General features: G+C 42.1%; 62 protein-coding genes (2 of these 62 cut by a window edge). 9 read left to right on the forward strand and 53 right to left on the reverse strand.

All coding sequences use genetic code 11. From position 1 onward, the window contains the following. From ACKVDP_RS00310 to pdo, 4 genes are all read left to right on the forward strand, one after another. Nucleotides 1-1,140, forward strand: the 3' portion of a protein-coding gene (locus ACKVDP_RS00310) for a helix-turn-helix domain-containing protein (protein WP_409226809.1). It extends 369 nt beyond the left edge of the window; only the last 1,140 of its 1,509 coding nucleotides appear in the window; its start codon lies off the left edge, out of view; its stop codon occupies nt 1,138-1,140. 158 nt (nt 1,141-1,298) lie between these two features. After that, on the forward strand, nt 1,299-2,015 hold the full coding sequence (locus tag ACKVDP_RS00315) for a sigma factor-like helix-turn-helix DNA-binding protein (protein ID WP_409226810.1): 717 nt from the start codon (nt 1,299-1,301) through the stop codon (nt 2,013-2,015). A 58-nt stretch (nt 2,016-2,073) separates the two neighbouring features. Next, on the forward strand, nt 2,074-3,060 hold the full coding sequence (locus tag ACKVDP_RS00320; protein ID WP_409226811.1) for an FAD-dependent oxidoreductase: 987 nt from the start codon (nt 2,074-2,076) through the stop codon (nt 3,058-3,060). Between the two features lie 16 nt (nt 3,061-3,076). Then, on the forward strand, nt 3,077-3,727 hold the full coding sequence (gene pdo / locus ACKVDP_RS00325) for a protein disulfide oxidoreductase (RefSeq protein ID WP_409226812.1): 651 nt from the start codon (nt 3,077-3,079) through the stop codon (nt 3,725-3,727). Between the two features lie 47 nt (nt 3,728-3,774). Here pdo and ACKVDP_RS00330 read toward each other — a convergent pair whose 3' ends face one another. The 9 genes from ACKVDP_RS00330 to ACKVDP_RS00370 all read right to left on the reverse strand — a co-directional run bounded on the left by ACKVDP_RS00330 (nt 3,775) and on the right by ACKVDP_RS00370 (nt 13,738). Then, nucleotides 3,775-5,184, reverse strand: coding sequence for a sodium-dependent transporter (locus ACKVDP_RS00330; RefSeq protein WP_409226813.1), 1,410 nt, complete (start codon nt 5,182-5,184; stop codon nt 3,775-3,777). A gap of 175 nt (nt 5,185-5,359) precedes the next feature. Continuing rightward, nucleotides 5,360-6,133: a GNAT family N-acetyltransferase gene (locus ACKVDP_RS00335; RefSeq protein ID WP_409226814.1), complete on the reverse strand. Its 774-nt coding sequence runs from the start codon at nt 6,131-6,133 to the stop codon at nt 5,360-5,362. 10 nt (nt 6,134-6,143) lie between these two features. Beyond that, the gene (locus ACKVDP_RS00340) at nt 6,144-7,106 is read right to left on the reverse strand and encodes a DUF697 domain-containing protein (RefSeq protein ID WP_409226815.1); all 963 of its coding nucleotides are present in this window, start codon (nt 7,104-7,106) and stop codon (nt 6,144-6,146) included. A 14-nt stretch (nt 7,107-7,120) separates the two neighbouring features. Then, nucleotides 7,121-7,978: an NYN domain-containing protein gene (locus ACKVDP_RS00345; RefSeq protein WP_409226816.1), complete on the reverse strand. Its 858-nt coding sequence runs from the start codon at nt 7,976-7,978 to the stop codon at nt 7,121-7,123. 2 nt (nt 7,979-7,980) lie between these two features. Further along, nucleotides 7,981-9,567 (reverse strand): NAD(P)/FAD-dependent oxidoreductase, encoded by a 1,587-nt coding sequence (locus tag ACKVDP_RS00350; RefSeq protein WP_409226817.1) that lies wholly within the window; start codon nt 9,565-9,567, stop codon nt 7,981-7,983. A 121-nt stretch (nt 9,568-9,688) separates the two neighbouring features. Then, the gene (locus ACKVDP_RS00355; RefSeq protein ID WP_409226818.1) at nt 9,689-11,002 is read right to left on the reverse strand and encodes a hemolysin family protein; all 1,314 of its coding nucleotides are present in this window, start codon (nt 11,000-11,002) and stop codon (nt 9,689-9,691) included. Between the two features lie 140 nt (nt 11,003-11,142). After that, the gene (locus tag ACKVDP_RS00360) at nt 11,143-11,616 is read right to left on the reverse strand and encodes a ferritin family protein (RefSeq protein WP_409226819.1); all 474 of its coding nucleotides are present in this window, start codon (nt 11,614-11,616) and stop codon (nt 11,143-11,145) included. Between the two features lie 88 nt (nt 11,617-11,704). Then, nucleotides 11,705-12,997, reverse strand: coding sequence for a DUF2254 domain-containing protein (locus ACKVDP_RS00365; protein ID WP_409226820.1), 1,293 nt, complete (start codon nt 12,995-12,997; stop codon nt 11,705-11,707). Nucleotides 12,998-13,036: 39 nt separating this feature from the next. After that, nucleotides 13,037-13,738 (reverse strand): FAD-dependent oxidoreductase, encoded by a 702-nt coding sequence (locus ACKVDP_RS00370; RefSeq protein ID WP_409226821.1) that lies wholly within the window; start codon nt 13,736-13,738, stop codon nt 13,037-13,039. Between the two features lie 227 nt (nt 13,739-13,965). Between ACKVDP_RS00370 and ACKVDP_RS00375 the strand changes: the two genes are divergently transcribed. Next, a complete protein-coding gene (locus ACKVDP_RS00375) occupies nt 13,966-15,192 on the forward strand; it encodes a MerR family transcriptional regulator (RefSeq protein WP_409226822.1) in 1,227 nt (408 codons plus the stop codon). Nucleotides 15,193-15,318: 126 nt separating this feature from the next. Next, nucleotides 15,319-16,566: an MFS transporter gene (locus tag ACKVDP_RS00380; protein WP_409226823.1), complete on the forward strand. Its 1,248-nt coding sequence runs from the start codon at nt 15,319-15,321 to the stop codon at nt 16,564-16,566. A 38-nt stretch (nt 16,567-16,604) separates the two neighbouring features. On the opposite strand, the gene ACKVDP_RS00385 is transcribed toward ACKVDP_RS00380, so the two are convergent. Together ACKVDP_RS00385 and ACKVDP_RS00390 are read right to left on the reverse strand one after the other, a co-directional pair. After that, nucleotides 16,605-17,798, reverse strand: coding sequence for an NADH:flavin oxidoreductase (locus ACKVDP_RS00385; protein ID WP_409227179.1), 1,194 nt, complete (start codon nt 17,796-17,798; stop codon nt 16,605-16,607). Nucleotides 17,799-18,085: 287 nt separating this feature from the next. Next, nucleotides 18,086-19,402, reverse strand: a complete 1,317-nt coding sequence (locus ACKVDP_RS00390) for a pyridoxal phosphate-dependent aminotransferase (protein WP_409226824.1) — start codon at nt 19,400-19,402, stop codon at nt 18,086-18,088. Between the two features lie 225 nt (nt 19,403-19,627). Here ACKVDP_RS00390 and ACKVDP_RS00395 point away from each other — a divergent pair, with 225 nt between their 5' ends. Beyond that, a complete protein-coding gene (locus ACKVDP_RS00395; protein WP_409226825.1) occupies nt 19,628-20,245 on the forward strand; it encodes a metallophosphoesterase in 618 nt (205 codons plus the stop codon). Nucleotides 20,246-20,301: 56 nt separating this feature from the next. Then, the gene (locus ACKVDP_RS00400) at nt 20,302-21,309 is read left to right on the forward strand and encodes a hypothetical protein (RefSeq protein WP_409226826.1); all 1,008 of its coding nucleotides are present in this window, start codon (nt 20,302-20,304) and stop codon (nt 21,307-21,309) included. Nucleotides 21,310-21,344: 35 nt separating this feature from the next. On the opposite strand, the gene ACKVDP_RS00405 is transcribed toward ACKVDP_RS00400, so the two are convergent. The 7 genes from ACKVDP_RS00405 to ACKVDP_RS00435 form a co-directional block, all read right to left on the reverse strand. Further along, entirely contained in the window at nt 21,345-21,542 is a 198-nt protein-coding gene (locus ACKVDP_RS00405; RefSeq protein WP_409226827.1) for a hypothetical protein, read from the reverse strand. 48 nt (nt 21,543-21,590) lie between these two features. Then, on the reverse strand, nt 21,591-22,595 hold the full coding sequence (locus ACKVDP_RS00410; protein WP_409226828.1) for an ABC transporter permease: 1,005 nt from the start codon (nt 22,593-22,595) through the stop codon (nt 21,591-21,593). A gap of 14 nt (nt 22,596-22,609) precedes the next feature. After that, the gene (locus ACKVDP_RS00415) at nt 22,610-23,725 is read right to left on the reverse strand and encodes an ABC transporter permease (RefSeq protein WP_409226829.1); all 1,116 of its coding nucleotides are present in this window, start codon (nt 23,723-23,725) and stop codon (nt 22,610-22,612) included. Continuing rightward, nucleotides 23,726-24,580, reverse strand: a complete 855-nt coding sequence (locus tag ACKVDP_RS00420; protein ID WP_409226830.1) for an ABC transporter ATP-binding protein — start codon at nt 24,578-24,580, stop codon at nt 23,726-23,728. A 31-nt stretch (nt 24,581-24,611) separates the two neighbouring features. Next, nucleotides 24,612-25,814, reverse strand: a complete 1,203-nt coding sequence (locus ACKVDP_RS00425) for an efflux RND transporter periplasmic adaptor subunit (RefSeq protein WP_409226831.1) — start codon at nt 25,812-25,814, stop codon at nt 24,612-24,614. A 258-nt stretch (nt 25,815-26,072) separates the two neighbouring features. Continuing rightward, nucleotides 26,073-26,657, reverse strand: a complete 585-nt coding sequence (locus tag ACKVDP_RS00430; protein ID WP_409226832.1) for a chromate transporter — start codon at nt 26,655-26,657, stop codon at nt 26,073-26,075. Further along, nucleotides 26,654-27,199, reverse strand: a complete 546-nt coding sequence (locus tag ACKVDP_RS00435; RefSeq protein WP_409226833.1) for a chromate transporter — start codon at nt 27,197-27,199, stop codon at nt 26,654-26,656. The genes ACKVDP_RS00430 and ACKVDP_RS00435 overlap by 4 nt, the downstream gene beginning before the upstream one ends. Nucleotides 27,200-27,383: 184 nt before the next feature. Between ACKVDP_RS00435 and ACKVDP_RS00440 the strand changes: the two genes are divergently transcribed. Continuing rightward, on the forward strand, nt 27,384-27,782 hold the full coding sequence (locus tag ACKVDP_RS00440; protein ID WP_409226834.1) for a DUF2703 domain-containing protein: 399 nt from the start codon (nt 27,384-27,386) through the stop codon (nt 27,780-27,782). Nucleotides 27,783-27,843: 61 nt separating this feature from the next. Here ACKVDP_RS00440 and ACKVDP_RS00445 read toward each other — a convergent pair whose 3' ends face one another. From ACKVDP_RS00445 to ACKVDP_RS00615, 35 genes are all read right to left on the reverse strand, one after another. Continuing rightward, nucleotides 27,844-28,260 carry an SRPBCC family protein gene (locus ACKVDP_RS00445; RefSeq protein WP_409226835.1) on the reverse strand — a complete coding sequence of 139 codons (417 nt, stop codon included), beginning with the start codon at nt 28,258-28,260 and terminating at the stop codon, nt 27,844-27,846. Nucleotides 28,261-28,474: 214 nt separating this feature from the next. Beyond that, nucleotides 28,475-29,017, reverse strand: coding sequence for a GNAT family N-acetyltransferase (locus ACKVDP_RS00450; protein WP_409226836.1), 543 nt, complete (start codon nt 29,015-29,017; stop codon nt 28,475-28,477). Nucleotides 29,018-29,150: 133 nt separating this feature from the next. Continuing rightward, entirely contained in the window at nt 29,151-29,624 is a 474-nt protein-coding gene (locus ACKVDP_RS00455; RefSeq protein ID WP_409226837.1) for an ASCH domain-containing protein, read from the reverse strand. A 49-nt stretch (nt 29,625-29,673) separates the two neighbouring features. Beyond that, nucleotides 29,674-31,068 (reverse strand): flavocytochrome c, encoded by a 1,395-nt coding sequence (locus ACKVDP_RS00460; protein ID WP_409226838.1) that lies wholly within the window; start codon nt 31,066-31,068, stop codon nt 29,674-29,676. A gap of 44 nt (nt 31,069-31,112) precedes the next feature. Continuing rightward, a complete protein-coding gene (locus tag ACKVDP_RS00465) occupies nt 31,113-32,105 on the reverse strand; it encodes an NAD-dependent epimerase/dehydratase family protein (protein ID WP_409226839.1) in 993 nt (330 codons plus the stop codon). An 825-nt stretch (nt 32,106-32,930) separates the two neighbouring features. Continuing rightward, a complete protein-coding gene (locus ACKVDP_RS00470; protein WP_409226840.1) occupies nt 32,931-33,470 on the reverse strand; it encodes an HD domain-containing protein in 540 nt (179 codons plus the stop codon). After that, nucleotides 33,418-34,137: a putative ABC transporter permease gene (locus ACKVDP_RS00475; RefSeq protein WP_409226841.1), complete on the reverse strand. Its 720-nt coding sequence runs from the start codon at nt 34,135-34,137 to the stop codon at nt 33,418-33,420. The genes ACKVDP_RS00470 and ACKVDP_RS00475 overlap by 53 nt, the downstream gene beginning before the upstream one ends. A gap of 43 nt (nt 34,138-34,180) precedes the next feature. Beyond that, complete coding sequence (ubiB, locus tag ACKVDP_RS00480) at nt 34,181-35,869, reverse strand: 2-polyprenylphenol 6-hydroxylase (protein WP_409226842.1); 1,689 nt, start codon at nt 35,867-35,869, stop codon at nt 34,181-34,183. 140 nt (nt 35,870-36,009) lie between these two features. Next, nucleotides 36,010-36,876, reverse strand: a complete 867-nt coding sequence (locus ACKVDP_RS00485; RefSeq protein WP_409226843.1) for a DegV family protein — start codon at nt 36,874-36,876, stop codon at nt 36,010-36,012. 99 nt (nt 36,877-36,975) lie between these two features. Further along, nucleotides 36,976-37,326 carry a phasin family protein gene (locus ACKVDP_RS00490; protein WP_409226844.1) on the reverse strand — a complete coding sequence of 117 codons (351 nt, stop codon included), beginning with the start codon at nt 37,324-37,326 and terminating at the stop codon, nt 36,976-36,978. 25 nt (nt 37,327-37,351) lie between these two features. Further along, nucleotides 37,352-37,927, reverse strand: a complete 576-nt coding sequence (locus ACKVDP_RS00495) for a TetR/AcrR family transcriptional regulator (protein ID WP_409226845.1) — start codon at nt 37,925-37,927, stop codon at nt 37,352-37,354. 204 nt (nt 37,928-38,131) lie between these two features. Further along, entirely contained in the window at nt 38,132-39,694 is a 1,563-nt protein-coding gene (locus tag ACKVDP_RS00500) for a recombinase family protein (protein WP_409226846.1), read from the reverse strand. A gap of 1 nt (nt 39,695) precedes the next feature. Continuing rightward, a complete protein-coding gene (locus ACKVDP_RS00505) occupies nt 39,696-40,112 on the reverse strand; it encodes a recombinase (protein ID WP_409226847.1) in 417 nt (138 codons plus the stop codon). Beyond that, complete coding sequence (locus ACKVDP_RS00510) at nt 40,113-41,672, reverse strand: recombinase family protein (protein ID WP_409226848.1); 1,560 nt, start codon at nt 41,670-41,672, stop codon at nt 40,113-40,115. It lies immediately after the preceding gene. Nucleotides 41,673-41,733: 61 nt separating this feature from the next. Then, a complete protein-coding gene (locus tag ACKVDP_RS00515; protein ID WP_409226849.1) occupies nt 41,734-41,949 on the reverse strand; it encodes an SHOCT domain-containing protein in 216 nt (71 codons plus the stop codon). A gap of 55 nt (nt 41,950-42,004) precedes the next feature. Beyond that, nucleotides 42,005-43,945 (reverse strand): DNA polymerase, encoded by a 1,941-nt coding sequence (locus tag ACKVDP_RS00520; RefSeq protein ID WP_409226850.1) that lies wholly within the window; start codon nt 43,943-43,945, stop codon nt 42,005-42,007. A gap of 70 nt (nt 43,946-44,015) precedes the next feature. After that, nucleotides 44,016-44,567 carry a DUF2815 family protein gene (locus ACKVDP_RS00525; protein ID WP_409226851.1) on the reverse strand — a complete coding sequence of 184 codons (552 nt, stop codon included), beginning with the start codon at nt 44,565-44,567 and terminating at the stop codon, nt 44,016-44,018. A gap of 5 nt (nt 44,568-44,572) precedes the next feature. After that, nucleotides 44,573-45,709, reverse strand: a complete 1,137-nt coding sequence (locus ACKVDP_RS00530) for a DUF2800 domain-containing protein (protein ID WP_409226852.1) — start codon at nt 45,707-45,709, stop codon at nt 44,573-44,575. Next, nucleotides 45,702-46,019 carry an rRNA biogenesis protein rrp5 gene (locus tag ACKVDP_RS00535; RefSeq protein ID WP_409226853.1) on the reverse strand — a complete coding sequence of 106 codons (318 nt, stop codon included), beginning with the start codon at nt 46,017-46,019 and terminating at the stop codon, nt 45,702-45,704. Before ACKVDP_RS00535 ends, ACKVDP_RS00530 begins: the two co-directional genes overlap by 8 nt. Beyond that, entirely contained in the window at nt 45,994-46,239 is a 246-nt protein-coding gene (locus ACKVDP_RS00540; protein ID WP_409226854.1) for a hypothetical protein, read from the reverse strand. The genes ACKVDP_RS00535 and ACKVDP_RS00540 overlap by 26 nt, the downstream gene beginning before the upstream one ends. A gap of 115 nt (nt 46,240-46,354) precedes the next feature. Beyond that, nucleotides 46,355-47,050 carry an N-acetylmuramoyl-L-alanine amidase gene (locus ACKVDP_RS00545; RefSeq protein ID WP_409226855.1) on the reverse strand — a complete coding sequence of 232 codons (696 nt, stop codon included), beginning with the start codon at nt 47,048-47,050 and terminating at the stop codon, nt 46,355-46,357. Nucleotides 47,051-47,078: 28 nt separating this feature from the next. Further along, nucleotides 47,079-47,495, reverse strand: coding sequence for a phage holin family protein (locus ACKVDP_RS00550; RefSeq protein ID WP_409226856.1), 417 nt, complete (start codon nt 47,493-47,495; stop codon nt 47,079-47,081). A 70-nt stretch (nt 47,496-47,565) separates the two neighbouring features. After that, nucleotides 47,566-48,639, reverse strand: coding sequence for a hypothetical protein (locus tag ACKVDP_RS00555; protein WP_409226857.1), 1,074 nt, complete (start codon nt 48,637-48,639; stop codon nt 47,566-47,568). Nucleotides 48,640-48,650: 11 nt separating this feature from the next. Continuing rightward, complete coding sequence (locus tag ACKVDP_RS00560) at nt 48,651-49,778, reverse strand: hypothetical protein (RefSeq protein ID WP_409226858.1); 1,128 nt, start codon at nt 49,776-49,778, stop codon at nt 48,651-48,653. An 18-nt stretch (nt 49,779-49,796) separates the two neighbouring features. Next, complete coding sequence (locus ACKVDP_RS00565) at nt 49,797-52,067, reverse strand: phage tail protein (protein ID WP_409226859.1); 2,271 nt, start codon at nt 52,065-52,067, stop codon at nt 49,797-49,799. Between the two features lie 73 nt (nt 52,068-52,140). After that, entirely contained in the window at nt 52,141-52,626 is a 486-nt protein-coding gene (locus ACKVDP_RS00570) for a Csac_0668 family 2Fe-2S cluster-binding (seleno)protein (protein ID WP_409226860.1), read from the reverse strand. 258 nt (nt 52,627-52,884) lie between these two features. Then, entirely contained in the window at nt 52,885-53,295 is a 411-nt protein-coding gene (locus tag ACKVDP_RS00575; RefSeq protein WP_409226861.1) for a hypothetical protein, read from the reverse strand. A gap of 14 nt (nt 53,296-53,309) precedes the next feature. Beyond that, complete coding sequence (locus ACKVDP_RS00580) at nt 53,310-54,191, reverse strand: major tail protein (protein ID WP_458306230.1); 882 nt, start codon at nt 54,189-54,191, stop codon at nt 53,310-53,312. Then, nucleotides 54,192-54,536, reverse strand: coding sequence for a hypothetical protein (locus tag ACKVDP_RS00585; RefSeq protein WP_409226862.1), 345 nt, complete (start codon nt 54,534-54,536; stop codon nt 54,192-54,194). Next, the gene (locus ACKVDP_RS00590; protein ID WP_458306231.1) at nt 54,533-54,964 is read right to left on the reverse strand and encodes an HK97-gp10 family putative phage morphogenesis protein; all 432 of its coding nucleotides are present in this window, start codon (nt 54,962-54,964) and stop codon (nt 54,533-54,535) included. The genes ACKVDP_RS00585 and ACKVDP_RS00590 overlap by 4 nt, the downstream gene beginning before the upstream one ends. Next, complete coding sequence (locus tag ACKVDP_RS00595) at nt 54,957-55,289, reverse strand: phage head closure protein (RefSeq protein ID WP_409226863.1); 333 nt, start codon at nt 55,287-55,289, stop codon at nt 54,957-54,959. Before ACKVDP_RS00595 ends, ACKVDP_RS00590 begins: the two co-directional genes overlap by 8 nt. Nucleotides 55,290-55,291: 2 nt before the next feature. Continuing rightward, nucleotides 55,292-55,600 (reverse strand): head-tail connector protein, encoded by a 309-nt coding sequence (locus ACKVDP_RS00600; protein WP_409226864.1) that lies wholly within the window; start codon nt 55,598-55,600, stop codon nt 55,292-55,294. Between the two features lie 18 nt (nt 55,601-55,618). Beyond that, a complete protein-coding gene (locus tag ACKVDP_RS00605) occupies nt 55,619-55,831 on the reverse strand; it encodes a Head fiber protein (protein ID WP_409226865.1) in 213 nt (70 codons plus the stop codon). Nucleotides 55,832-55,843: 12 nt separating this feature from the next. Beyond that, a complete protein-coding gene (locus tag ACKVDP_RS00610) occupies nt 55,844-57,052 on the reverse strand; it encodes a phage major capsid protein (protein ID WP_409226866.1) in 1,209 nt (402 codons plus the stop codon). A gap of 19 nt (nt 57,053-57,071) precedes the next feature. After that, nucleotides 57,072-57,671 carry the 3' portion of a head maturation protease, ClpP-related gene (locus ACKVDP_RS00615; RefSeq protein WP_023387662.1) on the reverse strand. The gene runs 99 nt beyond the window's last position, so the window shows 600 of its 699 coding nt (coding positions 100-699); the start codon falls outside the window, past its right edge; the stop codon is at nt 57,072-57,074.

Below are 57,671 nucleotides of genomic sequence, written 5' to 3' on the forward strand. Positions count from 1 at the left end.
AACCCTTCACACCACAGGCTACATAGCCCTCCTGAATATTCCATTGAGGATATTTATGTAGGAACCGATGGCAAGCGTGAGGCCATGAAGAGATTTCTTCACCAGATATCCCTTTCAGAGGAAATCCTTGATATTTTCTTTTACAGTGATGAGCCCCTTGAATGGATTACAGACGATATAGACTTCTATTTCATCTTTAATGGAATGCTCTCTGATGCTCTGGCCAAGGGCCATAGGCTAAACATAATCCAGCCGTACTACAGGGAATTCAGGAGCATAATGGAGTCCATTGAAAGATGGCTTCCTGTCTATCTTTCTGGACAGATACAAACATATTATTACCATGAGGAGATAAAAACCATTTTTGGAAACACTGTGGCTGTTGCAGGAGATGTTGCAGCCTTAAAGTCAGCCTCCATAAGGTCAAACTCCCAGAACAGCATTAACTTTTATGTTACTGATGAAAAAATTGTCCATTCCATCAAGGAAAATCTGTTGAGCTTTATAGGGGAATGCGACCCTATGATGAATATCTTTGGCTTCCATAACCTAAAGGAGCTTATTGACTATCTGCTGAAGCAGGGTGACAATCCCGGCGACCTGATAGCCCTTCACCAGACCTTGAGTACAATGACCGTTCCAATGGAATTTCTCCATATGCTTTCTGACTCAAAGGACCTGCACAATACCCATATAAAAAGAACAGGACTCCTGAAGGATAACCTTGAAAAGTACAAATACATTGAAATATTCTCACTGCCTACACTGGAGGAGCTTGACAGTGGCACTGTACAGGTTGAACTGTCAAACCACCTTTCAACTGGGGCTGTCTACTATGACAGGAATACCTTCAGGCTTCATCTGGAGAATGTAATCCACTGGCTGGAGACCTATGAAAACTTCAGCGTTATAGTTCTGGATAAGCTGTTTCTCAAGGATGTTAGAATAACTGTCAAGAAGGACAGGGCAGCAATTCTTTACAAGATAACCCCTTCCCCCTTTGCCTTGGCCTTTGACAACAAGGACATCATTGAAGCCTTCTACTCATACATCGTTTCGGTTATCAATGAATCAGATCAAAAGACCTTGGACAGAAACCTTTCAATAGAAAAATTAAAGGACTACCTGAATAAGATTTAACCATTTAAAGCCTGCAAAGCATCTAGGAATTGGACATATTCCATGATTCTGACTGCAGGCTTTGCCATTGGCTCTAAATTTAAATCTGAAAAAATCAGGGACGGTACTTGACATTAGATACCCCCCTGGTGTATAATTGCTTCTGGAGGTCGAAACAGATGCCAAGACAAGCCCGTATTAAGGATAACTACGGTATTTACTACATCCATCAAACTAGAGGTCCTGGTCGACCTATTTTTCAGTGTGATGATGACAGGGAAAAGTTTCTAAGCATTTTGGATGCTGTAAGGAATAAATTCAATATAATTGTATACGCCTATTGCATCGCCCACGATGAAGAGTATCATCTCATAGTCAATGCAAACGGCTCGGATATTTCAAATGTCATGAAGGCAATCAACATATCCTATGCAATTTATGTTGATTTTCCTGAAAAGCTGTTCAAGGACAGATACAGGAGCAGAATCATTGAGGATCATGGATCCTTGATGGAGTCCATTTACAGTATTCACAGCAGAAAGGAAAATTCCCCGGAGCTTTTCAACAGTACATGCTTCTACAATGAGGTCGGTCTTTTTCAGACAGGTCTGCTAAAAAAGGATGATATTCGGATACTTAAGAACCACTCCATATTCAGCGAGGGTCTGAGAGAGTGCACCAACTGTATCACAACTGTGGAAGAGGCAAAGCTGAGAATTGGTCAGATTCTGAATAATAGGGGAATCACACATGAGGAGCTCCTTAAGGACAAGGATGAAAGGAACAGGATGATCCTTCAGCTAAGAAGAGAATCAACCCTGTCCCTGAAGCAGATTGGAGACCTAATGGGAGGGCTTTCCGAGTCAACTGTATCAAAAATAATAAGCAATCATTGATTTTTTTGCTGAATGATCAAGAACAGTCCCATAATAATAAGCGGAGGTGCATTTAATCATGGAAGTCAATCTTAATTTAGGAAGCAATCCTGGAAAGGAAAAACCAAAAATGGATCCAGAGACAGTCTACGACCTGATTGTTGTGGGCGGAGGTCCTGCAGGCCTCAACGCGGCACTTTATGCAAAAAGAAAGGGTCTCCAAGTTGGAATAATCGCAAGGGATATCGGGGGACAGGTTATGGACACATCCTCAGTTGAGAACTATCTGGGCTTTAATTCCCTGTCCGGCGAAGAGCTGATGAAGAAGTTCATTGGTCATGTAAACGAGCTGAGTGTTCCCATTCTTGAATATGAGGAGCTGGAAGCAATAAATGTAAAGGACAAGTCCAGCATGAGAGAAGTGGTCCTAAAGAATGGTGAGAAATTCAATACTTATTCCGTTATTATCGCAACGGGAAGTAAGCCAAGAAAGCTTGGAGTTCCTGGAGAGAAGGAATATGCCGGCAAGGGTGTTTGCTATTGCGCAATATGTGACGGTCCTCTTTTCGCAGGCGAGGAGGTAATTGTGGCAGGCGGTGGCAACTCTGCTGTTGAAGCTGCAATTGACCTGGCCAAGATCGTAAAGAAGGTCACAATAGTTCACAGATCACAGTTCAGGGCTGACCAGATACTAATAGACCAGCTTTCAAAGCTTGATAATGTTGAAGTGAAGCTTCAGACCCAGATTCTGGAGGTTCAAGGTGACAAGTTCATGACCGGGGTCAAGGTCAAGGACAAGGAATCAGGTGAGGAATACCAGGTTGAGGGTGCAGGTCTGTTTGTTGAAATAGGGTACCTGCCAAACAGCGAAATATTCTCCAATCTATTGGAGCTTAATGAAAGAAATGAGATTGTCGTGGATAGATACGGCAAGACCAGTGTTGAGGGAATCTATGCAGCTGGCGATGTGACCGACACCCCCTACAAGCAGATAATCATGTCTGCCGGGGACGGAGCAAAATGCGCACTTGCCGTAAACGACTATTTGAACACTGTTAACAAGTAAATTACAGGAGGTAATTATGAAATTTTTAAATGAAGAAGTAGCAAAGCAGCTTGAGGGAATCTTTAAGGGTATGAAGGATGATGTTACGGTGGCCCTTTTCACCAAAGACCAGGATTGTGAAACCTGCACCGATACCAAGGACTTCATTTCAGAGCTGGCTTCCGTTGCACCAAAGCTAAGCCTTGAAAACCATGACCTTGAGAAGGATTCCGAGAAGGCACAAGAATTCGGAGTCAAGATGGCACCAAGCCTTGTACTTCTTGACAAGGACAAGAACTACAAGAGAATAAAGTTCAACGGTGTCCCATCGGGACATGAGATCAATTCCTTTATCAGCAGCGTTATGGAGGTTTCCGGAAACTCCCAGGAGCTGCCCAAGGAGATAATGGAGAGGATTGAAAAGATTGACAAGCCGGTTAACATCAAGGTATTCGTGACACTTGCATGTCCACACTGTCCAGGAGCTGTTGAGAAGGCTCACAAGCTGGCACTTGAGAATCCAAACATCCATGCTGACATGATCGAGGCCCAGACCTTCTTTGATATGTCTGAGGAGTACAATGTATCAAGTGTTCCAAAGATAGTGATAAACGACGAGTTCGAGTTTGTAGGCAATCAGCCTCTTGAGGTTTTCCTTGACGAGATAGAAAAGACACAGGTAGCATAAAAAAAATCATGTTTCCCAGATGGGAAACATGATTTTTTTTGTTATTGTTATAGTTTCTTTGAGAATATTGCAAGTACACCAATTACAGCAAGACCGAAAATCATAAGTGATGTCTGCTCGATTGAGATTATACCCATTACGGCAACTATTAGAATTGCCACTGGAATAACGTACTTGACTGTATTGTACCATACGTTGAAAAGACCAAACTTGATTGTTCCACCATTGGTGATCTCATCCTCAAGGTCCTTCTTGTCAACAAACCATCCAACGAATATGGCCAACAGCAATCCACCGATAGCAAGGAATATCTTGTCAGTAAGGATGTCGAAGAAGTCGAATACTCCAACTCCAAACATGGTAAACCCAGACATTAGTCCCATTGAAAGTGATGAAAGAATTCCAGTTACAACCATTATTCCACCAGCTGTGTAAACGGATTTCTTTCTTTCCCATCCTCTTTGGTCTATCAGATATGCTGTAACTACCTCAAGAAGTGATACTGATGAAGTAAGTGCAGCTACTGTAAGTGCCACAAAGAATATGGCTGAGAACAGTGTACCGATTCCTCCCATTGCTGCAAAGATCTGTGGAACAACTACGAATACAAGACCAGCTCCTACTGCAGGCTCCATTCCAAATGCGAAAAGCGCTGGGAATATTGCAATACCTGCAAGCAATGCTACACCGGTGTCCATAAGTGTTACAATCAGAGCATTACTTGGTAGGTTCTCTGACTTTCCAAGGTAACTACCGTATGTGATCATACAGCCCATACCAAGTGATAGTGAGAAGAAAGCCTGCCCAAGGGCTGCAAGGTAAGTCTGTCCTGTAACTGCACTGAAGTCTGGCTTGAACAGGAAGTCTAGACCAGCACCTGCTCCAGGAAGCGTAACGCTTCTTCCAGCGATTAAAAGTAACAGTACGAACAATGTAGGCATAAGTATCTTACCCGCTTTTTCAATTCCGCCTGCAATACCCTTTGCAACGATAGCTATGTTCATTGCAAGGAATATCAACATCCACATAACTGGTTCAAAGGAGCTTGTTATAAAGCCACCAAAAATATCTCCAATTACTGCCGGATTTGAAAGAAGTCCTGTAAATGATTTGAATACATAGGCCAATGCCCATCCACCAACTACAGGGTAGAAGCCCATTATGAAGAATGCACTAAGCACCCCAAGGACTCCTGCGAATGTAAAGTTCTTGTTAATGGATTTGTAGGCTCCAACTGCTGCAAGCTCAGTTCTACGACCAATGGCAAATTCCGAAATCATGATGCTGATACCGATTATTAATGCGAATGCCAAATAAATAATTATAAATGCACTACCACCGTTGTCTCCTGCCATGTACGGAAATCTCCAAATGTTACCAAGACCTACCGCTGAACCGGCAGCAGCCATCAAGAATCCAACCCGGGATCCCCAATTTTCTCTTTGTTTCTTTTCCATCAAATATTCCCTCCTTTAGTACTGTAATGATGCAATAGTTTCACATCTTAATAAATATGATAATACAAAATGGGTAATTTGTCTAGTTGAATTTACAGATAATTATGAAATATTAGTTATTTCTTTAACAATGTGCACCATAAAAACATCTGTTCCTTGAACAGATGTGGGGTTCTCATATTCTTGAATGCTCCATTACGGTGTCAAACTGATTGAAGCCCAGCTTTCTGTACAGCCCTCCAGCTTCAGGATTCTCGTACTCCAAATAGATTTTCTTCCCTTCCCTCTGAAGTAGCTTGATTACATGAGTCATCAGCCTTGTTCCAAAGCCCTTGCCCTGCTGGTTAAGTCTTGTGGCCACACCAACAATCAATGCGCTGTCCTCCTGTTCAAAATCAGTCTGTACAACAGAAACAAGCCTTTCTTCCTCAAAAAGTCCATAGGCCCTTCCCCTGCCGGTTCTTAGCTTTTCCTCCATGACCTCTTCAGATGCGAAGGATTTGAATACCTCCAGATAGATTTCAACAACCCTACCAAGGTCCTCCGTTCCAAGCTGCCGTATCCCGTCAAGGTTGCCCATTTCAAGCCTCACCGGCTCCTCCAGTCTGCACAGATAGGTGATGGGAATACCCTTGCCCAACACCTTCAGCCCTTCCAGCCTTTCCGTGGACGAAAAGGGCCCTATAAGCTTCCTGAACTGGAGCGCAGTCAGGAAACCAGACAGCTCCTCCACATCATAGGCTTCCCTGGAATAGAACTTGATTGTTCCAGATAGCCTGTGAAACAAGTAGCTGACGGTCCTGCCATCATCATCCCTCTGAAGGTAGATGTCCCTGTAGATGGGTTTCCTTGACAAAAGCCCCAGGAGATTGAAGTAGTTCTCAACGGGGTTTTGCATCAGGTCTGGAATGATGTCATTCCAGCTGTGTCTATCAAGCTTCTCAATCATTTGATCACTCCTAGAACCTAAAGGTATTTTTCATGGTGTTCCTGGCGGCATTTGTTGCACCCTTGCTAAAGGCCTTCAGGATGGTCACCGTATTGTCCTTGAGCACCGACCCGAGCATTGATATGGCTTCAATGGTGGCGCTTCTTCTTAGGCTTCTCTTGTCCGGTTTGGTAAGGGCGCTGAGATACCTTTGGGCTATGCAGCCTACTCTAAGGGTAAGCAGGGCATTTACGGAGCCCTCAGTGATTGAATTGACTATTATATTGGTTACGGTTACAGCTCCCGGAACCAGAGTTGCCATTCCACCACCGAGGATGGATGCCACCAGTGGTTCTATCTGCTCATCCAGAAGGTCCAGGTCCTCAACTCCCCTAGCCATAAGTACTGTTGCTGCAACATTTCCATACAATGCTGCCATCCGATTCAATGAGGGTCTGGTTTCGTAAAGCGATGCCAGCTCCCAGACCATCTTGGTCAAGGCTCCCAGTACGAAGAATCCATCCAGGACCCCATTCTGGGATATGGCTGTGGTAAGGAATACGCCAGTGGCCTTTTCCTTTATGGCGGTCCTTGCCCTCTCATCAAGCAAGCCGTAGGCTCTTATTACCTCCTCCTTCAAGTCCTTTTCAGGATCAAATTGGAAGTTTTCCCCCTTAAGGTACTTGTTTCTGACCATGTTTTTCTGAGTCTGCTTAAGGTATTCCCTAAACTCCTGGGAATCCTCATTCTCCGGTATCTCCATTCCCTTTTTGTACCTAAGGAATCCGATCAGTGGCATCATCAACAGGGATGCGAACAGAAGGATCAATACAACAAGAGTGATTTTGCCAAGCATTGGATTTATGGTGTTCATGAAATTCACTATCTGAACTGTCTGATTGAATATTATGATCAAAAGAAGCACAAGTAGCCCAATTCCAATCTTTATGCCGATCCGAGCCAGTCCCTTTAAAAAATCCTGGTTATTGTCCATGTCATTTCTCCTGTTTAGGTTTTCTTTCTCTTCTTATAGCTTCGTTTTCTGCTTTGCTGATTTGAGTCAGGTTTCTTTTCCTCGCCTTCACCCTTTAGGGCAACCCACATTGCGGTGCCGCCTTCCTTGTCGGTTTCGATTTCAAGGAAATCCATCTTCTTAAGGAACTTGGAAAGCTTTGTATCACCGTAGTTTCTAACATCAAAGTCAGAATATCTCTTGGCCAGCCTGTTACCTATCTCTCCCATGTTCATTCTCTGATCCTTGCCATCAGCCTCATTTAGCATCTTCTTGATTGCAAGCTTAATCACATTGATATCTGTCATTCCCTTTTCCGTATCATCATAGGAACCATTCGGTTCCTTTTTCTTCTGTTGACCATTGACCTTCTTGGCTGTGGTTTCTGCATCTTCCTGAATACCCATGGTCTGCTTCTCTGACTCGGCCAGGACATCCAGGTACTTGAAAAGGTTGCAGGAGGAAATAAAAGGCTTTGGTGTCTTTCGCTCTCCCATTCCTATAACCATCATTCCCGACTCCCTGAGTCTTGATGATAGCTTTGTAAAGTCGCTGTCGCTGGATACTATGCAGTACCCGTCAACATTCCCGGAATACAGTATGTCCATGGCATCTATTATCATTGCTGCATCTGTTGCATTTTTCCCTACAGTGTAGCTGTATTGCTGAACCGGCGTAACTGAATTTTCCAGCAGTACCTCTTTCCATGCAATGGTGTTTGGCTTTGTCCAGTCACCATATATCCTCTTGTAGGTGGCTATACCGTAGTTGGCCGTTTCATCAAGTATGTACTTGATGTATTTTGCTGAAACATTGTCAGCATCAATTAAGACTGCAAATCTCTTCTCATCCATTATTAAATCTCCTCTTCCTCTCCAATAGCCTCTGCTACCCTTATTCCGTCAACCGCCGCCGATATGATTCCACCTGCGTACCCAGCTCCTTCTCCAGTAGGGTAGATCCCTAGAATATTGGACTTATATTCCTGATTTCTGAGTATCCTTACAGGTGATGAGCTTCTGGTTTCAACTCCCGTCATGATTGCATCCGGGTCTGCAAACCCCTTCAGCTTCTTATCGAACTCCACTATTGCCAGCTTGAGGGTGTCTGTAACATATCCCGGAAGACAGCTTCTAAGGTCCGTCATCCTTACCCCCGGTCTGTAGCTTGGATTCACGGCTCCGATGTTTTCCGACGCCCTGTCCTTGAGAAAGTCTCCAACCCTTTGAGCAGGAGCATTATAGTCTCCCCCTCCTTCAACAAAGGCCTTCCTCTCCCACAGCCTCTGAAAGTGCATGCCAGCCAGTGGGTGATCGTCCCCGAAGTCATCAGGTCCTACATTAACCAGCAGGGCAGCGTTTGCGTTTTCCCTGTCCCTGGCATGCTCGCTCATGCCATTGGTCACCAGCATCCCTTCCTCAGATGCTGCCGCCACAACAGTGCCCCCTGGGCACATGCAGAAGGTGTAGGCCGATCGGCCATTTTCAAAGTGTCCTGCCAGCTTGTAATCAGCTGCTCCAAGCCTTGGATGTCCATGGCTTTCCCCATACTGTGTCATGTCAACAAGCCTTTGGGGATGTTCAATGCGCACACCGATGGAAAAGCTCTTCTGCTGGATGTTGAAGCCCTTTTCATTAAGCATTTGGAAGGTATCCCTGGCACTGTGTCCCAATGCCAGGACAACCCTGTCAGTCTCCAGCCTCTCACCTGCATTTATTATCACCGCCTGAACCCTGCCATCCACAATTTCAAATCCAGTGACCTTGGCTCCGAACCTTACTTCCCCTCCAAGGGATATGATCTTTTCCCTCATGTTTATTACGACTCTTCTGAGTATATCGGTTCCAATATGCGGCTTGTTTACGTACAGGATATCCCCGGGTGCGCCTGCCTGAACAAAATACTCCAGCACTTTCCTTGACCTGGGGTCGTTTGTCATGGTTGTGAGCTTTCCGTCTGAGAAGGTTCCTGCTCCCCCTTCCCCAAACTGTACATTTGATTCGGAATCAAGCTTTCCTGTTTCCCAAAATTCCCTGACATCCTTAACCCTCTCTTCTATCCTTTTCCCTCTCTCCAGTAGTATTGGCCTGAAACCAAGCTCCGAGAGGACAAGCCCCGCAAATAGTCCTGCTGGCCCAGTTCCAACTATTACAGGCCTCGAGCCCTTTATGGAGTTTTTTCTCACATAGTCCCTCTTCTCCACTGTTGCCTGGGAAACACCCTTTTTACCGAATTTCTTCAATATGGCCTTTTCATTTGCCACCTGAAAATCCACTGTATATACAAATGTAATATTGCTCTTTCTTCTGGCATCAACTGATTGTTTCCAGATACTCCAAGCTGTAATATCGGTTTCATTTATCCTTAATTTTTTTGCTATTTCAAAGGGTATGGATTCTTCCTCCTGATCCAGCCCAAGTCTTATTCCACTTATTCTTAGCATCTGATCCTGTCCTCTCATTTCACTGTTTTCTCTTTTGTTCCATTTTACAGTATGAAGTGGCTTAAGTCCATTAAAAGCAAAACCATAAAAGACGCACCCAAAATAGATTGCGTCTATTAGATCATTTCCTATGGATTGCAACCCTTTTTATTCTCTTGTCCTCTATCTCCTGAATGGTAAACAGAGTCTCATCCACCATTATTTCCGGTGTCTCTTCATCGTCGGGGATGTAGCCAAGCTGATGGATCAGAAATCCTGCCAGGGTATCGTAATCCTCGCTTTCCTCATCCAGCTCCAATCCAGTTCTGCTGTTAAGCTCCTTGATGGAAACGGAGCCTCGGGCCAGGTACAGATGCTCCTCCAATATTTTCACGTCCGGATCGTCCTGGTCGAACTCATCGTCTATGTCTCCCACTATTTCCTCAATCAGGTCTTCCATGGTAACAAGGCCTGAAAAGCCCCCATACTCGTCTATAAGGATCGCCATGTGTTTTCTGGTGGATTTAAGCTCCATAAACAAATCGTTAATGTTTTTCCTCTCAGGTACGAAGTAGGCCGGTCTTATGATTTTTCCAATGTCTATATTCTGGAAGCCTTTGTTGTAGGCCTCCAAAAGGTAGTCCTTCAGGTAAAGTATCCCGATTATATTGTCCACATCATCCCTGAACACAGGAACCCTTGAATGCCTTAGCCTGAGGAACTCATCAATGTACTCCTCAGGGGGGTCGTCTATGTCAATGGCGAATACCTCAGTTCTTGCAGTCATGATTTCCTCAGCCAGCTTGTCATCAAATTTTATTACACTTCGGATCATTTCCCGCTCCACCGGATTTATAAAGCCCTGCTCATGTCCCACGTCAACCATGGAGCTGATTTCCTCAAGGGTGACCTTTGCCTCGACACCCTCCTGGCTTATGCCAATAATCCTCATTACCGTATTGGTTGATACTGAAAGGAATGTAACAAAGGGATGCATTGTCTTTGCAGCAATGCTGATGGGCTTAACTGCAAACATTGCAAATTTTTCAGCATATCTCAGGGCAATTCTCTTTGGAACAAGCTCCCCGAAAACAAGCATTATGTAGGATAGTACAAGTGTGATTCCGATAAAGGCAATGTCCTGCCCAAATGGAACTCCCATCCCGTCCAGTGTTTCTCCAAGTCTCGCAGAGATGCTCACTGCTGCCGATGCCGATGAAAAGAATCCCGCAAAGGTTATACCCACCTGAATGGTGGATAGGAATCTGGATGGCTCCTTTAGAATGTTTACCAGCATTTTGGCTTTTTTGTCACCTCCATCGGCCTTGGAGGACAGCTTTATCCTGTCAACGGATACCATGGCCATTTCAGAGGCTGCAAAAAAAGCATTTACAAGAGTCAATACAAGGATTAAAATTAGTTTTCCCGTTATGCTGATATCATTTCCCAACTCCATCCTCTCCCTTCACTGATATGAAGTTGATACCCATAAAACACAGTAAATAAGCAGTTTGTTGGCTAAACAAAAACATGCCGGAAGGTTTCCGACATGTTCTACGAAAAAGTATTCAATTCCATGAGTAGCCCGTATTGGTACTACAATCCCAGCGATCTCAGGGGACCAAAGTTCATTCTCTCTCTTACCTGTTGAAGATGTCTCTTCTCCTCCATAAGTATAACCTTCATTTCCTTGTTGGCTATATCAGGATACAACTCCATCATCTGATGTACGAAAAGAATTCCATCCTTCTCCATTCTCTCTGCAAGCTCCAGGGAATCTGCAAATTTCTTGTTCTTGTCAAACTCATGCTTGGCGTTTATGTTTTCATCAATCAGTGACTTGGTGTACTCGATCTCCTCTTCTGAGAACTCTCTGTTCATGTCTCCACCGTGCTTTTCAAGAAGCTTAGCATACATCTTGTTGTGCTTGTCCTCTTCCAGTGACAATCTCTCAAACAATGCCTTGGATTTTTCATCTGGTGCATTTTTAGCCATCTCAGCATAATACTTGGATACTTCCTCTTCCATCTTAACGAAGGTTGATAATATTTGCTTTCCATCAAAATTCATTCAAGTCACTCCTTTCCATTGATAACTCCCTAAATTAATAATACTCCGGAATCTCTAAATTTACAAGTCTTATGTTTGCTTTTTGACATTATTCTTCTATAATTCTTACTATGTCCTCCTTTTCCCTTTCCAGTATCCTCAAATCGTAGTTGGTATTGTAGGTATTCTTCAAGACTCCCCAAACATGTTCAAGATACCTGCCAATTGCCTTGCGATTTCCCTCTGATGCCTTGTCTGCTGCAAACCTTATTGACTTGAGCATATTCTGCATCACAGAGGCATCCTCCTTACCGTAGTGAAGAATCTGATGATATGATGATTTCAGCTCCTGAGAGAACTCTATGATCTCATAGGCTACCTTTGGATACTCCTCCTCACCTTTATATAGCATGTAGCTTCCATCAATATGGGCTATCTTGCCCAACAGCACCCCCATTATCCTCAGACAGTGGCTCGCTGTGTTTGGGTCGTTTATCCCAGGTGATATTGCCCTTAGTGCGATTTCCGTAATCTTCTGCATGGAAAAATTGAAATCCTGTATTTCGGACTTCTGTTTGCCTATTGTTATTGAGTCAAGAAGCTCATCGGTGGTCTCCTGATCAAATTGCACTTCATCATCGAAATATATAGAGAAAAGCACTGATTCATCCGTTACAAACTGCCCATTAATCTTTCCAAGCACCACTGTTCCCTTGATATTCCCGGCTGTCCGGTATATGCTGCTGTGGTCGATAAGCTGTATGTAGCCTTCCTTCCTGCTCTTGATCCTTAGCACCAGGTCCTCCCTTCCCCAGCTTGATCCGTCAATCAAGGTCCCTTCATCCAAAAGGGATACGTAGTCGCTTATTTTCTTTTCAGCCTCCTGGTAGAGCCTGTCAATAAGATTGTTTGTCTGTATATAGGACCCGACATGGTGAATGTACATAGTGAACTGGACCAGACAAACAATTGCATAGGCTATACCTAGGGTTGCAGATACAACCAGTTTGTCCCCAAGACTGTTCTTCATAAAGAAGAGGGTGACTATGGAGTAAACGAAGCCTCCCATGAATACTCCCAGGGCTTTCATGGTATCGTCATCTGAAAGGAAGTTCTCCACTGTTCTTGGCGAAAATTGTGATGAGTAGGTTGTCAATACAACCATGGTGGTTGAAAAGGTAAATGTGGTCATTGTTATGAGCGAGCCTGCAATCACACTGAGTATATCCTTTGATAGCTCAACACTTGTAAGGAAAAACTCCGGAAGGAAATCAGGAAGGTTAAGAAAGCTGCCCGAATCTGACATCCCTACCACTACTGCTCCCACCAGTGATATAAAGCTGATTATTGAAGGGTATATCCAGACACTTTTTCTGAATTTAAGTAATATTCTCTGCAGCATGCCATCCTCCCCATATTCCGTCTTCCGCCCTGTAACAGATTACTTGTAGCCTATGAAATTATCTGTCTTGATGCTGCTCTTCTCCACACCAAGAGATGTGAGCTTATCTGTTATTGCCTTGTTCATACCAGGTGTGCCTGAGATCAGATAATCTGCATTGTTTCTCATTTCTTTTGCAAAGTTTTCTATCTCCTCCATAAACTCATGCCTGTCGGAAATAAATCTAACGTCCAAACCATCATATTTTCTGTTGATCCATTTCAGGGTATCCTCATATGCGAAGTCCCCTCTATCATCTGAATACAGAACCCGTAGCTTCTTTGGATTTATGCAATTGAAATCCATGTGTTGTAGAAGTGCCCTGATAGGTGTTATCCCAATTCCTCCTGCCATCAGGCATGTGGGCTTGTTGAAATCCTCAATCCTGAATCTCCCCTGGGGATCCTCAGCGGTCATCCTGTCACCAGGCTTCAACTCAAGGAGTTTCTTCTTGCAATCGGTGGACTCATCGGTGATTCTTGTGGAGAACATTACGAAGTCCTCTTCCATTATGGATGCCAGGCTGAATATCCTGTAATTCTTGTCTCCCTCAACCTTGCACTCAAGATTTCTGAAAATGGCATGCTGTCCAGGAATCCACTGGAGCTCCTCGGGCTTTTCAAAGACAAAGGAAAATATCTCATCGGTTTCCTTTATCATCCTCTTGAAAACCATCTCATAAGTTTTGTTTAATTCAGACATCCAAAACACCTCCGTTATAACTTACCCTCATCGCCCTGTTTCCTATGCTTCTTCAATGTGTTTATACCCTTATTTTTTGAATTATTGATTATTTATCATTTAAAAATCAAATTATTTCCAGAATTAAGCCAAGGCTTTAGTGTAGAGGCATATTTTTGAATGATTTTTGTTAAACCCGAATAAAATATTGTATAATCAAATTATCAGAATGGATTGGGAGTGATACCATGAAGATTGGTGAATTTGCTGCAAGAAACAAGACAACAATAGATACGATCAGACATTATATGGACCTTTCATTGCTGACGCCTGAAAAGAAGGGCTCATACTATGTTTTTAACGAGGATTGCCAAAAGGACTACAATACTGTCCTTTCACTTAAACACATCGGCTTCTCCCTGGTTGAGATTCAGACGCTTATGCTATATGACAGAATCGGAAGACACACAGAGTACAGCAGGCAGAAGACCTACAGGGCATTCTTCCTCAATAAGCTGCAATGGATCCAGGATGAGCTGCTTCGGCTAAAGGATATGGAGGAGAAGCTTCAAGAGACTCTGGAATCGATGCCAGGTGAATCAGATGATCCCCATCCCGCTGTAGGGGTCCCATTTAATGCCCTACCCCATCTCTTCTGCAATGAATGCGAGAGTTCATATGTACTTTCAGAGGGTCAAGTGGAGAATGGAATGATCATTTCAGGGAGGCTGACCTGTCATTGCAGGGATTCACTGGAAATCAGGGGTGGAATTCTCTTTGGAAAGGGTGCCCTCAGCCCGGAAATGTGTGATGCTGTCAGTAACTCATTTATTGATGATTATGTTAATACTACACATGTGGACTACCTGAAGAATCTGCACATGAGCCTCCAGTGGGCACGGAACAACTATGATTTCCCCGACCAGGGGGATGGAATTGTACTTGAACTGGGTTCGGGAAGGGGCTTTTTCCTGAGAAATGTAATTGACATACTGCCGGGAGACTCTCTATATATAGCTGTTGATCACAATCCCAACGCCCTAGCCTGGCTTAAGGACTCACTGGCTGATGTTATTGGAGGCAGGAATATTCTTTTCCTTTGCTGTGACTTCAAAAGCATACCCTTAAAGCCTCATGCTGTCGCAACAATGATCGATGCCACAGGGAGTTCAAATTACGCATTTGAGCACGAAGACTTTCTCCTGGACTCATTGATGCAGCTTCTTGCTGATAATTCCACACTATATGGACATTACCTTGCATTTGAAAATTTTGCACCAAATTCAGTTGTTCCAGAAAAAAGCAGGCAATGGTTTAGGAGGGATATCATCAAGAGACATCTTGACAGCCTAGGTTTCAGGAATCTAAGGGAGTATGAGACCGCCCCAATTTCCCAGGGAGGTCCAAGAGAGGACTTCTTCGTTAAGGGTGAGAGAATCTTCAATTATCTTTATATGGGCAAGTTAAGCAGTTAGCTTCAAAGCATGGGGTCAGCCCCATGCTTTAGTGTTTTTTGTAGATTATTTTTTGGAATCCCCTATTGCACTTGGGTTCACACCACATAATATACTTTCCATATAGACCAAGAAAGGAGAATTTATATGGGTGAGCTCATCTCAAAATATGATAAAAGGGGAGAAATGAAAAATATTGTCCTGTTCTCGTCAGGAAAATCTGTATCCATGTTTGCATCGTCAATCTATAGCTTTGCCATTGGGCTTTATGTTCTAGGAATCACCGGCTCAGCACTTAATTATGCTACCACCATCATGCTTCACATACTTCCCATGATTATTGTGAGCCCAATAGCGGGAGTGCTTGCAGACAAGATCTCCAAAAGAACCCTGATCGTGGGAATGGATGTTGCCAATGGGATGCTGTTCCTTGTTCTTTTCAGGATCAGCCAATCTGGTGGTCTGAACTTGGCAACCATATACCTGACAACCGTACTCCTAAGTATCTTCTCCAGTTTGTTCAATATTGCATTTGAGGCGGCGAAGCCCAATCTTGTAATGCCGGAATCCCGTTTAAGGCTTAATTCAATCAGCAAGCTGATCGATTCCACAACATCCATCCTGGGACCGGCTCTGGGAGGAGTTATGTTTGCCATGATTGATATCCAATTGTTTATTCTGGTAAACTGCATTTCATTCTTTGTATCAGCTATTTCAGAGATATTTATCGACTATGATTTTCATGCTGACCTGGACAGGGAGGATAAGCCTCCATTTATACCTCATATAGGCAAAGGATTTAGGTTCATGATCAATTCCAAGGCCATAAGGGAGGCCTTCATGCTTTTTGTAATATTGAATTTCCTCCTGGGCTTCTCAGTGAACGTACCCATGCCCTACATCGTTAACCAGATGCTGGAGCTTCCGCCTGAGCTGTTTGGATTTATCAATTCCATGTTCCCGGTTGGGCTTATAATTGGAACTTTGTCAATTGGTAAGATTCTGGAAAAGAGTTCCTACTCCAGACTATTGATACTTGCTACGTTTCTGCTGGCTCTATTGGCCTCAATGATAGGTGTTCCCCTGTTGGTCCATGCAACCACCCTGATGTATGGAATCTATTATTCAGCCTTAAGCATCCTCATGGGTGTTCTTATATCCTATGTGGATATTCCAATAATAACAATCATGCAGGATGAAATCCCATCAGGCCTTAGAGGGGTTGTCTTTGGCCTGACCATGAGTCTGGTAAAGGTTGTGCTACCTGTTTCTCTGCTGGCTTCAGGCTATCTTATTGATTACTTGCCGGCGGTTTTAATACCGGTTTTGGGAGGAACCCTAGCCATTGTTTATCCCTTATTCCTCCTGAAAAGGAAAGAGGGTCTACCTGTTTGATCAGGTAGACCCTCCTGAATTTTTCCTCAGCTGCCATCTTAGCTTTGATTCAAAGGCATCACCTTTCCATGGTAGCACCTAAGGGGTGCTGAGCTTATGGCAACTGCACAGAATCCACAATCAATACATGCTGATTTCTCCTTTTTCCCCTGCCTAAACTGATTCACTATGCCCGGCTCGATTATTAGAGGTCGACTGAGAGAAACATAGTCAGCGCTGCCATCCATTAGCACCCTTTCAATTTCCGCCCTATGTCTGAATCCACCTACAACAATTACTGGTAGAGACACCTCTTCCTTGATTTTGGTGGCAGAATCAACGTTATACAGATGTATTGGCTCCTCTTTATGGATGACCTTTGGCAATACCATGGAGTAAAGTTTCTTCTCAATCCCCTTTTTACCACCATAAACTGGATCATATGCCAGAATTGCCTCAGTGGGAATCTTTGTTACCCTCATAAAGTCAAAGAAATTTGTTCCTCCACAGGAAACCTCTATGACATCTCCCCCGTTATGCTGAAACATTTTAGCAATCTCTATGGTGTCTGAAATCGTTATGCCATTCTTGTCACCGTCATGAGAGCTTATTTTTATCCAAATCGGATAATCTCCAACTTCCTGCCTGGCTTTCTTCATTATTTCGGCGATAATCCTGAATCTGTTCTCAATGGTGCCTCCCCATTTGTCAGTTCGATTGTTGCAGTGTGGCGAAAGAAACTCTGACAGAAGGAAGCCATGTGCTCCGTGCAGCTGTACCCCATCAAAGCCTGCCTCCTTTGATCTTGCTATGGCCAGCACAAATGAGTCAATTATTTTTAGTATTTCCTTCTCTTCAAGCTCCCTTGCCATAACATTCCAAGGTGGATACTTTTTCTTTGAAGGTGCAACCACCACTTTGTTTGGGGATGCGGGAGATATCTTTCCACCTCCATGGGCCAGCTGGGCAATTATTGGTACATTCATTCCGTGGACCATGTCTACCAATGGTCTGTAGCCCATGACAAGATCATCCTTGTCCATCATCAGCATCCTGGGGAAGGCCTTCCCTTCCTCATGAATACCGGCCAACCCTGTTATGATGCATCCAACACCCCCATCTGCAAGATTTTCATATAGCCTGTACAGTTCATCAGTTGGCGAACCTGCTTCGTCTCCCATGGCTTCATGGGTTGCGGACCTAATAATGCGGTTCTTCATTGCAATTCCTGAAATGATACTTTCCTCAAACATTTTATCCAACTTATCCCCCTCCCCCTTGATACAATAGCAAACACAAAAAAACCAGCCCACAGGCCGGTTACGCCACTCACTCCTCCGTGGCTGGAAGCGTCCATATCTTACCACGGAATCCACGTGTCCGATTTTTATGTATATGCAAAGATACTCTTTCCCATTCTATTTATATCCAATTTTAGTAAAATTTAACATATTACTGTGTTAAATTTATATTGATTTATATTGCTTTTACATGCAAAAGGTCTGCCCAATTGATCAGGCAGACCTCTTTATTATTATAATTATCTTTGATCCTCATATTTTCTCAATAGCTCCACAAACAGTTCTGGAACCTTCGCCATGTTCTCAGGTGATTCAACAAATGAAATTCTGAACTGGGTTGTTCCTGGATTCTTGGAGGAATCCTCAATATCGTAGAAGCCCTTCATTGGAGCTACAAGAAGAGTTGTCTCAACCCCGTCTATTTCAACTGCACCTTCCCCTGCACAGTAAAGAACAAAGTCAATTGAATCAAAGTCTGGCTTGACAACATTTCTTACATCTATTACAGAATAGATGGACGCATCAGGTCTTGAAACGATAAGCTTGGGCTCCTTCTCCAGAAGTCCTTCCCTTACCTTGACAATCATGTCCTTGTAGTAATCCCTCTGCTCCTTGCACCAGCTTAGGATATCCTCCTTGCTCTCATGGGCAAGTGCTCCAAAGATATACTGACCGATTACATTGGCACAAAGGTTTGCTGTATACTCAGCAATTGATTTCTTGCTGAACTCAGCATTGTCAGTTATAACCGCTCCCATCCTAAGTCCACATGCATTCCACACCTTTGATGCCGTCTCAATGCTAATCCTTCTTCCTTCGATTCCTGGAACCTCTTCATCTGACAGGCCCCAGATGCTTACAAGCTCCTGGTCTTCCTTGTAGTAAAGCTCCCTATAGGCTTCGTCTCCGATCAGCCACATATTGTGCTTAACACAAAGCTCCGCAAGCTCCTTCAGTGTTTCCTGGTCATAAAGCTGACCTGTTGGGTTGTCATATGGAATTACAAGCAATCCCCCTGGATTATGTTCCTTTATTATAGCTTCAATTTCAGACATTTCTGGAAGGTTGAAAAGTCCGTCCTCTCCCATGTGTCTCTTGATTGTAACTGTCTTTCTTCCAAGTCTTTGAGCAAATGAAATGTAGTTCGTATAGGCAGGGTCAATCATCATTAGTGGTCTTTCGTTTTCTCCTGCTGGACCACAAACGCCAAGGATAACAAGCTCCATACCTGACGATCCACCGTCAGTTACCTGAACATTAAGCTTGCTGGTATCAAACCCCTCGCTCTTAAGTATGTTCTTGAAGGCATCCTGTGCCTCAGGAGTTCCCGCTGTACCTGAATATCTTATTACACCTTTTGAAAATGGGCTTTCCGGAGAATCCAGATTGAACATTCTTTTCATCATCGCAGGATTTGTTGGTAGAGATACGTTACCTATCCCCACATTGATTACTGCCTCCGGCTTCTTCTCCCTTTCATCGTACTTCATTTGAGCCAGTCTAACATCTGAAGGCTTTCTTGATTCAAAGTGTGCTGACATGATTGGTTTACTCATTGCATAACTCCCTTTCATTTGATTATTTGATTGTTGTAATTTAAGTGTATGATTGTTAAATTTTCTCTACATTATCATCATATCATAAGAAAAGATTTCCGTAAATAAGCATAATTGTTGCTCTTATTCAGAAAATAAAGATCAGAAACAAAATATCATTGTGTTTCACTTATAGTGGTACAAACTTGTTAAATTAAGGTATAATCATAGGGAGGAGGCATTTTTATGGGAAGGTTTTCGACTTTTTTTGATTCTTTGTTTGGCAGGATCCACATAGAGAAAGACATAGTGGGTTCTGATTCAGTCCACCTACTACATATTTCAGATACCCCCAGCAGCATTTATCCAGAAATCAAGAGGCTCATTAGGGTGCTTAATCCTGATTACATCGTCCATACAGGTGATGTCTCTGACAACATAAAGGTTGGCCTTCATCCAAGCTACATCACAAGATACAAGCATGAGGCTAAAAAAATGCTGAAGATCTTGGATAGCTCAAATGCAGAAAAGGTATTTCTGTCCTTGGGTAACCATGACAAGCTTGACTTTGTCAAGAAGAACTGCGGTAGAATCAAGGTCATAGAGGATAGGGAACTTATCACCATTCAAGGAAGGAAATTCGCCATCAGCCATTACTCCGATTTTCTTAAGGACATTGATGCAGATATTTACCTATATGGTCATGACCTGTCAATTGAAAGCCAGACCATTGACAGCAGGGTCTACCTCAATGGAATCTCTGCAATACATGTCATTACAATACCTGAGCTTGATATCACCAGGCTTGACTATCCGCAAGGTACCGATTCCGAAAGACTTAAGCGTAGAAAGACCAAGCTTTAGATATATGCCTCAGGTCAGCAGGTCTAGAACTTACAAAAATACAAGGAGTTGATTTTATGGTATCACTGGTAAGAAGTGGCCCCAGGTCATTGCTGATAACTTCATCTGACAAGGAACAGCTAATCCAATACCTCTGTAATGACCTTGGTGGAGCTGTGGTTGAAATGGAAACCGTGATGAAGAGAAGTGAAGAGAACCATACAATTGTATATATTATTGAGTATGAAAATGAGGAGAAAACAAGATACAAAAAAACGGATGCTCTTGTTGTCTTCCTGGACCCTCTTGTACTTGCATGCAAGCTACGTGAAATGATTAGGCATGGCTTGGTCCAGACAATGAGGTCGGGGCCCCAGGTACTAATCCTTCGCTCAGCAGGGAATCTAGGAGCTGTAATTGAAAAGATCAAGGAGGATTTTGAGGGAGAGCTTTCATCCTTTGAGGAATGTGGGGAGAACGGTTTTGAGGATAGGACCATCATTGGTATAACCGACAAGCCAATTTACAGGTCAATGGCTGCTGATGACTTCCACCCTCAATTTCTTCAAATAAATGATGATTACTTCAAAATCAAGCAGGTCCTTAGAAGGCACTCCATAAAATATCTTAATCTGGGTGTTGGCTCCAAGGGATGGTCAAGTCTTGAAATAAGGATATACGACAGCTTTGGTGCCTATGAGCTACATTACAAGAGGCTTCTTACAGTCCTGGATGCCCTTCAGATAGGACTATTAACCGGGGAATCATGGTCAAAGGACCAGCCAAGGGCTCTGCTTTTCATTGATGTCTATAGCATAAGGCTTCTTACCTTCTACTCTCCCCAGGAGGTCAAGAGAATTTTGTTTGGACTGGAGTACCTGGAGGATGGTAGAAGGATTATTGACTATGACCTCCTGGAAAATGGAAAGAAGGTCCAGTGGGCATCCTTGTTCAAGAAGGAGAAGAATGTGGTCAAGAAGGAAAAGGCAATTGAGACAAGAGGAGATCTGTTTTCAAAGCTTAGCGACGATACAATCGAGGAGCTCCTGGAGCTTGAGAAGGAGATTCTCAAGACAAGGTACTAAAAAGCTCTCCATTTGGAGAGCTTTTTCATGCATTTCTATCTTGCTATTAGCCAGACTCCCAGGACCAGGAAAATCAATGCCCAAATATAGAAGAAAATCTCTGTTCCCCTGTCCCCAAGTACCTTCTTGAACAATTCAATCTTCTTCATGTTCCAGATTTTATCAGGCTTGACAACGGCTATTACAACAACTGCTGCTGCGTATACTATTGCAACTATTCCCCAAATGCTCATAAGTCTACCCCCTTTATTATTAATCAGCTTTTATCCACCAAGGTCTGCTTATTCAAGACCTTTTCTGATTCTAGGTGCCAGAACTACAAAAACCACCAGGCTTATTCCAAGGACAATACCTGAGTATTTCAATATTTCAAGCAAGGATCCCGCATTTGAAAGGACCAGATCGTTCCCCTTGTAAGCCCAATAAAAGGGTGCCCAATAAAACAGTGGCTGCCATTTGTCCGCAAGGAGCTCCACCCCAGCAATGCTTCCAAAAAGTGGTAGAAACAGCAGCTTCATATTTCCAGCGGCGGTCATTACATCATCATTGTTTACACCTTCTATAAAGCCAACCGTCAAGCTTATGAGACAGGTTGTGGCGACCATTAGAAAGGCGTGGAAATAGTTGATGTCCCTGAAGCCTGTGAAGAAAAGAAGTATAAAGGATCCGACAATTGGTACAAATACTCCTATGAGGCTTTTCCCCGCAATAAAACCAAGCCGGGATACCGGTGAAAGGTGGATCGCACTTATGGTGTTGTCACTCTTTTCCTCAACTATGTTGATTGCTATAATCATTCCTCCCATGATGGAAGTAAAGATTATGGCCACATTTACCATTATCTTCTTCAAGGGTGGAATGTCCCTTCCATAATCAACAATCTCAGCTGTGGTGTCCTCAATGCCAATCCCGTAATGATCAAAGGCAGTGAGATTTCTAACATAATCTATGATGTAGTCAGGCTCATTCCCCTGTCTCAGGATAAAGTATTCATCTCCCTTATCTGGTAGAACGCCTACAATATTGTCCCTTTTCAGGACCCTTTCCTCAATGTCCTCAACGGTTTTGAGAACCTCCACCTTTGCAAATTGGCTGAAGTATTCCTCCTGCTGAGGATTCTCGCCCTCCAGCAGGACAACCTCAACTGTGGTGTCATTAATCCCGGGGGAGAATACATTTATCATGATTGCAAACATTACAGGCACAACCAGTATGTACAGAGTTATAAAATTCCGTACACTGGTCTTCAGGTCCCTTTGAAATATTAAAAGAATTTTCCTTATCATTTTATAGCACTCCTTTACAGAGTAAGGGTCTTCTTGAATCTGTGATTTGCAAGAATGAAGATATCCATACCCAAAACGGCAAAGCCCAGGGACGCCAGCATTACGTATGACATATTGCCATTGACTGAAATTATTTCCTTGAAGCTCTGGAGCATCACATAGCTGGGGATTATCTTGACCCAGTCAGGGTCCCAGCTAGGTGTAAAGTATGATATGTTTGGCATGATCATGATCACTATGACAATGTACAGGGCACCAAAGGCCTGGGCAATGTCCTTGTAGTAGCTTGTGAGGAAAAGCCCCAGGGAGGCTGCAAAAAATCCTGATGTGACAAGAAACAGCAGCATCGCAGGATAGTTGGGCTGCAGTCCCATAATGGGCACTGTCACTATCATGGTTGTGACAATGGATGTAATAATTATCACTCCTATCTTGCTCAACAGATAGTGCCATACTGAGGATGCCGTAACTGCATATGCTTTTATTATTCCCTCATCCTTATCCAGGAAAATATATGCTGCAATAATGAAAAGACTCATTAGACTGCCGTTGAAGGTCAGAAACACAGGTATTACATTTTCCCTGTCATTTAAGGGTTCCGTATCCTGGTACAGGGATTTTACGACTATATTTTCAGAGTACTCCTCGATTACATCAAGACCTGCCTTTCTGTTCTGAAAAACCAGCAGAAGGTTCTTGAGCTTCTGGGTTTCATACCCCTGAAGATAGTAGGTTTGAACTATTTGATTACTCTCGTTAACTCTAATGTGTACAGTTGGTACCCTTTCCGAATCTGAAAATGCATTGAGGGCTTCCATGCTGTTGAGGAGATATATCTCAGTTTCCTCTGTTTCATATAGCTCTGCTGGATATATGGTATTGTTGGCCTCCACTTCCACAAACCGTGGCGCGCCGTACAGATCCTCCTCCAGGAGATCCTTCTTGAATCTGTCCACGACAACCTGAGGCAGGTCCAGGTAAATGTACTGTTCTCCCTTGGTGTCGAAATTCTCAGGCACGACAAAAATAAGTATAAGGAGCAGGACAACTGCCATTCCCAGCTCGATATAGAAATACCAGCTCTTTGACGAAAGCTTCATCTCCTTTATAAAACTGTACCACAGCTTCATTTAGACCAGGCCCCTTCCCGTTACCTTGATAAATATCTCCTCAAGGGTTGCTTCCTTTGTATGCATGGTTTGTATGTCATTACCCCTAATGACTTCTATAAGCTTGTTCTTCTCCTCTTCAACAACTGTTGAGTAGCTTTCCTTCCTTAGCTCGCCATCTCTGTAATATTCAACCTCCACCAGCTTCTCACCGTACTTGAGCTTTAGCTGCTTTGGAGAATCTATCAGTCTGATCTTGCCATCCACGATAAATGCCACCCTATCACATAGCTCATCAGCTATGTACATGTTATGGGTGGTAAGAAAAACAGTGACTCCCTTTTCATTTTCCTCCTTTATGATGTCCTTTATGTTGGAGGCTATGGCCGGGTCCAGTCCAGTTGTGGGTTCATCCAAAAACCACATCTCAGGATTGTTTATCATTGATCTTGCAAAGGTCAGTCTGTGCTTCATACCCTTGGAGTACTCTCCGGCCTTGATCTTTTCCTTGCCATCCAGCCCCACCATCCTGATAAGGTCCATTGGTTCCCTTGTTTCCACATCAAAGAGCTTTCCGTAAAACTCAAGGTTCTCCAGACCAGACATCTTGTTGTAAACATTTGATTGCTCAAAGGACATGCCAATCTTATTGAACATCTTGTTCTTGATTTGCTTCACATCGTATCCAGCTACCTGGACCTCCCCCTTTTGCAGCTGGAGAAGACCCACAAGTATATTCTGGGTTGTTGACTTGCCTGCTCCAGAGGGTCCGAGAAAACCAAATATTTCCCCTTTCTCCACCTGGAAGCTTATATCATTTACTGCATATCTTTCATCATTGCTGTATGAGTGGAAAAGGTTCTTGACCGTAATCATACTATCCCTTCTTTCGTCACAATTAAAAGCATCAGTCTTCCATATAGTTGAGAACTACCTCTTCCCCTTCGGCCAAGCCTTCTGTCACCTCTATACGGTTGCCATCCTCAAGACCTGTAACAATTTCCTTTTCAATAGGCTTTCCGTCCTCCAGAACCTGTACATAGTTATTGCCATTTCTCACATAGACGGCAGCCTTTGGTATCAACAAGGTTTCTTCAGACTCATCAACAATAACCCTTGTCCGGAGCTCAAGTCCATAGGATAGATTTCCAGCATTCTGTGGGAGACCAATCTCCACAGTTTGTCGGTTCTCCTGAACTCCAAGCTCTGACATTGTTATGAAGGCTTTGGGATATACCCTGCCGACCTCCAAATTATCCATGTCCACTCCAACCTTCTCGTCAATGATCAAGGCCCTCATGCCAGGCTCTATAAGGAGTGCGTCCTCAACCATGAAATCCACCAGAACAACCTTGTCAGACGGATCCTGTATCTCAAGTATCATCAATCCTGCTGAAGGGACATCTCCAGCAAATGTGTTCACCTCTGTTACTATGCCATTTATGTCTGAATAGATCTTGGAATCATCCCTGCTTTTTTCAAGTGACTCAAGGGTCAGAAGAAGAACGTCTATTTCTGCTTCGTATCTTTTTCTGGTGCTTCCTGAAACTCCTTTGATCAGCTGATTGTAGTTGTTCTGGGCTACCCCTAGACTGCTTTGCAGCTGTGCCAGATTATTCTGTGCCTGCTCCAGCTCCACTAGGGATACAGCTCCATTGTTGTACAACTCCTGAATTCTGTCCCTATTCTTTGTTGCCAACTCAATATTCCCGTTGATTCGTGCAATTTCAATCTTTGCGCTATTTATGCTTTCGATATTGGTACCTGAAGTTGCATCTGAGTATGTAGCCTCCAGAGCCTCTATCTGCTTCTCCACCTTTTTGATTTCCAGATCCAGGTTGTCCTCGAACTCAATCAAAAGCTGCCCACTTCTAACCTGGTCTCCCAGCTGGACCTTTAGGGATTCTACTTTATTTGCGCTGTTTCCGTAATATTTTCTGATGTTTCTTGAGCTTACCCTTCCACTGTCCTGGACAGACCTCCCCAATTCTCCCTTCTCAACCTGGGCAGTATTATACCTTCTACCGACGTTTCCCACAGTTAAGAAATAAAATATTGCCACTGCCACAGCTGTAAATACAACAAATGCAATCACTAATTTCTTTTTCATGGCTACCTCCATTTCTAGGTCTTGAAAATTTTGATCCGAGATCTATTCAAGTCAAAAACTCACCGAAAGTTCAGCTATATGTAAGCATTGAAGCGGATCTGGTTATTTTATTCTTGCTTTAATCTGTCATTAAGATAAATACCCGGCTTAGTTCCTTTAAAACCTGAATCAGTCTCTTATTTTTGTAAATATAAACATTTGTTAGCCATTCAATGGATCTATGAAAATCAAAAGATGAAGCCTGTCAATGTACAAGCTTCACCCAAGGTAAGACTGATTTGCGAATCCAAATGCTATTCCTATCACTGCAGATAATGCTATGTAGGCAACAGGATGCTTCTTGAATCTTCTTATAAGATAAAAAATGATAACAAAATACAGCGCCTTCCTCCAGTCAAGAAGATCGCTCATTTCATTTGTGGCATTGAACAGCTCGGTATTTAGAACAGCTATTCTAACAATTTCAACACCTGCAGCTGCAATAAGTCCAGTCACAGCCGGTCTCAATCCATAGAATATGTTCTCCACAAGGGAACTTTTTCTGAATCTTTCAAGATATCCTGACACAACTGATACTATAATAATGGATGGAAGGACAAGTCCAAGGGTTGCTATGACACCTCCCAGTATCCCAGCCACATTGTACCCTACATATGTAGCCATATTTATGCCGATTGGACCAGGGGTGGACTCTGATATTGCAACCATGTCTGCAATAAACGATATTGAGTACCAACCGGTTGATTCGGATAAATCCTGAAGGAATGGTATTGTTGCCATTCCACCTCCAATTGTGAAAAATCCAATCTTTAGGAACTCATAGAACAGTTTCGCAAAAATCATTTAAGCGCACCTCCTGCCAGCTTTCTTGAGACTATGCCGAAGATTGCCGAGGCCACAATAAGCACTATAGGTGAAAGTCCAGTTGCCATCATTCCTATGAATACTATTGCAAACACTGTTATTCCTGTCTTGTCCACCACTCCCTTTTTCCAAAGGCCGATCACCGAGTTAAGTATAAGTGCTGAGACGCATACAGCAATTCCGGCAAAGGCATTCCTGACAATTGGGTTGTCTTGAAAGTTGCTTAGAAATGCGGCTATAAAGGTGATTATAAAAAGGCAGGGTCCTACAATTCCCAGAGCTCCAGCAATTCCTCCGGGGATACCCTTTCGTTCCTTTCCTATGAAGATTGCCACGTTGACCGCAATAATCCCTGGAAGTCCTTGACTAACGGCGTAGTAATCTATTATTCTTTCCTCTGTCATCCACTTTTTTGTTTCAACAATTTCCCTTTGAAGTATGGGCAGCATTGCATAGCCACCTCCAAAGGTTACTGCACTCATCTTGAAAAACGAGACGAAAATTTCCCACAACTCCCTCATGTCCATCACCCTTTGTCAATTAGTCATTTATTATGCCTCTTATTTTATTGTACAATATTTCCAAGGAATATGCATATGAATTGGTAATTATTAAGATAATTAATACTATCTGTTGAATTGGCGGGAGTCCAGGTGTATGATTGAGTGGAGGGCATACATATCAGATACAAATGGGAGGTTCACTATGAAGACCTTAGTTATAGAATGGAGACACCTTGATGTGGAAGGGGAAACCTGTGAACGCTGCAGCCAGACGGGAGCCAGTTTGGTGGAGGAAACAAGGCTATTAAACAGAAAATTGAATTCACTTGGATATCAGGTAAAGCTAATGGAAACCAAGCTTGATGAAGCCAAGATCCAAGAATCCAATCTGATCCTCTTAAATGGTGTTCCCATTGAAAAAATCATCAAGATAAGGGTAGTCGACAACTATTGCAAATCCTGCTCAGACCTTGTGGGCTCAGAAACCTATTGCAGGGCGGTTTATTACAAGGGCAGGAAATATGACGACGTTCCCAGGATTGCCATTAGGGAAGCTGTGGCAAAGTCATTGGGGTTGAAGGTACGAAAGCGAAAAGGTTAAAAAAAGCAAAATACCAGAATTCATTGATTTGAATTCTGGTATTTCATATATTCCTCAGCAATTACTGCATTTCCGAGTATTTCTTGAAGTTATCAAGAATTGCCTGCCAGCCTGACCGCTGCATTTCCATGGAATTGGATTCTTCAGCCTCGAATGTATACTTTACATTCACACCGGCCTCAACCGGTTCTAGCTCAATCAATACCTTTCTACCATCATCCAGGGTGTATGCGATTCTTCTGTTCAGTTCCACCTCATGGTACTTGCCGGAAAAATCAAATCCATAGCTTCCGTCCTTGGCCTCCATTCTATAGTTGAATTGGCCTCCTACCCGAAGGTCATTTACGGCTCTAGGTGTATGCCAGTCTTCAGATGCACTGTTCCATTTGGTAATGTGCTCCGGAAGATTTAAATACTCCCAAATCTTATCTACAGTCTGATTTACCGTTGCCTGAACAACAATCTTTTGTTTCTCCATATCTAGTGCCTCCTTTAAATCCACGGACCCTCATATTCCAATACCCACCCAAAAATATAAAAAGGATATCACAAGATAAGAGCATATCCAGACTTCACTCCTCTGGCCTGTTTTGCTCTAACTATGTTCTATCCCCATTGTCGCTGCTATATCTATATACATGCAATAAATACCCAAAATCTCAAATATCAATCCTATCGTTCTTCCGAAGCCCTTATGGATTTTCGCTAGTGATTACTCTTTCATAGCCGTATCTCAGTCCTCCAGCTTCGTCACCCTCCTGAATAAAAAATTTACCGCACTTCTCGAAGCCTGCCTTTTGCATCGCCCCGTTCATTGCAGCGTTGTCAGGATGAGTGTCTGCCCTTACACTTACTGCGCCTTTTTCAGCTGCAAGCCTTGCAACGGAATCAAGCAAAAATCCCGTTAAATTCTTGCCTTGATGCTTCCGTGCCACTGCAGCCCGATGTATGGTTGCATAAACAGCGTTGTCAGCAGTTTTCCAGTTTCCTGAAATCAGGTGTCTATAGGAAGCCTCCTCTGTGAAAGTCACTGCACATACTGCAACTACTTCATCATTGTCAGTAACAACATATCCCAAGCCATCTTCAACATCCTGAATAAAAAGCTTTCGATCAGGGTAAGTGCCTTTCTGCCATTGGTCGATTCCATTATTTTTAAGCAGCTCCTTGCCATCATTGGCAATCTGTACAATGGCATCAATATCAAAAATTGTTGATTTTCTGAATACAAGCATATTTCGTCTCCCACTTTTGTATTTTATTCATCCTTAATGGATTACACTTAAATTATATCACACGATTATGACACGCTCCAGCGAATCATTAGGGACGGTTATTTTTGATTTAAGGGAAAGAATTCTTAAGCTTTTAAGGGTAAACAACTTTGAATTCCTCAAATACAACTAGCATATCCTCGTTAAATTCCAGCCCCATGACCTGGCATTCCCTGGTGAAAAATCTTATATGTCCCTCTCTCCAGTATTTAAGGGATTTGTCTCCCTCACCCTCAATCCTGGCATGCTCTTCTGTTATATCCCTGAAAGGTAGAATGGTGACTTTGCTGCTCTTGATTATGCATTTTGCAATCCCGTCCCAATCGGTAATGATTACATGTTGACCTACTTCGGGTACTTTTTCATTCTCAAATTCATAGCTCCTGTACAGGGATGCTGTAGCTCTTTTTGTTCCTTCCAGTACCAACTGGGCCAGCTCATTGGCATCCTCCTCATTGTCGCAGAAGTACCAGGATTCATATGTCAGGTCTGTCCCTTCAGGGTCTTCTCCGATTGATCTTAAATACTTCTCCCACATCTCAAGTACTGATTTATTAATATTTGTCATGCTTTACCTCCCTCGGTGAGTCAATGGGGACGGTTCTTTTTGACTCAAATCAAATGTTCTGTCCTGCAATCCTTCCAAATACTATGCATTCTGTTATGGCACAGCTTGCCAGACGACTGGCCCCGTGCACACCTCCAGCGATCTCCCCTGCTGCATAGAGTCCATCAATGATTTTACCGTCAAAATCCAGCACCTGGGCTTTCTCATTTATCCTGAGGCCACCCATTGTGAAGTGAACCTTTGGCCACAGTCTCATGGCGTAATAGGGTGGGTTCTGAATGCCTTTTGCATCATCAACAACAGGCTTTCCAAAGTCATCATCATTCCCCTTATGTATAAAAACGTTATAGCGCTTGATTGTATCCTTAAGTGATTCAGGCTCTACATCATAAAAGGATGCCAGGCTTTCCACGGTGTCAAAAACCTTAACCACACCCTTGTTTATTGCCTTTGATATGTCCCATCCTGATGTTTCAACCGCTTTGTGATCGGCTATCCCCAAGCATGGATGCCCTGTTGCCAAAATGGCATCAGCTGACCGCTTTCGGTCTCCAAGTTCATTGACTATTCTCTTCCCTGATTTTGGATCAACGACTATGCCATGTTTAAATACAATATAGTCGGCAAACATTGGACCATGTCCAAAGCCCGGTTCATCAGGGGAAGCCCAGGCTCCCAACTGGATATGTGACAGCTGAACAGATGCAGCACCTATGCTCAGGGCTGACTTTAACACCTCAGCCGTTGCAAAGGGCTTATTGGTAGTTAGGATGCTTTCATCCAATCTTGGGTCCTGTATTGACCTGAACTGAACATCTGCTCCATAGCCACCAGAAGCAAGTATTATTCCATTTTTTGTCCTAATATGGCCAAGCTCTCCAGTATCGATCCTGTAGTCATATTCCTTGTATACTGAGCATCCTATCACGGAACCATTATCATCAGTTATAGGAGATTTGAAAAAGGTGCTATAGAGTATGGGGATACCTAGCTCTTCAATTTTACTAAGCATTCTTTCAAGGATCGTATTTCCCGTAATTCCCTCTGGTGTGTGGCACCTGGGAACGCTGTGTCCTCCAAACAGGTCCACCCTGTCCATATAGGGCACCTTTAGGTAATCAACTGTCCATTGAAATGCATCCCTAGCATTGGCTACAAAGGTTCTCAGCAACTTGGGATGATTCAGTCCAAGACCTGCACTAATCATATCATCATACAGAAGCTGCTCACTATCCTCTATTCCCTGCTTCTTTTGCACCAGGGTTTCAGGGGCGGCTATTCCACCATCGCTTATAATGGAATTCCCACCAGCTGCCTTCATTTTCTCAATTACAATGACTTCCTTTCCTGCCTCTTTAGCTTCAATTGCAGCTGTCAGGCCGGCAAAGCCAGTTCCTACAACAAGAACGTCAACCTGTTTATACCAAGCGTAATGTTCACTCATGTTTCACCTCCTGATATTGAGTCAGCAGAACCGTCCCCAATGACTCAAATTCTACCTGTATCTTTTAGCCAATCTACAGTATCCTTCAGCGTTTCCTTCATGTCTCTTGTGGTGTAATCTAGCTCTCTTGTAGCTTTATCATGTGAAAACAAAGCATTTGAATTAAGTGTATAAAGCGAATATGCCGTAAATAGGGGTGTCTGTTTCAATATTTTATAATACAACTCCGCTAGGGCAGATGTAGGCTTTACAAACCAAAGAGGCAGGTAAGTTCTTATCTTTCTTTTGCCGGTTATTTCATGCAGCATATCAAAAATTTCCCTGACCTTGAAGAATCTGTTTGAAAGAATATAACACTGGCCTTGTCTTCCCTTATCACAGGCGGCAATGATACCCTTTGCCACGTCGCGCACGTCAACAAAGTCATATCCACCATTTACCCCTGATACTAACCTCTGCTTATAATAATCGATTACCAGGGTTGTGGTATGTCCCCTCCCCTTGTCATAAGGCCCAATTATGCCTGAGGGATGGACTACGCAAGCATTTAATCCCTGTTTAGCGGCATCCAAGACATATGCTGTTGCTTCCGCCTTTGTCTTTGCATATAATCCCACAACCATGTTCGGGTTGAATTCAGTTGTCTCTGTGATTATTTCGCCCTTGGATTTTTCAGGGATGGCATGAACCGAACTGACGTAAATTAATTTTGAGACATTGTATTCCTTACACAGATCTACAATATTCTTTGTTCCAGTCACATTCACATCAAATACAGCTGGGTTGAGTTTCGAAGCTATTGAAACTATTCCAGCGCAATGGATTACAACCAACTCACGTCCATCCAGGTTTTCAAAACTAGGGACTATACTTTCCCTATTGCATAGATTGCCGAATTTTATCTCTGCCATCTCAGGAATGTTCTTTTCACTGGGCAATAAAAGGGCACGGACATGATCCCCTCTCTCAATCAATTGCTCCGTGACTACACTTCCTAAATGACCTGCAGCACCTGTTACTAAATAGAGCTTTTCCATAGAGGTCTCCTTAATTATTCCTAAAAAATATCTACCCTGTTTATCCTAGCACTATTATTGGCTTATCATCCACCTACCGGTGAGTCAGCAGAACCGTCCCCAATGACTCAAATCACTTGAACTCCAGAGACATCGATGGTTTTGAAGAACAGAAATCCAGTTGTGAATATTTTTAGACCGGTTGGCTTGATATCCAACCTTCTATTGACAAAGACCTTCAGTTCATTAACCTCATAGCATTCAAACTGATCGGTTTTTTCCACATTTCCCAAATACACGTTGGGAAGATAGACTCTACCTCAGCATATGTTGGTTAGCTGGGCGTCAACAACTATTGCTGCGAACCCTCTGTTTATAACATAGTCCTTGGCTTTTTCATTAATAAAGATATTCATAATACCACCCTCTTCTTTCAACAATACAAAGTTAACAGTGCCTATTGGTCAAATGAGTCAGGAGAACCGTCCCCGGTGACTCAATTTGTCCCCGAATGAGTCAGCAGAACCGTCCCCGGTGACTCAATTTGACGACGACCTCGATATGTTTTGAGATGAGGGAATAGCTATCAAGAGTACGTTTTCAACCCCTGTTGTTGTTGGGAACATATCCAAGCTCGTAGATGGAAACATATCCAATATTGGCTTTCGTTTATGGGAACATATCAACTGTGATTTTTTATCTCCCACAGATAAACCAGCAGTAATTCTTTCATTTGTAGGAATTACCAGTTCATTGACATTATTATTGCTTAGCTTTTAATAGATTCTTTTACGATATCAAAACTCAGTTGTCTCAAAAACAATTTTATACTTCTATTTATTAACTCTATAAGTTTTTAGAAATATTATCTAATAACTGTTTTAAGTTGATTAGTATTTTTTTGCTTATTAGATTCAACGTCTCAAAAAGAGCACAATATTTATCTACCATTAGGACGACATAAGACTCCTTATATTTGGGTAGCCTTAATGTTAATGGCCACATATGTTTTTCAATTATATCCTTTTCAATATTATTCAGAGAAAAATACTCATTAGCATTTTTCAGTGCTATGCCTGGATGAACAAGTCCATGTAGCCCTGTGTAAGATTTGTTATCAGTGTGCCAGTCATACAAGAACAAATCATGAAGAAGTCCACCTCTTGCTGCAGAACAGGGGTCCAGCCCCAGTTTCTTACACAACCGGAAACTTATATTAGACACATGCAGACTATGATCGTAACAGCTTATATCTCCATGTTGCATATATTTTTTCATTAATTTTACCTTTTCATGATCAATCAAATCCCACACGCAATCACAATATTCTTTTTCAAGTGTAAAATTTATTTTTAAACTCAGTTTTGATTTTATCGACTCTGCCATTCAAAATCCTCCTCACATCGCGATTTATAATACCTGCATTTAAGAACAGTAATTTAGGGAAAGCAAGAAAGATCCTTTTATATTTTATAATCTTATTTTTGTACACGTGTACCGATAGTTCAGAATAAAGGAGAATTGTTTTTCTTAAATCCAATATATCAACAATAGATTTTATAGTATCAATAATAAAACAAACAACAAAAATGATAGCAACATATTCTTTAAACTGAACAGGAATAGTGCGCGTTAAATTTATGATAATTGGATGGACTATTTGAATTAATGCAAAGGCAAGCATTCCCCATAACATTGAGTATTTAATGCATATATACCCTTTAATGTTCAAGAAATTATAGCTGTAATCCCACCATTTTTCATGGAATATTTTTTCCAATACAAATCCAGTGACAAACTCCAATATTGTAACTAATAATATTGAAACAATCAAATTTATCATCAACAATAATGATTTATCCTCTAAAAAAAATGGACTCCAATTAAAGTAAGAAACAATAATAATTCCACCAAATCCATATATAGGTGTAAAGGGTCCTTTAAGGAATCCCCTATTGATAAACTTTCTGTGTTCCATACTTGCAAATAAAGTTTCCATTACCCAACCTAAAAATGAATAAATCGCAAAAAAAAGTATCACATCAACTGCCATATTAATTTTTCACCTCTATAGTTAATTACATCCATTTATCAAATTATGTTCGTTTTGATCTAAAAATTGCAATAATCAGTGCTGCAAAGGTAATTGCCGCCAGGAAAAGGCTACCTTTTAGTATCATACTTAAGACCATTATAAAATCAGCCGCTTCCATACCAATTAAACTTAGTCCAATGATTGTTCCCGCAATTACTATACTTAAAGATAGAAACACTAGGCTGATTGATAGCCGGCTGAAGGATCTATCAATTTTTTGCGCATATCGTTCTGCCTCTTTCACCTTAATTTGTATTGTAAAGTCATCATGTTCAACCTTACCTAGAAAATTTAAAAAGACAGATGGAAACTTTCGAACTAGATTACCATAATCCATAGCACCACTCAAAATTTCCCGGCCTATTTTCTCAGGGGAAATCAAAGTGAAAATCAACTTTCCTGCAATAGGTTCGGCAATTTCCAGGACATTAAGATCAGGGTCCAATTTCTCAACTAATCCTTCCAAAGTTATAAGGGATTTAGCAAGCATTGTGAATTCCCCTGGAATCATAATATTATAAGAAAATGCTAAATCAAAAATTTCATTAAAAACTTCACCTATCTTTATTTGACTCAATGGAACCGACAAAACTTGATCTCTTAATCGATCAATATCTTTTTCCAACTTTCTCATATTGATACTTTCTGATATTGCATCAAGTTCAACAATCGCTTGAACAATAAGCTTACTATCTTTCAGGGTTATTCCCATCAACATTTTCAAGAACTGGTTTTTCCTATGAGGGCTCAGTTGTCCTATCATACCCAAATCTAAAAAAGCTATTTTATTATTTTCGAGCGCCATTATATTCCCCGGATGAGGATCCCCGTGGAAAAAACCATCTCTCAATATCTGATATAAAATAGAGTTGGCTAAATTTCTTGCTATTATTTTTTTATCTAACCCTAATTGATCTAGCTCTTCAAAGTTTTTTAGAGAAGTTCCTTTGATTTCATCCATTGTAAGTACACGACTCGTTGTATGAATCCAACTAATATCTGGAACTATTACATTTGCTTCATCCTTAAAATTCACTTTAAACGTTTCTGCATTTTCGCCTTCAAGTCTAAAGTCTAGTTCATTCGTTATGGTAGTCTCAAATTCTTCAGCCATTTTACTGAAACTATAAAGTTTCCCAAACTTGGTTCGATTATCTACAAAATCTGCTAAATCCTTAAGGATACCCAAATCAAGCTCAATATTTTTTTCGATATTAGGTCTTTGAACTTTTACTACCACAGCTTTACCTGATAATAATTTTGCACGATGAACTTGCCCAATAGAAGCTGCCGCTATAGGTTTCTCTTTAAACTCTCTAAATATATTTTCAAGTTTATCTCCTAACTCAAATTCTATTACTTCCTTTACATCGCTTATTGAAAACGGGGCTACTGCATCTTGAAGTTTTTCCATTTCATGTATGATCTCACGAGGCAATAAATCTGGTCTAGTACTCATGATTTGACCTAGTTTTATAAATGTCGGCCCCAACTCTTCAAAAGATAATCTCAGCCTCTCCCCAATTGATAATTTTGAAATTTCCCTTTCTGTAAATTCTTTGGTTTGCATCTTTATTTTAAGATATTTTAAAATTCCTAATCTATCCATTAATGCGCCAAATCCATGGTTTGCAAATATTTTGACAATTTGTGTTGATCTCTTGAATTTTCTATGTTTACTAACCGCCATCTTTTATCCCCACTCAGTCCAATCACTCTTTTTTGCTAAAAAATTGCAGATATAGATTGATAGAAACTCTGTCATCTATATCTGCTTAACGTCTGTAAGCTAATATACATTTTTAATTCTTAACGGAATAGACATCATAACTATCTTTCTTTTCCTAAAAAAAATACACCCACCATCCCTGGTCCTGTATGTGTCCCTATAACTGGTCCCAAACTATTTATAACTATATCTTTGGGCACTGTCTCACTCAAAATCAGAGATTTCAGATACTCTGCATCTTCAATACAATCACCGTGGGTGATGAATATTATTTGTTCTTCCGGTTTAGTTACGCGAATTTTATATTCCTCAAATAAAGTCTTAATTGCTTTTTTTCTTCCTCTAATTTTTTTTACAACATCTAATCTTCCATCATTTGAAACATTTAAAACCGGTTTAACATCAAGCAATCCACCTATAGCTGCACTAGTTGCTGATATTCGTCCACCTCTTTTTAGGTGTTCCAAATTGTCTATAGTAAACCAGTGATTTACATTGAGTTTATTTGACTCAATCCACTCTACGATTTCTTCTTTAGATTTTCCTTGTTTTAACATTTCGCACGCATAATACACTAATAAACCCTGGCCGATAGAGGCGCTTTTCGAATCTATCACTGTTATATCTGCTTCTGGGTTTGCTTCCATTATCCCATTTCTAGCTAGGACAGAACCATTAAAAGTTTCACTAAGTGCTGAAGAAAAACCTATATAAATAACTGAATCTCCTTTTGAAACAAAACTTCTAAATTCATTTTCAAAAGTAAAAGCAGTAATCTGAGCAGTTGTTGGCATACTTCCATTTCGAATTTCGTCGTAAAATTCTTTATAACTTAAAGATTTCCCAAAATCATCTATATAATTTATTCCATTTAGTACAAATGTAAATGGAATAACATGTATATTATTTTGAGAAATATATTCAACGGGCAAATCGCAATTTGAATCAGTAACTATAACAATTCCCATTTCAAACCCCTCTCCAAATAATAGACAACCCAGCTAAAAAACATAGACGATATCTAAGAACCTGCCATTGCTCTGTCTTTTAACTGATCAATCTAAATCTTATTTTTTTAGTTCGCTTATATCCTTCTTTGTGGCTATTTCATTCTCATTTAATATATCAATCAACTCTTCTCTTACAATTTTTCTGAACTCATCTTTTCGCATGAGATCTTCTTTGCGAGCAATATCTTTTGCTTCTAGTGCATCTAAAATTTCATCCTTGACCATTTTCTTAAAATCTTCACGTTGTTCTTCGCCTTTTTTCACTAAATCATTAACCAGATCCTTAGCGTCTTTCCTAGCCACTTCACCTTTATTCACCAACTCATCAACCACATCTTCAATTTTTTCTCTAGAGTAAGAAAACAACCCTAACCCTAAATTGACTGACTTTTCAATTAATCCCGACATAACAAAATACCTCACTTTCATGAATTTAATCAAATAAAATTTGCATAGCATTTAATGTTTCTGGCAATTTTTCATCTTGATCAAGCAAAACCTGAATACCAGTACCAAACATCGACCCCAAAATCAAGCGAGACAAGTCTTTTGTAGAATAGCCTTTTAATTCCTTTAATTGAAGATCGTTAAAAATATACTTCTCAATCATGTCCGATAAATCTTTGAACAATTCACTAAGCAGACTACTGAATACAGGTGACCAAATAGCTAAACCCGTAAAATCATAGAGCAATCTAAAAAGTTCCGGATTATGCTGCAACATATTTTTAAAGTAATTAATCAGGCCTTTTACTTTTTTCTGGGGTGTACTTTCCTGCTCCAATGTTGCTTCAATCTCCTTTAAATACTTTGAAGTCATCATTCCTACAACTTCTTTAAACAACCCCTCCTTATTTTTGAAGTAATAATTTAACTGGCTTAAAACGACTCCTGCTTCATCAGCAATATCTCTCATTGAAACATTCGCATAACCTCTAGTCGATATACAGGTGTAAGCTGCTAATAAGATTTTCTCTGGTTGAGTTCGTTCATTTGTTCTAGTAAGCACAATATCAACACCTCACAATTCGGTCGTTCGTCCGATTTATTCTTATGGTACTATTTTTTGATGTGTTTGTCAATAATCAAATTGACATAACCAAATTGATAACTTCTAATTCAAATCCCTAATCTATATACTATGTGAGGATTCTGAACAAAAGTAAAAACCCACAACTCTACTCTAGAGTCATGGGCTATTGGGGTCCGTTTTTCATACTTCTATCTCAATGCCAGATTTAAAGCTTATCACAAAGTGCTCTTCGTACACCGTGACGTTTTGGATCAGTTTCCTTACTAAAGTATCATCATAGAGTAGAGTTCGATATTTGTTCTTGCGGATGAATCCTATCAGCTCACCTATCCTCTCATTCTCTCCACTTAAGGATGCATCTTCCACAAGGAGGCTCTGTCGCTCTTCACGGAGCTTATCAATCTCATCAGCTAAGAATTCGTAATCCTTTCCTTTGTTGGCGAGGTTGATTACTTCTTTCTGCTTTTCTTCAAGCAAGGTGTTTATCTCTGAGATCTTGTACTCTGTGGTGTCGCCAATTACTGCATGGATGTTTTCTTCCAAGGTTCTTATTATGTTGTCCCCACCGGCAAGGAGCTTATTTATTGCCGTCATAACCGCATCATATAAATCACCTTCTTTTACAGTTCGGTTCCTGCAGACTTCGGGACCTTGCTCGATTCTTGTGACGCATCGCCAAACAAACTCTTTTCTACCGCGTATATTCCAATAGACCCGTCTGTAAATATCCCCGCATTCCCCGCAAAAAGTTATGGTGCTCAAGGCATATTTGCTGCTGTAAATTCTTTTATTCTTCTCTGTACCCGTGTAAATATTATTCCTGCGATGAAGTTCCTCCTGCGCCTGTAAAAATAGTTCCTTTGGGATAATCGCCTCATGGCTATTTTCAACGTAATACTGTGGGACATGACCTTCATTCTTGACTCTTTTCTTTGTAAGAAAATCTACGGTGAAGGTCTTCTGTAAAAGGGCATCACCGATATATTTTTCGTTCAAGAGAATTTTCTTTATGGTTTCCGGTCGCCACCTTGGTTTTCCGGCAGCTGTTAAAATACCGTCCTCCTCAAGATCCCTACCAATGCCCGCCAGGCTTTTGCCCTCAAGGTATTCTCTGTAAATGCGCTTTATGATTTCAGCCTCTTCAGGAACAATGACCAAGTTGCCTTCATCATCTTTTGTGTACCCCATAAAACGATTGTGGTTGACCTGAACTTTCCCCTGTTGATATCGATATTGAAGTCCAAGCTTTACATTTTGGCTGAGCGACTGGCTTTCTTGCTGTGCGAGGGATGCCATAATGGTAAGCAGCACCTCCCCCTTGGCATCCATTGTGTTGATGTTCTCCTTCTCGAAAAACACTGAAATGTTCTTATCCTTGAGCTGTCTAATGTATTTTAGGCAATCCAGAGTGTTACGGGCAAATCGACTGATGGATTTTGTAATAACCAGATCGATGTTCCCCTCCATGCACTCCTCAATCATGCGATTGAACTCTTCTCGTTTTTTCGTGTTAGTGCCTGAAATACCGTCATCTGCAAATATGCCTGCAAACTCCCATTCAGCATTTTTCTTTATAAATTCGGTGTAATGAGCAACCTGCACCTCATAGCTGGAGTTCTGCTCTTCCGTTTCTGTAGAAACGCGGCAATAAGCAGCAACACGAAGTTTCTTTACTTTTTCTTTTGCAGCGGTACTTCCGACCCTTTTTCGTGCTGGAATTACAGTTATATTTTTCTCTGCCAATTTAAACCTCGCTTTCTATCAGACTATACAGGTACTCAGCTCGCATTACTGGATCATCTGGAAGCTTGTTATTTGCTTTTTTCATCTTGAATCTTTCAATTGGCGATGGAGCAGTAAACGCAGCAAGTTCTACAATTCGCCCTAAGTCCTTAGCGCGTTTTTCTCTAACTTCCTCAGCCCTATAAAAGGTTTCTTCGTCGATGATCGCTGGGTACACATCATTCCCGAGATATTGAATATTTTTCAGAATAAGCCCCATTGATGAATGTGTCTTTTCAATCCCCGCCTGCTCACCGGCTACAGCTAAGGAAAGCCCTGAAATGTATTTTTCAAAGAATATTCTAACCTGATTAGCTTTCTCTTCATTAACAGTAACGACGCCTTCTATCACCTCGTATCCATAAGGTATATAAGCCATTTATCTCACCACCTCCTCTTTCAGGGAAAGTCCACATTTCATCTTAAATGTCAGTTCATCCCTTGTATTTACTATGATGTTCTGAACATATTTTTCAAATGCTTCTTCAGTATACTCACCAATAAAGTCCTGTTCCGCCACATAATCTAGAAGCGACTTCACTTCATCTGCTTGTGATGTACCGTCTGTAAATGCCATGACCAAATTTGTTTTTTCTGTAGTCAGGCTATTTATTTCTCTATCCAAAACATTGCGTTCTTTCCTAAATAGCGCTGGTTCAAGAAAACCCTTTGTCATCAATCCGACTAGAGTATTACGCTCTTCTGTCAATTGCTCTAATCTATTATCTATTGCATTAATTCTCTCCAGATCACTTTTTTCGTCTATTTGACTTATAGCCTTATATAACGGTTCTAATATGATCTTTCTACTAAAGGCAAGCTTATTCAGCATTGTTGCGTAGGTTGCCTTTAGCTCTCCATCACGCAGAAACAGCATAGAACAGCTATTTTTATCTTCAATATGCCCTATGCAGCTCCAGGCGATATAACTTCTGCCAGCAGAGTAGTTTGTTTTTCTCCTAAACGTGGACCCACACTCTCCACAGATGATTTTGCCGCTTAATACATATCTATTTTGATAAACATTTTTGTTAACAGTTTTGCTCTTCGCTCTTTGTGTTATCAGCTTTTGTGCCTTAGAAAACACTTCTCTGCTGACGATCGGCTCGTGATGATTCTTGCAGTAAAATTGGTCTTTCTCACCTTTATTAGGTCGTCGATTGTAGTTGTTATCCGTGTAAGTCTTTTGGAAAAGCGCATCCCCTTTGTATTTTTCATTTCGGAGCATATCAATCACTGTTCCTGTGCTCCAATGATTACCTCTTCTTGCAGGAATCTTGTCCCTGTTAAGGCCCTTTGCAATAACACTGCCGCCTTTGCCTGCAAGGCACTCTGAAAAAATGCGTTTAACTATTTCTGCTTCTTCTGGAACAATAACCATCTCACCATTTACATTGGCATAGCCATAAGGTGGACTGCCAATAATGTAGTTTCCATTTTGAAATCTTTTGTTGATGGACCATGTGGTGTTTTGAGAAATCGATGCAGACTCTTCTGCGGCAAACCCGGATAAAATAGAAAGCATCAATTCACTTTCCATGTCACCCGTATTCAGATTTTCTTTCTCGAAATAAATGAAGACACCGATATTTAAGAGCTGCCTTACCAGTTCTAAGCAATCCGTGGTATTACGTGCAAAACGGCTGATGGATTTGGTGATAATAAAATCAATCCGATCATTTTCACAATCACGAATCATGCGGAGAAGTTCAGGCCTTTTTTCCTTCTTGGTCCCTGATATCCCTTCGTCATAATAAAGCCCTGCAAATTCCCATTCTGGATTGGATTTAATGTATTTTTCATAGTGTTCCCGCTGGGCTTTAAGGCTTACCATCTGTTCATCACTATCTGTTGAAACCCTGGCATAAGCCGCCACTCGAAGTTTAATATTTGATGATTGTGATTTGGATATTTCATCAATTTTCGTTATCTTTTTCATTGTCTCACCTCGCTTTCGTTCATTACATATATCACTCTAAAAGCCACTAATAGCAAGTGATTTAGGACATAATGTCGGCCAACTTTGGTGAGAATTTCTGTCGGTTTAACGCTGATATTTTGTGTAGTTCATCCTCTGTAATCTTGCCCTCTTTATGGAGCATTTTGATAATGCTCTCTGCTATATAAAAGTCATATTCTCTCTGTAACTGTTCTTCCGTCATAGCTTCTGTTTCACCCTTGATCGGGCAGCCATCCTTTACTTCAATAATCTTCATAAAAAAACACCTCCTACCTGGTAGCCACGGCAAGAGGTGAAATCTGATTGTTTAACTAATCTTTCTTATAAAATTCGCATTCATAACCATCGGCATCAAGGATGAGTCCCTTCGCCCAAGGAGGGACTTTACTCATCTGCTGACATACCCTATCACGTGACATACTGGGATCGGCTTCAATAATAACTTCATCATGCACATGAGCCACAATGCGGTAAGAGCTTAGGGTCTGCATGGCAACCATCAAAATATCACGAGAGATTGCTTGGACAATATTTTCCACAAATTTAGGTCCATAACTTTCAAGTCGATCCCATTTCTTTGTAGCACCGATGCCTTCGTAAGTGACTGATTCACCACCGAAGATGTTTTCACCCATCTGAGGTTTAACATACGCAAGCTGCCTGCCAGAAGGAAGAATGATAAAGAGCATTCCACTCCTGTAGTAAAACTTAATGTTTTGTGTTTCTTGAGGCCTTTTCACCTTGATGCATTTCTTAGCTGCTCTATCCACATCCCACCAGAATTTTACGATGTATGGATTGGCCTGCCTCCAGGCATTCACAAGTGGCTTCAGTTCTTCTTCTGTAAGTCCCATTTCAAGCGCTCCCATCGCTTTTAGAGCACCCACTGATCCACCATATCCAAGGGCCAGCTCTGCAATTTTACCTTTCTGCCTTAAATGACCGTTCACACCATGCTTTTCTACAGGGACATTAAACATCTGTGATGCGGATGCACAATAAATATCTCCGCCACTTGCGAATACTTCATTTCTCCATTCTTCGCCCGCAAGCCATGACAGGACCCGAGCCTCAATGGCAGAAAAGTCGGCAACAATAAACTTACAGCCATCTTTTGGTATAAAAGCTGTGCGGATAAGCTGTGAAAGCGTATCTGGTATATCTTCATAGAGCAATTCAAGGGCTTCAAAATTACCACTTTTTACTATGCCTCGAGCCTCTTTTAAATCCGATATATGATTTTGCGGTAGGTTCTGCAATTGCACAAGCCTTCCAGCAAAGCGACCGGTCCTGTTAGCACCGTAGAATTGAAACATTCCTCTGGCCCTTGAGTCTTCACACACTGCATTCTCCATTGCTGTGTATTTCTTTACGGATGACTTTGCCAGTTGCTGACGGAGCTTAAGCACCTCAGCCAAATGCTCCGGTGCATCATTCAATAGCTCAGCTACGGCCTTTTTACCGAGGGTGTCTGTTTCTAGACCATTTTCAGAAAGCCAGTCCTTCATCTGCTGAACTGAGTTTGGATTATCAAGTTCGGTTATTTCCTGCATCTGATTCATCAGCTTGGTGCGGGAAATTTCATCTATAGCGATGGCATGTTTTACAAAGTCCATATCTACCTTGATGCCGCGATCATTGATTTCCTGGTCAAGATGGTACTCACTCCATATTTCATCCGGTAAAGGAAACTTACGAAGTCTTTGTTGGATCTGTATTTCCGCTTCAACATCTCGCTTGTTATACTCCTTAAACCTCTGCCACTTCTCTTCATCATCACTTGGTAGATTACGAGTCCTACCAACATTTGTTTTGGTAGGTGTGCATGGTACACAAAAATATCTAATAAGGTCTTTACCTTCTATAAGCTTTTGTTTTTCAAGGCCTAGAACCGCGCCAACACCTACTAGGGATAATGGAAGCCCCATATAGGCAGACCATACCATTGAGCATTTCCATGATGATGGACTTAGATATTCTCCATACGGATAACCAAGATATCTGGATAGGCAGACGCGCTCAAACTGAGCATTAAACGCCCACTTGGTTACCTCTTCATCTGTTAAGGCATCCAGTATCTTTTGTGGGATCCTTTCCCCTTTTGCAAGATCAACCACTGTAACCTCCCCGCCATCAATAGAATATCCAAAGAGCAGTATTTCAAAATCATCTGCCTCTACATAACTGTAAACACCACTCTTTTGTAAATTGACAGATGAATATGTTTCTATATCGATTTCAAGATTCTTCATAGCATGCCTCCATTCCTAAAAAATAGGTGGCAGAGGAAATACCCCCACCACCTTCAAATGGCCATTTCTATTAGGCAAGGAAGTCGTCCTCTGCAAAAGTAGTAAAGTCATCTGCTGCTGAGCTCTTTCCACCAAGAGGCTCGCCATCTTTAATCTTTTGAATGTTGCCAAGTCCGCAAGCCACACCCTTATTTCCGTTGGAATTGAATGCGAAAAAATTCAGAGAAACCCTGGCATAACAACCACTGTACACCTCACCACGATCCATGATTGGCTTTACGCTCTTGTCCACAATCTGTGGAGGGGTTTTACTGTTGGCATTGATAAAATAATGCCCTTTATATGCCTCGTCATCGCGCTCCACATCCCCATCACGCAGAGGAATTTTTATGGCAGCCTTGTTGGGCTTCTTACCACCAAACTTAGAGATGCCTTCTTCAATAGCTGCATCAATGGCGGCATTTACTGCGTTAATGGTTTCCGTATCGTCCTTTGGAATGAGTACGGATACGCTGTATTTTTCAGCACCACCGTTGACGGAAACCGGCTCCCAGCCGTGGAAGTAAGAAAGTCTTGTGTTCACACCTGTAATAACCTTAGTTCTATTCGTATTGTTTTTCATAATGATCAATCCTCCATAATTTCATTAAACTCGTTTTTTGCGTTCGTTACGTTCATAGCCACTCTTTTATCTGAGCTAGGAACAAGCGTTGGCTTTCCCGGTGGTTTGATTATGAGGCCACTGAGTATTTCCTCAAAGTTGGTTTTACCCATCAGTTTTTGCATCTCCGTCAAAGGAATAAGGCTCTTACGGTAAATGTCCTTATATCCACTTTCTACAGCTTTTTCTGCTACAGCATCTTCATCTTTGTACTTGCGAACTGAGCGACCTTCCACAACTTTAAAGCCACTCCACTCTTTCCCGTGGTTAACTGCCGCATCTGTCGCATAAGCAGTTATTTCATTGGCCCACTTCGTAAGATCAGGAAGAATCATTAGAATTTCCTCAATCTCACTATCTGTTAGTAGTGGTGGCATCTTAAACTCCTTCTGGGCCAGTTTGAGCTTTTCATCAGCCCTTGCACGGCATCTGGTTGACGCTCTGCAGAAAGTACACCATGGGCCAGGAATATATTCACCTTCACCTTGATAGGCTTTTGCAGCCTTTGGTTTTAGTTCCTCTTCTGCCCAGGCTTTCAGTTCTTCTACCGGGACAGTCCAGGTGCTGACATTTTCTCTTCGTGGCTGGAATATTGTCATGGATACTTCCTTGATGTCATAAAGACTGTCATAAATCTCAAGAGCACCTAGTGCATACAGTTTCATCTGCGGATTGTTCTCCGCCTCCACAACCACGCCGATTCCGTATTTGAAATCCACTATGTGAAGCCTTTCATCCGAGATGATTACACAATCTCCTGTCCCAAATCCATCTGGCACATAACAGGAGAAATCAAGACGTTGTTCAATTAGAACGATAGGATCTGTACAGGACTTTCTTGCAAGTTCTACCTGCTCCATAATAAAGGCAACATAGTCATCTGTGCATTCTTCCATTTCATCTGAATCATACTCTGACACGGGCCTCTTACTTCTGATATGAAGTGCCTTTTTCAGTTTGTGTTCTGAGAGTTCATGTGCTGCAGTACCGGCTTTCGCTGCTTCTCCACTGGTATTTTCAAACTCTAGTTCAAGCCTTGCAGACGGCAAACAATGAAGCCATCTGTGGGATGAAGATGCAGATAATATTGCGTGATTACCCATTGCCAAGAACCTCCGCATCTTTCAAGATGTCAGCATAGTATGCCTTGTCAACAGCACTCAATTTATCCGCACCATACTTACCGATAATCTCCCGCACTTCTGCAGTAAACCCAAGCTGGCTTTTTTCTGCAAGGACCATGCGCACTTTTTCAAGTGGGATCTCCGGCGATTTTGCTGTTTCTGTCTTTGTGGCAGTTTCTTCTTTAGGTACAGCATCACTTTCTGTCATTGCCTTACAAACCACTTCTATGCTGTCTGCAAGGCTTCGCATATCGTTTACCACATCAAGCAGTAGCTTTACTTTGCTCAAGTTCATCCCCTCCTTTCGTAGTCTCACAGATAGCAAGTTCCTCGACACTGTCTCCAGGAATCAGAATCGTTACACGCTGTTTATCTCCTAGGAGGAAACGTAGAAGGCGCTCCCTTACGGTGACATTACGGCAAGTAACGATTCCGCCTGTCTGTGGCATTTTGGAAACACTGATTTTTAAGTTGTGCTTCATATCCATCACCTCTTTCTGAAGGGTCATTAATTGCTCCCCTCTATCTGGTAGCCATGAGATGAACGGAAATCTGACGGTTTTGTGAAATAACAAAAAAATAATGCCCTCAGAAGTTTTTAATCCTCCAAGGGCAAAGACTCAATTATTCAATTTTGATAAAAGCATCTGTAAAACCAGCAGCTTTTACTCTGGCCAACATAGCATCCGCATTGGACTTAACGCTATAAGCTCCAACCTGAACCCTATACAGCTTCTTAGTTGGTGTGGAAGCTTCAGGAACCATAAGTAGCTTTTTAACATCAGCCCTGAAAGTATCCATACTCTTTCCATGCCTAGAAAACCAGTGCCGAGGGTCTCCATGATTGCTGGCGATCTTCTTTTGATAGCCTTCGTAGTGGCCGATGATGTCCTTCTCAGTCAGATTATAGAGTTTGCAAAGATGCGCACAAAGCTCTGTGGCTTCTTTATAAACCGAGTTAAAATATGAGGCGTCGGACAGGTTGTCTTCACAGATCTCAAATCCGATATGACTATTATTTGCGTCACCACCTGCATGCCAGCCTCTATGATCCCAAGGCAGTGTCTGATAGGTAGCGATAGTGCCATTTTTTAGTTTCCCAATAAAGGCATGGACACAGACTTGTCTGCCACTGGGCCTATGTTGATTCCAGTGGTTGTTATACTGGTTCTCTCCCAAGATGCCATCATCTGGACCAACATACCTTCGGAGATAGGGATTGTTAGCCCCGGTGCTGTGGACCATAATGCCTCCCGGTTTGATTTTCCTGCCCACTTTATAGCATTCATTTTCTGTAAAAATTAGTTTTTTAAGGTTCATTGTTCTCCTCCTTCAAGATGGCCACGCATTACTTTGTTCCATCCTTGTCTCCACCATCTTTTAACTGTTCAAGAATTTCTTTGAGTTTCTCAGGTACAGGAAGTCCGATTCTTGTTGAGTTTTCAATGATGCTGATTCCTTCATTGGATAGGTAGAAGAAAATCACTGCTGTTCTGATAACACCACCATCACCGATGATGTTCTGATCAATGATATGGGCCACTCCAACTAAAGAGAAGATCACCACTTTTTTAAAGATGCCCCGAGCACCCACGTCACTGGATAAATGCTTCTCGATTATGGCGCACATGACACCAAGCAGATAGTCAATGACTACAAAGGCAATCAGGGCATATAAAAATCCATCGTAACCTCCGAGAAACCAGCCAAGCCAACCACCTATGGCAGCAAAGACCATTTGAATAAATGTCCAAATATCTCTCATGTAATTTCCTCGCTTTCATAAAAATTGTGTATATAAAAAACGCCTGGTTAGAGGCGTTCGCATAGTGGAACTAATAAGGCGCGTAATAAACATATCCGCTGGCTTTGGCATATAAGCCATCTCCTGGAATGTGCATGGCACCATCGAAAGTATCGTATTGACTTGTGGTAAAGCCGGGTTGATACAAGCATTCCCAAGTGAGTCCATCATTTGATACACAAAGGCTAGACTCCTTAAGGAGAGCGAACTTCCCCCAATCGGGCATCCATATGATATTCCTTGGGTTTGGGATATTGTTATTGGCAAGATCTCCGGTCCAGGAAAGATTGGTTTCTGTAATTTCTGTGGCATCATCGTTCAATACACAGAGCTTTACATAGTAGGTATAAGTGCCGCCCACATTGGTGTAATTAAACTTCATAACAAAGAGTACATTGTTGATGGAACGGATGAACATATATCTTGTATCATTCACATCCTCAGGAATGGTGGTTGACCAGCTCCCAGGATATGAGGTGCTGGCTCTTGCAATGGATTTGTCGCCACCAACGACTCCCACAAAGTAGCCTTTGTGTCTTGTTAGGTATTTAAAGATAGGGACTGAAGTTCCATCTGATCCAACCAATGTCCAGGCAGTTCTTTCCTCAAGAGAATCGAAACTATAATAAACCGGTGATTTATAGTACCACCAGCTGACCACGCCAGAGCCTCTGTCCATATCATAGGCACCACAAGTCATAGCATTTTGTGCGCCGGCACAGTACCCAGCGTTATGCCAGGTAATTCCGTCAAAGGATGCGATGATATTGGCGAGACCCACGATCTTAGCAATAAAGACACCATCTGCAGCATAAAGGATCTCAGGCTGTCCATGACTCCACCAAGGAACACTGACAACGGTCCATTGTTTGGTGGTCTTGTTCCAATAGGACATGTAGGGAGTTTTGGCATAATAAACTGCAATCTGAGCGTTTCCGTTATCATAGACATTAATCTGTCTTTCACTACCGTACTGGGTGTATCCAAAATTGTTATAATATTTCTTGCTCCAGCTTAAGGTAGGAATGGGAAGGACAATGCTGCCTCTACCGCCAAAAGCTGTCCAGATGGCCAAGGTGTTATTAAAATTACGATCATAGCTCATGGGTTTCCTCCTTAAACTTTCTCAATGGCGGTAATTCTTCCGCTGGAATCAGTGGAGTAGGTGTAGCTTCCAGTTGAGCCATCGGCATAGGTTGCTTCAAAGGCTGCAGCATCAATCAAAAGCGAAGAGACTTCTTTAAGGAGAAGCTCAGAGAAAATGTCTTCTAAAGTGATGGACGTTATTCGACCGCTGGAATCTGTGGTAAAACTATACTCGGCATGATACTGATGGGTATCACCTTTTTCCACTTCATAGGTCACATTGATTTTGTTATCAACGACAGACAGGGTTTTTACAATGGTGTAGGAGACACCTAAGTCATACACTTGATTTTGAAGATCATCCACAGAGCTTCCAACATTAGAAATGGAGTTTTCAATGCGATAAAAGGTATCAGAGATACTGGGTCTGTATCTTCCCACCTCAACGCGGATGTTAAATCGATAAAAGGGATTGTATTCAAGGGAGATGATCCTGGTTTTTACATTGATCCCTAGTGGATTGAAAATGATGTGAACATTATCGCCTACTGCTAAATCCATCAGTTTGAAAAAGGAAATGTCATAGGATGATGCGTTTTCCCTTGAATCGTGGGATACAGCCACGTTTGTAACATTCTTTGAACCCATCACAGGGATATATTCAGTGGAGCCTCTATGGCTACGAATATTAATGTTGTAACCGTCATACTGGATTTCACCACCCAAAATAGCAATGAACTGCATAAGGGTAGCTCGCCTAGAAACCTTCTGGTTGATTTTCATCGTGACGCTCTCTGTAAAATCCACAATCCCAGCTGAAAAGGGAGTGCCTGCAAGGAGCTGGGATAATCCTGCTGAAGGATCACCCGTGAAGTCGAAACTGCTTATTTGATACATTTCATGGTTCAAAAGATAAGACACATGCTCACAAAGAACAGAGCAGACCGGTAGGCTCCCTTGAATTGATTTACTGATTTGGACCAGTTCAAAATACTGATTATCTAGTTTTGCAATTTGCCTAGTTTTTAAGGCCAATGCAGACTTTGCCATAACAGTAAATGAAAGGGTAAATTCACCCTCTAAGGTTTCTCTAATGTTTGAGCTGATGACTTTCTTAACGGACTGAATCATGGTTGCTCCTGCGTAAATTTCAATCAAGGGACCGCCTCCTTTCTATTAACTTCCTGCCACACCAAGGTTTCTAACTGTGACGGTATTTTGGTTCCACTGAAGCTGGGCAATAACTCTTGTTAGAATGTTACCGTCAATGGTGAGAGGGATAGTTACATCAAAGACTGCTCCGTCAGAGCCACCAAGGCTTCCTGTGACCTCCGAGTTTAAGTCCAAATCAAAGTCTGTAGGTATAGCGTTTTGCATATCTTTTTCAACATCGCCCATGGCTTTTTCGAAGCCCTCTCCAATACCTTCGCCCATGTTGGAACCAATACCAGCAAACACTTTTGAGGGTGATCTAATACCAAGAACCTTCTTAACGCCACCAACAATGCCGTTGACCATATTTTTCACTTTTTCTCCTAGCCAACCAATCATCGATGCGATACCGTCCCATAAACCTCTGGCGATATTTCTTCCCACTTCTAAAATTGATGGGATCCCACGGGCAAGTCCGGTGACGATAGACATGATGATCTGAGGCAGTTGAGCCACGATCTGAGGGATAGCTCTAATCAAGCCCATACCAAGCTGAATGGTCAGCTGAACTCCCATTTCAATGAGTTTTGGTAGATTACTGGTGATGAAGGTAATGATGCTGTTAATAATCTGAGGCAGTGATTGAATCAGAGTTGGTAGAGAGTTTAAAAGTCCCATAGCCAAGCCGCTGATAATCTGAAATGCTGCATCTAGCACCAAATCCAAATTATTGATTAAGGTGGTAGCGATTAGAATCACTGCTTCTACGATGGAAGGGATAAGTTCTGGTAGCGCATCTCCAAGGCCCGTTGCAAGGGTCACAATCATCACTAGCGCCGCTTCCACCAGGGCAGGAAGATTGGTAATAATCCCATCCACCAATGTTAGAACAAGCTGCAAAGCACCATTTGTAATTTGAGGTAAGGCTTCGATGAGGCCACCTACAATAGTCATGATGATATTCGTTGCCGCTTCAATAAGAGTAGGAAGATTGTCTAAAATCCCACTGACAAGAGCGAGAATCAAATCAGGTGCTACTTCTGCAATAGCTGCAATAAGTCCAGTAACCACATCTAGAATTTGAGGAAGGATGACAGCAATCTGTTCAACCGTCTGCCTTGCACCTTCCTTAAGCTGCTCAGCAGCACCTTCTTGTCCAGTGATGAGGCCCGTCAAACCATCTAAAATCATGGTAAAGCCAGGGAGGAGCTGTGAAGTGATATTGTTTTTCACCCCGGCAAAGGAGCGGGTGAGATTGTCCATGGCATCTGTGTAGTTCACCGCAGCATCTACAGATTCATCACTCATGACTAGCCCTAGCTCGCTGGCTTTGTTCTTTAGGGCATCGGTGCTTTCAGCGGTCTGGTTTAGAAGTGCCCCTAGCTCAACTGAGGACGTTCCAAGTAAATCATTGGCAATGGCCGCTTTTTCACCTTCATCAGAGATGCCTTGAAGACCTTTAATGGTCATCTCAAAGACTTCTTCTCTGGATTTGCCCTCAAGGTCCGCCATGGAAATCCCTAGTCGCTGAAACTTTTCTGTGGCTGAGGAACTACCATTGATGGCATCGTCTACGGTGTTGTTAAGTTTCTTCATTCCGTTTTCTAAGGATGAAATGCTGGCACCGTTTTGGGAAAGTACATAGTCCCACTCTTGATAACCTTGCCTGGAAAGACCAATCCTTTGGCTGGCCTTATCGATCTCATCCCCTGCGGCGGCAGCATCATTAGCCATATCATAGAGCTTTTTACCCGCTGTTACCGCTGCAGTTCCAATAGCTGCCATGGCAACGCCTATCCCGGCAGCCACACCTTTCATAACTGAACCGAGCTTTTCAAACTTACCACCGGAATCATCTGCTACTTTTGCAGAGTCTTTGATTTCATCCCCAAACTTGTCCGCTTCTTTACCTGCATCATCAAACCCATCACTGGCTGCATCAAGAGCCTTGTTGTTGTCATCCAGCTCTTTTTCCATTTTGTTCAGATCTGCATTGGCATTGTTTAGCTGAATCTGCCAGGCTTTTGTTCGCTTGTCATTTTCCCCAAAGGACTCAGCAGCATTTTTCAGAGCAGCTTCAAGGGTGGATACTTTGTTTTTTTGAGCATCGATCTCTTTATTTAAAACTTCATTTCTTGCTGTGATGGCCTTAATGGATTTATCTTGCTTATCAAACTGTGAAGTGACCAGATTCATTTCAGAACCCAGCACCTTAAATGTTTGATTGATATCTCGAAGAGAGCTCTTGAATTCTTTCTCACCCTCAACACCTATTTTTAGGCCGAAGTCCGACATGGTTTCACCTCCTTTGGGGCATGAAAAAAGACACCCGTAATTGAGTGCCTTGTAAAAGTATTTATTGATTTAATTATTCTGCAAATGCTTCATCTATAGCTTGTTGAATCGCCTCATGGCAGCATACACCCAGTGGGTTTTTTATTTCACAGTTTGAGTTTCTCATGGCGCCAGTGATCGCTAATACATCTTTCATTTTCCTTGCGCCTTTTGATCTTACGGCTTCTTTAACCTGATCGATTGTAACTTCACTGCAGTAACAAGCATATTGAGGCTCTGCGTCTTTTTTAAACCATATGGGTACCTTGATCTGCTCCTTGCAAAACACGACTTCATTGTTTTCACTGTAGTAAACAGTATCGCAGTTTTCATTCATACAGATATAATAATTGGCCGAACCAACAGATAATTCATACTCTTCTTTGACTAAATGCCTCACCGTAGTATTTTTTACTTTCTTGCCCTCTTGTTTGCAAATAGGGCACTTATTTATATCTTTACTAGTCATGGACAAATCTACAATATTGCCGCAACAACTGCATCCTTTATTTTCTGACATTGTATTCCTCCATTCATCTGCGTCTTTTACAATATTATATATGACTGTTACAAATCATAATAGGAGAAATTTACAGAAATTCCGGTATTATTTCATCGATGTAGCGCTCTTGTTTCGGTTTCGATATTCCGGTAAATTGCTTATGACACTCCAAAAGGTCCATTAAATAGCCAATGGGCATGAGCCATACTTCATCTTCTAAACGCCTTAAATGGACTGTTCCAAAGTAGATAAGTCGGGTAAAGACTTGTTCATCACTTACCCGACCACCTCGTTTTTTGAGTCTTCACTCTCCACATTTCTTTTCGTGCCTTTCATCATACTGGCCATGATGGCATTCTTGTAGTTAGCCAGGTCAAAGGGAGTGGTAAGAAGCTCCACTTCATCTTCTGTGAGCAGTTCTTTTTTATCGTCCTTGTTCCTAATATTGTGGATCAGGATGGATTGGTTTGCCAGAAGGGTGATGAGCCACACAACCTCCTCGAGTGCGAGTTCAAAGTTCTCAGTTTTCATAAGCTTATCGCCTAAATTCTCAAGACCACCATAGCGCTTGGCAATTTCCTTTGTAGCTTTGGTTGTAAGAATCATCTTAAACCCTGTGCCCCCAATATCTATGGTGGTGCTTCGTTCTTCTGCGGCCTCATCAACCTTTAATTTTTCATCTGCCATGATCAACCCTCCCATTAAGAAACAACAACAGTAGCCACTGTGGTCGTTACGTTTTCTGCACCACTAGAACTTAAGACGCAGTAGTAGTAATAGGTATCTGCCAAGAGGTCCGTTGGAATATCAAAGCTCGCAGAAGTTTCACCGTTGATAATAGTACCGCCAGTGGTGCTATCGATGGTATTTTCATACCACTGATAGATTACAGGGTTTGAGGTGTTGGAGCTTGCCACAACAGAAATGCTTCCAGAAACAGATCCTTCAGTAACCTCTGTCAATGTAGCAGGTTGTGTTGTGATGGTAATGGTTGGCGTCACTGGTGTAAAGTCTGGTTCATAAACCGAAGTAAACCAGCTTGTAATTGTTGATGTTGCGACCCCATTATCTCCTTCAGTGACTTCCGCTTTCCAAGGATGCTTGTTTTCTCCATCCAGTTTATTTCGTCTGAATACCGTTCCTTCTATGGTGGGACTGCTGAATGTGATAGAGTCACCTTTGGTAGCAAGGCTTGTAGCGGGAACGCTGAAAATAACCCTGTAAAGCCAAAAGTAGCGATATTTTCCATTGGCCTTCTTGGCACGAAACCCAATAGCCACCGGCGACCCACCATCTTCACTTCTTGAAACGACGACGTTATTGCTGTCGATTTTACATCCTGTCAAATCCTGTGCTACCAATGATCCCACATCATCAATGCCGAGTGTCAGGGCACCACTCTTAAATTCTTTTACTACCTCGCTGGCACCGTCATCTGCATAGAGAATGGCTTCAATGAGCTCAATGCTCAGCTCTGCAGTCATGGCTTTAGCCAGTACTTTAGGGGTTCCATAGGTTTCGATGCCGTTTTGATCTTCTGTGATCTTGGCATAATATAGAGAGTCCAATCCGATCGTTGCCATTTATTCTTCCTCCGTTTCATATTCTTTCATTACGTCAATGGCGTAATGATGAAATTTAGTATCATGTTCATAACCTACATACTGTCTGTCTGTGATGGTGATCCCTCCAGATTGCAGGGCTTTCGTCAGTTCCTTTTTACGTTTCATGTAATTCTTCTTTGTAAAAAGGGAAAGCCTAGCCTCTGAAACAATCATGTATGCCTCATTGTCCGCGAAGAGATCCAGCCTATCTGACATGGGGGTGATGACCAGATATTCATCAGGAGGCACATCTGAAAACACACCGGTCTCCACAGGGATATCAAAGGGAGCGAGTATGAGGTTTAAATCTGCAAGTAAGCTCATAACTTTTCAATCTCCTTATCCAGTTCTGATTTCATGGTTTCAATGCAGGCCTTCCGAGATGCGGACTTTGCTGGCTTTAAAAAAGGCTTTGGTGGCTGACCTGATTTACCATATTCTAAGATATTTGCGATCTTGGCATTGGAATCCCCATCACCACGAGGTTCATTGAAACCGACCTTGATATTGAAGTTTCCGTTCTTATCTAGCTTTGTTGGGGAGAGGCCAAGGGAAGAGACCAGCTCTCCTGTAGAACGGCTTTTTTCCTTTGTTTCATTACCGATAACACCTTTCAGGTTGGCTTTGACTTTATCAAGAACAACCTCACCACCGGCCTCTAAAACATTGGAGATAATGTCATCTGTTTTATCACCAAGTTTTGAGAGCTTCATCAGAAAATCATCTGGCATACGCATTGTTGCCTTAGCCACTTGGAACCACCTCCTTAGCTAGAACTTCAAGATACATCCCACGGCCTTTCACATCTTCAACGGATGTGATTTCAAATCTCTTATCACTATGAATGAGCACCATGGATGTCGTTACAGTTAACTCAGGGATATGACGAAATCGAAAGAGATCAGTGGCTTCGGAGAATGAAGCTCTATTTGCCCATTTCTCATTGCCATGGCGACCTTCACGGTAAGCCCTGACAGAAGCTACGATGTTATCAACTTCAGTTTTAAACCCTTCAGGATCTTTAATGGTGACGCTTTCTACAATATCGATAAAGGTATTCATTTTCCCAAAGCTCATAACTACACCTTCCAATCCCGATCAAGTCTCAGCAGAAGATTGACTGTGTTCCATACCTGCTGCCCAGCCTGAACATTATCTGAAAAGAAACCACCGGTGCTGCCGTCCCTGGATTCATAAAAGTGGGACGACAGCATAATGATGGCTTGTTCTGTGGTGGCTGGCATAGCTATTTCGACATAATGGTTTTCAGGAAGATGCTGATAGCTTTCTGCATACCGCGTGGCGGCGGTGATGTACATCTCAAGGAGTTCATCATCAGCAGAGTGATCAAGAATCAGGTTCGCTTTTACTTTTTCCAGTAGTGTCATACCGCCACCATCCTTTCATTAATCTGAAATCATAAGCCCTACAGTTTTAAGTTTGGTGAGGAGGGCATTAAAATCCGTCACCAAATCTTCTACTGTAGCAGCAGTGCTTGCAGCTTGGTTATCGAGAACGGGGAGGCCAGTAACGACCGCCCCATCCTTGATTTCAAGAGTTCCACCAATGACGGTTTTCTCACCGCCCTGTTCTGTATAGTTCTTTGTGTTATAACTCATAGTGCACCTCCATTACGCTTTCTGCTGAAGCACTTTGATGGCTTCAGGCAGAATAAGCTTTCCATCGACACGTTGAGTGGCAACGAAGCCAACCTGGCCAGTGGCTGCATAGAGCTCATTGAGTCTCTTGAAGACTCTGCCTTGACGATCCGCTACCCAGTAATAACCAAAGTCACCGAAGATGATGGACTTTGCAGATGCAGCGATGGTAGGCACGTAAGATGAAGTGTAGACAGGTCTATTCAAAATAGTATCTGGTGTTCCCGCCTGAAGAGAAGGCTGCCAGATATACTGACCCTGACCATCTTTTAGCTTTCTAATGGCCTTAATGGTAGCATCGTTCATAACGAACACGGACTTGTTTCTGTAAGGCGATTTAAGAGAGTAGAACAGGTCTAAAATTTCATCAATAGTAATGGCTGTGGCACTAGCAGCAGTTACACCGATTTGTGCTCCACCAGTGGCAGCAAGGATACCCGTAGGTTTACCAGAACCATCTCCAGTAAAGAAAGCGTCTTCTTCCTTGTTACCGATACGTCTTGCAAACTCCCTGGCAATATAGTTTTCAAGATTAAACACGCTGTCATTTAGAAGCTCTTCAGACACCTTGATCATGGTACCTAGCTTGTAAGCCCCAATGGATACCTGACCAAAGCTATCATCGCTCTCAGGAATGGCCCCTTCTTCATCAATCCAAGAAGCAGTTCCTTTGGATGCTACCACTGGAATCTTACGATCGCCAGAAGAAGTGGAGATGACGTTGGCCAGCTTTCTGAAGATATTCTCTTCATCTAGGGCTTCAATAAGAGTACGCTCGAACTCATCTGGTACAAGATAGCCACCTTCCGTGTCGGTTCCAATCTGCAGTGCGTTCTTAATCACTGGATCAAGTCCCTCGCCTGAACGGGTACGCATGGCGTTCCAGAAGGCTTTCTGGTATTCGGCAGAAGCTCTGCCACCTTTGGATTCAATGCCTTGGAAGATAGGTTTCCCGGTAAGGGGTGTGTTAAGTGGCTTTGAGAGCTCACGATCCAGAGCCTCTTGCTTTTCAAGACGGTCAATTTCCTTACCAAGGTCAACGACATCTGCCTCCATTTTTTCATAGGTTGCAGTGTCTTCAGCAGATACGATGCCATCGGTACCTCTTTTGGTGTCCAGGAATGCTTTCGCAGCTTCCCAGGATTTTGCTCTTTTTTCACGCAGTTCAAGAATTTTATTCATAGTGTTTTCCTCCTAAAATTTAGTGTTGAATCAAAGAAAGTCGCTTTTCCAGCGACTCAACAGGGGTGCCAGTATTCTCTTTTGGTAGTTTGGGTTTTACCTTATCCAGCAGAGAGTTGGTAACAGCTCTACGGCTAAAGGCATAGGTAAAGTCCTCGGTCTGATTTCTTTTCTTCTCATCCTCCAAGATGCCATCAGCAAAGCTAAGCTCGATGGCCTTTTTCGCATTAAGCCAGGTCTCTGCATCCATAAGATGAGAGAGCTTAGTTCTAGACTGACCCGTTTTAATTTCATAGGCATTGATGATGCTCTCCTTCACTTCAGATAGCATGGCGATGGCTTTTTTCATTTCCTCGCTGTCTCCAATGGCTACTGTGAGAGGGTTATGCACCATCATAAGGGCTGTTGGTGCCATGAGCACCGTTGTCCCTGCCATGGCGATGACTGAGGCTGCTGAAGCGGCAATGCCATCAATCTTTACAGTAACAGTGCCTTTGTAATCCATCAGCATGGCATAAATCTGACTTGCAGCAATGCAATCACCTCCTGGTGAGTTAAGCCATATAACAATGTCACCCTCACCGGCAGTAAGCTCTGCTTTAAATGCCTTAGGGGTGAC

Origin of the sequence: Gudongella ferriphila (assembly GCF_046224405.1) — a bacterium.
In the GTDB taxonomy this organism is placed as follows: Bacteria; Bacillota; Clostridia; order Tissierellales; family Tissierellaceae; genus Gudongella.

Coding starts and splice junctions, on each gene's coding strand:
- ACKVDP_RS00350 (WP_409226817.1), bottom strand. CDS start 9,567: ATGCTAAGAATAAGTGGAATAAGACTTGGGCTGGATCAGGAGGAAGAA.
- ACKVDP_RS00475 (WP_409226841.1), bottom strand. CDS start 34,137: ATGGCAGTTGATGTGATACTTTTTTTTGCGATTTATTCATTTTTAGGT.
- ACKVDP_RS00370 (WP_409226821.1), bottom strand. CDS start 13,738: ATGTCTGAATTAAACAAAACTTATGAGATGGTTTTCAAGAGGATGATA.
- ACKVDP_RS00375 (WP_409226822.1), top strand. CDS start 13,966: ATGAAGATTGGTGAATTTGCTGCAAGAAACAAGACAACAATAGATACG.
- ACKVDP_RS00380 (WP_409226823.1), top strand. CDS start 15,319: ATGGGTGAGCTCATCTCAAAATATGATAAAAGGGGAGAAATGAAAAAT.
- ACKVDP_RS00345 (WP_409226816.1), bottom strand. CDS start 7,978: ATGGATGAGAAGAGATTTGCAGTCTTAATTGATGCTGACAATGTTTCA.
- ACKVDP_RS00320 (WP_409226811.1), top strand. CDS start 2,074: ATGGAAGTCAATCTTAATTTAGGAAGCAATCCTGGAAAGGAAAAACCA.
- ACKVDP_RS00555 (WP_409226857.1), bottom strand. CDS start 48,639: ATGAGCTATGATCGTAATTTTAATAACACCTTGGCCATCTGGACAGCT.
- ACKVDP_RS00575 (WP_409226861.1), bottom strand. CDS start 53,295: ATGGCAGATGAAAAATTAAAGGTTGATGAGGCCGCAGAAGAACGAAGC.
- pdo (WP_409226812.1), top strand. CDS start 3,077: ATGAAATTTTTAAATGAAGAAGTAGCAAAGCAGCTTGAGGGAATCTTT.
- ACKVDP_RS00400 (WP_409226826.1), top strand. CDS start 20,302: ATGGTATCACTGGTAAGAAGTGGCCCCAGGTCATTGCTGATAACTTCA.
- ACKVDP_RS00395 (WP_409226825.1), top strand. CDS start 19,628: ATGGGAAGGTTTTCGACTTTTTTTGATTCTTTGTTTGGCAGGATCCAC.
- ACKVDP_RS00565 (WP_409226859.1), bottom strand. CDS start 52,067: ATGTCGGACTTCGGCCTAAAAATAGGTGTTGAGGGTGAGAAAGAATTC.
- ACKVDP_RS00365 (WP_409226820.1), bottom strand. CDS start 12,997: ATGCTGCAGAGAATATTACTTAAATTCAGAAAAAGTGTCTGGATATAC.
- ACKVDP_RS00515 (WP_409226849.1), bottom strand. CDS start 41,949: ATGAAGATTATTGAAGTAAAGGATGGCTGCCCGATCAAGGGTGAAACA.
- ACKVDP_RS00435 (WP_409226833.1), bottom strand. CDS start 27,199: ATGAGGGAGTTGTGGGAAATTTTCGTCTCGTTTTTCAAGATGAGTGCA.
- ACKVDP_RS00540 (WP_409226854.1), bottom strand. CDS start 46,239: ATGACCCTTCAGAAAGAGGTGATGGATATGAAGCACAACTTAAAAATC.
- ACKVDP_RS00570 (WP_409226860.1), bottom strand. CDS start 52,626: ATGTCAGAAAATAAAGGATGCAGTTGTTGCGGCAATATTGTAGATTTG.
- ACKVDP_RS00355 (WP_409226818.1), bottom strand. CDS start 11,002: ATGGAGTTGGGAAATGATATCAGCATAACGGGAAAACTAATTTTAATC.
- ACKVDP_RS00335 (WP_409226814.1), bottom strand. CDS start 6,133: ATGATTGAGAAGCTTGATAGACACAGCTGGAATGACATCATTCCAGAC.
- ACKVDP_RS00455 (WP_409226837.1), bottom strand. CDS start 29,624: ATGACAAATATTAATAAATCAGTACTTGAGATGTGGGAGAAGTATTTA.
- ACKVDP_RS00490 (WP_409226844.1), bottom strand. CDS start 37,326: ATGTCGGGATTAATTGAAAAGTCAGTCAATTTAGGGTTAGGGTTGTTT.
- ACKVDP_RS00385 (WP_409227179.1), bottom strand. CDS start 17,798: ATGTTTGAGGAAAGTATCATTTCAGGAATTGCAATGAAGAACCGCATT.
- ACKVDP_RS00465 (WP_409226839.1), bottom strand. CDS start 32,105: ATGGAAAAGCTCTATTTAGTAACAGGTGCTGCAGGTCATTTAGGAAGT.
- ACKVDP_RS00595 (WP_409226863.1), bottom strand. CDS start 55,289: ATGAGCTTTGGGAAAATGAATACCTTTATCGATATTGTAGAAAGCGTC.
- ACKVDP_RS00430 (WP_409226832.1), bottom strand. CDS start 26,657: ATGATTTTTGCGAAACTGTTCTATGAGTTCCTAAAGATTGGATTTTTC.
- ACKVDP_RS00420 (WP_409226830.1), bottom strand. CDS start 24,580: ATGATTACGGTCAAGAACCTTTTCCACTCATACAGCAATGATGAAAGA.
- ACKVDP_RS00415 (WP_409226829.1), bottom strand. CDS start 23,725: ATGAAGCTGTGGTACAGTTTTATAAAGGAGATGAAGCTTTCGTCAAAG.
- ACKVDP_RS00440 (WP_409226834.1), top strand. CDS start 27,384: ATGAAGACCTTAGTTATAGAATGGAGACACCTTGATGTGGAAGGGGAA.
- ACKVDP_RS00340 (WP_409226815.1), bottom strand. CDS start 7,106: ATGGACAATAACCAGGATTTTTTAAAGGGACTGGCTCGGATCGGCATA.
- ACKVDP_RS00525 (WP_409226851.1), bottom strand. CDS start 44,567: ATGAAAAACAATACGAATAGAACTAAGGTTATTACAGGTGTGAACACA.
- ACKVDP_RS00410 (WP_409226828.1), bottom strand. CDS start 22,595: ATGATAAGGAAAATTCTTTTAATATTTCAAAGGGACCTGAAGACCAGT.
- ACKVDP_RS00330 (WP_409226813.1), bottom strand. CDS start 5,184: ATGGAAAAGAAACAAAGAGAAAATTGGGGATCCCGGGTTGGATTCTTG.
- ACKVDP_RS00315 (WP_409226810.1), top strand. CDS start 1,299: ATGCCAAGACAAGCCCGTATTAAGGATAACTACGGTATTTACTACATC.
- ACKVDP_RS00425 (WP_409226831.1), bottom strand. CDS start 25,814: ATGAAAAAGAAATTAGTGATTGCATTTGTTGTATTTACAGCTGTGGCA.
- ACKVDP_RS00470 (WP_409226840.1), bottom strand. CDS start 33,470: ATGGCAGAGTCGATAAAATCAAAACTGAGTTTAAAAATAAATTTTACA.
- ACKVDP_RS00545 (WP_409226855.1), bottom strand. CDS start 47,050: ATGAACCTTAAAAAACTAATTTTTACAGAAAATGAATGCTATAAAGTG.
- ACKVDP_RS00460 (WP_409226838.1), bottom strand. CDS start 31,068: ATGAGTGAACATTACGCTTGGTATAAACAGGTTGACGTTCTTGTTGTA.
- ACKVDP_RS00360 (WP_409226819.1), bottom strand. CDS start 11,616: ATGAATTTTGATGGAAAGCAAATATTATCAACCTTCGTTAAGATGGAA.
- ACKVDP_RS00550 (WP_409226856.1), bottom strand. CDS start 47,495: ATGAGAGATATTTGGACATTTATTCAAATGGTCTTTGCTGCCATAGGT.
- ACKVDP_RS00530 (WP_409226852.1), bottom strand. CDS start 45,709: ATGGGTAATCACGCAATATTATCTGCATCTTCATCCCACAGATGGCTT.
- ubiB (WP_409226842.1), bottom strand. CDS start 35,869: ATGGCGGTTAGTAAACATAGAAAATTCAAGAGATCAACACAAATTGTC.
- ACKVDP_RS00605 (WP_409226865.1), bottom strand. CDS start 55,831: ATGAGTTATAACACAAAGAACTATACAGAACAGGGCGGTGAGAAAACC.
- ACKVDP_RS00505 (WP_409226847.1), bottom strand. CDS start 40,112: ATGGCTTATATACCTTATGGATACGAGGTGATAGAAGGCGTCGTTACT.
- ACKVDP_RS00520 (WP_409226850.1), bottom strand. CDS start 43,945: ATGAAGAATCTTGAAATCGATATAGAAACATATTCATCTGTCAATTTA.
- ACKVDP_RS00485 (WP_409226843.1), bottom strand. CDS start 36,876: ATGGGAATTGTTATAGTTACTGATTCAAATTGCGATTTGCCCGTTGAA.
- ACKVDP_RS00585 (WP_409226862.1), bottom strand. CDS start 54,536: ATGAGCTTACTTGCAGATTTAAACCTCATACTCGCTCCCTTTGATATC.
- ACKVDP_RS00445 (WP_409226835.1), bottom strand. CDS start 28,260: ATGGAGAAACAAAAGATTGTTGTTCAGGCAACGGTAAATCAGACTGTA.
- ACKVDP_RS00390 (WP_409226824.1), bottom strand. CDS start 19,402: ATGAGTAAACCAATCATGTCAGCACACTTTGAATCAAGAAAGCCTTCA.
- ACKVDP_RS00600 (WP_409226864.1), bottom strand. CDS start 55,600: ATGACACTACTGGAAAAAGTAAAAGCGAACCTGATTCTTGATCACTCT.
- ACKVDP_RS00510 (WP_409226848.1), bottom strand. CDS start 41,672: ATGAAAAAGATAACGAAAATTGATGAAATATCCAAATCACAATCATCA.
- ACKVDP_RS00450 (WP_409226836.1), bottom strand. CDS start 29,017: ATGCTTGTATTCAGAAAATCAACAATTTTTGATATTGATGCCATTGTA.
- ACKVDP_RS00610 (WP_409226866.1), bottom strand. CDS start 57,052: ATGAATAAAATTCTTGAACTGCGTGAAAAAAGAGCAAAATCCTGGGAA.
- ACKVDP_RS00405 (WP_409226827.1), bottom strand. CDS start 21,542: ATGAGCATTTGGGGAATAGTTGCAATAGTATACGCAGCAGCAGTTGTT.
- ACKVDP_RS00580 (WP_458306230.1), bottom strand. CDS start 54,191: ATGGCAACGATCGGATTGGACTCTCTATATTATGCCAAGATCACAGAA.